The sequence below is a fragment of the Hylemonella sp. GW821-FHT10B10 genome, from assembly GCF_059415585.1.
Genome location: NZ_JBWKNN010000001.1, coordinates 2,026,497 through 2,083,986 on the forward strand (window position 1 = coordinate 2,026,497; position 57,490 = coordinate 2,083,986).

Consider the following 57,490-nt stretch of genomic DNA (forward strand, 5'->3'; position numbering starts at 1 on the left):
CTTTTGATGCCGCCAAGCCCACGGTCGTGATGATCCACGGCGTGCTCAACGACCACAGCGTCTGGGGCCTGCAGAGCCGTTACCTGGCCAACCACGGCTGGAACGTGCTCGCGGTGGACTTGCCAGGCCACTGCCGCAGCGCGGGCGACGCCCCCGCCTCGGTGGAGGGCGCTGCGGCCTTTGTCACCGCCCTGCTCGACGCGGCAGGCATCCAGCGCGCCGCGTTGGTCGGCCACAGCTGGGGCTCACTGATCGCACTCGAAACAGCGTCACACCTGAAAGAACGCATCAGCCACCTGGTCCTGGTGGGCACGGCCTACCCCATGAAGGTCTCGCAGCCGCTGCTGGACGCTTCGCTGAACGAACCGGAAAAGGCCTTGAAGATGATCAACGTCTTCATGCGCAGCACCCTGGCCGCCCCACCCTCCTCGCTGGGCCCGGGCACCTGGGTCTATGGCAGCAGCCTGGCCCTGGGCCGGCGCGTGCTGGCCAGCAACAAGGCCGTGAACGTCTTTCACCGCGGTTTCCAGGCCTGTGACCGCTATGCAAACGGCGAACAGGCCATCGCGCAGATCAGTTGCCCGGTGCTCTTCCTGCTAGGCGGCGTGGACCAGATGACCCAACCCAAGGCAGCCCAGGGCCTGATCGCCAAGGCGCGTGAAACCGGGAAGACGGTACAGGTGGTCGAGCTGGCTGTCGGCCACCACCAGATGACCGAAACCCCGGACGAGACCCTGGCCGCGATCAAGCGCTTTCTCAGCTCCTGAAAGCCCGTCAGAACCCGACCCGGGCCGACAGAAACAGGAGGTTGCCGTAGCCCGTGCCTCCGGGCAGGAAGGCCGCAGTGACAGCGGCCTTGCCATAGTTGATCGAGGCGATCGGCAACACCGCCGGAAACGGGGTGTAGCTTCTGAAGTCTGCACGCGCCGTCACGAAGACGGTGTAACCCAGGCCGGCATGCAGGCCTTTGCGCGGGCCCCACAGCCACTGATGTCCGTAGCCCACGACGGGTTGCAGCTTGCTGTACGAGTCGAGGAAAAGCATGCCGTAGAGACCATCCCAGTTGCCAGACCGGTCGTAGCGGCTACGCCCGTAGCCCAGTCCCCAAGTGCTCTCGCGGTAGGAACGGATCGCTTCGTCGCTATAGGCGTAGGGCAGATGGATGGTACGGAAGGGCACGTAAAGGTCATCCGCTCCCTCGTTCCAGGTGTCCGCCAGGCGCTTGCAGATCTGGCCCGGGACGGAGGCTGTGTCCTCGCATGCTGCCTGGGCCGGAACCAAGGCACACAGGGACAGGAGAAGCGCAAGGAAACCGGTGCGAAAAGATGGCGCGCAGGCGGTTGAAACCGTCACTGCGCCAGCAAAGGACAAGGACGCCACCCTGGGCGACCCGGTCACAGGGATCTACTTGCCGGCCATCAGGCGGGCCATGACCTGGTCCGCATCGGCCTTGAGCGGGCTGTTGGGGTAGGACTTGCCGAACTCGACGAAGGCTGCCTGGGCCTGGTCCTTCTGGTCAGACTCGACCAGGGCCATGGCCTTCTGGAAAGCCGTCAGTTCGTCCGCGTCGATGGACTGGGGCTTGGCCTCCCCCTTCCAGTAGACGTCGCTGGCCTCCACGGCCGCGCCACGCACACCGCCCACCGCCGTGGTGCTGCCCAGCTTCTTCTGCGGGGTCATCTGCTCCACCTTCATGCGCAGGCGCTCCCAGAAGCCGCTCCAGGAGTCGGCCTTGCCCTTGTCACCGGCGGTACTGGCGTTCTGGGCATGGACCGCACCCAACAGACTCAGGGCCAGCAGGGCAATGATCAGCTTCTTCATGGCATAACTCCTATGTTTCTATCGCAGGCCGGCAAAACCCGGCCCCGTACCAGACATACGCCCATCATTCCATCAAAGTATGGGCGCATGTGTACTGAATTCAAGCCGCACATCCATCGATCTGCGCCTTATGTCTACTTTTTCTCACGCGGGGCCGCCGCGGCCGGCCGGGCCCGGGGGGCCGCGGTGGTGGACATGGCGTTCATGAGCTCCAGGCCCAGGGCCTTGTATTTGTTGGCCATGGCCGGATCCACCTTCTGGGCCTGCGTGAAGGCCTCCTTGGCCTTGTCCACGTTCTTGGTCGCCTTGTAGGCCTGGGCCAGATTGACCAGGATCTCCGGATCTTTCGGGTCGGCCTTGCTCGCGTCGGTGTACCACTTCTGCGCGTCCGCGTACTGGCTGTCCAGCATGTGCAGATTGCCCAGGTTGTTGAGCGCGGCAGCGTTGCGCGGCTGGGTGTCGACGACCTTGCGGAAGTACTTGCGCGCCTCGGCCCGGTCGCCCTGGCGCGCCAGGATGATGCCCACCTGCAGGTGGGCGTCCATGTCAGCAGGGTTCTTCTGGATGGTCTGCAGGTAGCGCCGTGTCGAAGTCTGCGAGCTGATCTTGAGCACCGAGAGCAGGTCACCGGGGAAGTTGCGCTCGATCACCTCGCGGCCCACCACCGGGGCGCGCCAGGGATCGTCGGGCAGGCCCGCAGGCTTGTACTTTTCCCAGGCCTCATGCACGTCGAAGACGGCAAAACCGTCCTTGCCCTTCTCACGGTAATAGGTCGCGGCACCGGTTTCCCAGGCCTTGATGAAGGACTTGCCCACCAGGGTGGCTTCCACCGGAATCCACAGCATGCCGTCGTGCACCACGTACATGTCGTTCATGGTGTAACCGTCGGAGGCGGCCTCCACACCGGTGGCGAACATCATGAGCATGTGGCCCGGCACCAGCAACACGCGGGTGGGAATGCCCAGGCTCTCCAGCGCAGCCGCGTACAGGGCCACCAGGTCGTCGCAGTCACCCGAACGACGCTGGATGGTCTCGCGCGGGTACTGGATGTAGTCCACGTAATCGACCTTGTTGGAGGTGACCTGGTAGGGATTGATCGGGTCCTGCACATAGGTCACACCCAGGGCACCCAGGGTGTTGAACAGGGCGGCGGCCAGCTGGGTCGGCTCCTTGCTGGCGCCGAACTCCGAAGCCACCGAGCGCGAGAAATTGATGAGCAGCGGGTCCTTGGGCGTCACAAAGGCGGCGTAGCGATTGCGCTCGTCCCAGCCCATGCGGTGCTTGTCGTAGATGTTGATGGTCTTGATCTGGCTGTAGACGCGGGGTTGGCCGTTCTCGAAGTAGCTCGCCTCCAGCTTGGCCTGCACCGGCGTGTCCTCGGTCAGGGTCAGGATGTTGTTGTTGAACACGGCCTTGAGCACAACCTCGCGGCTGGCGCCGGGCTCCAGGGAGGGAATGCGCTGCTCGGTCGGGAAATCCATGAAGTTGTTCAGCACGAAGCTGACCTTGATGTCGTTCATGGTCGAGCGTGTGTTGTTGCTCAGCTTGATCGTGCCCACGCCGTCCTTCTCGTAGAGCTTGTAGCTGTTGGAGAAGACGTTGTGCAATTGGCCGGCATCGATCTCCAGCGGCGCGCGGTTGTCGGCCAGGGTGCTGGCCGACACCGCCTGCTTGTCGGACTCGACGCCGTCCACGCTGCGCGCGGCCACGTAGAAAGTGTAGGCCGTACCGGAATTGAGGTTGTCGCGCAGGAATTCGGGCGCGGTGGTCTCGGCCAGCTTGTTGTATTTCTCGCCGTCCTTCTGGTAGATCAGGTAGCCCGCGACCAGCTTCGGGTCCAGCGCCTTCCAGCTGAGGCGCACGCGCGCGGTGGTCGCTTCGGCCTTGAGCTCCTGCAAGGGTGGCGGTGTGTACTTCAGCGCCACACCGGCCACGACCGGACCCGGCAGGCCCTCTTGGCCACTGGAGGTGGCGGCGGCCACGCGGTAGTGAAAACGCTCATCGGGCTTGAGGTTGCCGTCCGTGTACTGGGCGCTGGGGCTGCTGCCAATCCGCACAAAAGGCCCGGCCTCGCTGCTGGCGCGGTAGACGTGGTACTGGCTCACATAGCCCAATGGCGAAGGCGCCCAACGCAGCTCCACGGCATGGACGGCCGGCTGGGCCGCCAGCTGCAGCGGTGCCCGGGGTTTGTACTGGGTGCTGAACAGCTGCACACGCGGGCCACCGCGCTCGGCAATATAAAAGCTGCTGGCATCACGCTGGGCCAGGGCATCAGCGTCGCCCAGCTCACCGTTTTCCTTGCCCGAGCTCGCGAAGCTGCGCAGCAGGCGGCCATCAAAGCTGTAGACGCGCACACGGTCGCTGTCCAGCACGAACAGTTCTTCCTGCATGGCCAGCAGGGCCACGGGGCGGCTGAGTTTCTCGGCCGCGCGCTCCGGGTCGTTGCCGAACTCACGCAACGCTTCACCGGCGGCGGAGTAGACCGTGATCGCGTTGCGGCTGCTGTCGAGCACATAGAGCTGGTCCTGGGCATCGATGGCCAGGGCCGAGGGACGGCCCAGCTTCTCGCGCACGCCCTTGTCGACCACCTTGAAGAACACGCCGTCGGCGCTGAAACCCTGGATGCGACCGTTGCCGCTGTCGGCCACATAGAGGCTGCCATCGCTGGCGATGACAAAGTCGTTCGGGCTGTCGAGCTGGCCGTTGCGGCTGCCGCTACTGCCCACCGTGAGCACCGGATTACCCGTCGCATCGATCTTGTGCAGGCGCGCGCGGTTGCGCTCCAGCACCCAGAGCGCGCCAACCTTATCCACGGCCAGGGCCGTGGGGCTCAGGTCCTTGAGCGGCATGTCCTGGGCCACGCCGTCCTTGATGCGCAGCAGGGCCGACTTGTCGCGCGCCACCGCGTACAACGTGTCCTTGCCGTCCCAGGCCATACGGCCGGCGGCCAGGTCGAGGCTCTGCTGCCAGCGCACATAGGGCACCGCCGTGAGCTGGGGCGTGAGGGCGCGCGCCGGTGCGGCACCGGTACGGAAGTGATGCACCAGGCCGCGCTCACGGTCACCCACATAGACATCGGCACCGGCCAGGGCCAGGCCGGCCAGGCTCATGAACTGGGCGCGCCCGTCGCCGCGCGAGCCGAAGTAGCTGACCATGCGCCCACTGCCGTCGTACTTCTGCACGGCATACCCTTCTGCGTCGGCCACGTAAACGCCGTCGTGCGCCATCTGCAGCGCCACCGGCTTGCCGTTCTTGGGCAGCAGGCGCAGATGGCTGCCGTCCTGTGCGTACACCTTGACTTGCGACTTGTCGCTGAACAGCCCGCCGCTGGCATCGAGCACGTAGATCTGGCCCTGCGGGTCCACGGCCACCGCCGCCGGCTTGTCCAGTTTGTAAGCCACCTTCTGTTCGTCCAGGGCCTTGTTGGTCGGCGCGCTGTCGATGGGCAAGGTGGACAGAAACACACCGTTGTCGCCGTACATCTGGATGCGGCGGTTGCCGGTGTCCGCCACATAGACGATGCCGCCCGCAAAAGCGATGCCCTGGGGCGAGGAAAGACCGCCCTCGCTGCTGCGACCACCAAAGCGGCCCTTGTACTTGCCGTCCAGGCCGTACATCACGACACGGTTTTCCTCGCTGTCGACCACATACACGGTGTCTTCGGACACCGCCACGCCTTCGGGCTGGGTCAGCAGGGTGCGACCGCCTGCATCCTTGGCCTGCAGGCTGAGCAGGACCTGGCCATTCTGGCCGGCGTCCAGCACGTCCACCTGCCCGCTCTTGCGGGCCACATAGAGCCGGTTGCCCCCCATGCCCAGCAGCTTGCGGCTTTCGCTGGCCTGCAGGAAGCGCACGTATTCAACCCGGCTGGGCGCGGGACTCTGTGCCAGGACGGCACCCTGCAGCAGCAGGGCCAGTGCGGCGATGGTGATGAGACGCATGATGTCTGTCCTCTGGTATGTCGCGCCCGGCCGTCGTGGGCCAGGTCCACTTATTCGCTGAGACCCTGTCTATTTGTCCTGCCGGTTGAACACGCCATCCCAGTCTGTAGAGACGGGCGTCGCCTTGAACTGCAGGCTACGTTCCAAATATAGCCGGCTCGGAATGTCGTTGGGGTACTCAGCCAAAATGGCCAGGAAGGCCTGTTCGGCCGCGTCCCAGTGCCGCAGGCGGAACTCGATCAGCGCGGCGGCGAACTTGGTTTCCAGCGGGTCTTCCTGCGGGGAGGCCGCGCCGCGCAGTTCGTGGATGGCCACCGGAATATCCTTGCCCGCCACACGCACGCGGTCCAGGCGCCGGAAACGGAAGCTGTCGCAGGTCTTGAGGTAAGTCGCGTCGCCGACCACGAAGTCCACGCTGAAATACTTGGCCATGCCTTCCAGACGCGACGCCTGGTTGACGGTATCGCCGATGACCGTGTATTCCATCTTCTGCCCGCGCGAGCCGATGTTGCCGGCCACCACGTCCCCGCTCTGGATGCCGCCGCGGATCACGAAAGGTTCCAGCCCCTGCTGGTGCCAGCGCGCACCCAGCTCGGCCATCACCTGCTTCATGGCCAGGGCACAGGCCACGGCACGCTTGGCGTGGTCGGGCTGGGCCAGCGGCGCGCCCCAGTAGGCCAGGATGCCGTCGCCCATGAACTTGTCAACCGTGCCGTCGTGCGCGTAGATCAGCTGCACCATGGCGGCCAGGTATTCGTTCAGGCGCGCCACCACCACCTGTGGCTTGTGCCGCTCGCTGAAGGCCGTAAAGCCCTTGATGTCGGTGAACATCACGGTCACCTCGCGGGTATCGCCGCCGATGCGCGCTGCGTCCGGGTTCTTCTCGAGCTGGCTGACCAGCTTGTTGGAGAGGTAGCTCGAGAACATGGCGCGCATTTCGCGCGCATTGCGTTCCAGCACCATGTAACGGAAACCGCCCCCCACCAGCAGGGCTACGGCGGCGGCCAGCGGCGGATAGACCATGCTGACCCACTGCCCCTGCAGGAAAAGCCAGTAGCTCAGACCCACATAGGCGGCCCCCAGGAGCAGCACGGTGGGGATGGCGCGCTGCAGTCGCATGCGGGCCGTCAGATAGAAGCTGAGCCCGCCCAGCAGCAGGATCATGACCAGGTCAAACAGGGACTGCAGGCCGGTACGTTGGATGTAACGCTCGCTCAGGATGTTGTCGGCCACAGCGGCGTGCACCTCGACCCCGGGCGCATTGGGATGGAAGGGTGTGACACGCATGTCGTAGACACCCAGTGCGGTGGCGCCCAGGAACAGGGTCTTGCCGCGCAGCGGTGCCAGGTCGATACGGCCGTTGACGATATCGGCAAAGGCGTAACGCGGGTAGTTACCGGGCGCACCGGTGTAGTTGATCCACATCGCCCCGTCACGCCCCACGGGGATGCTGCGCTCGCCCAGCTGCACCCGGAAGGATTCGGCGCTGAACTGCCTCTCGCCCAGGGCCAGCATGGCCGCCATCAGGCCCAGTGAGGGCGTGGCCTTGCCGTCGCTTTCGATCTGCAAGAGATTGCGGCGATTGACACCATCGTCCTCGGGAATCAGGTTGATGTGCCCGATGCCCGCCGCCGCCCGCTCCAGACCGGGCAGGCTGCCGGTGCTGCCGCTGACGCGGAACTGCCGGTCGAACTCGAAGGTCGTGGCCAACACCACATTGCCGGCACGCCGGATGGCCTCGGCCAGGGCCTGGTCGATTTCGGGGGTCTCGACCTCGGGGAAGAAGACATCGAAGAGGATGGCCTTGGGCTTGACCGGCTCCAGGCGTTCCAGCAGCCGCACGTACTGCGTGCGGCTCCAGGGGAAGCGACCAAGTTCGGTAATGCTCTTGTCGTCGATGGTGATGATGGCGATGTCGGGGTGCGGCGGGATGGGGCCGCGCAGGCTCTTGAAGCGCAAGTCGTAGGTGCGTGCCTCGAAACCCTCGATGAAGGCGTTCTGCTTGTAGTACAGCAATGTCACCAACAGCACCGACACGATGGCCAGCAGGATGGATGCCGCGCGCGAACTGCGCCCCTGCAATAGCTGCCCCAGATCCATGCCCTGCTCCTTGTTGATGTGCGTTCTAGTGGTTTCTAGGTTAACAGCTTGCCCGGCACCTGTGTATCAGTTCGGGGTCAGCGCCCGCCGATGCCGGTCCACCCAGTAGGCCCAGAGCACCAGCAGCCACTGCAGCTGGCCAACCCAGGCAATGGCCTCGACGCTGGGCGGCGGGCTGCCCAGCACATTGCCCGCATAGACCACGAACAGGAAAAGCACCAGGCTCACCAGCCCCCAGCGCCCGGCCCCGTCCAGCGCACGCGTGCTGCGGCTGTAGAGCCAGACCCCCAGCATGAACAACGGCACCTCCAGGGCCAGCGTGAGTACCAGGGAAGACCATAGACGCAAGCCCAGCACAGAGCCGCCCCAGGGCCACAGGGGCAGGTCTGGCCGGTGCACCAGCAGGTCCAGCAACCAGTGGCTCAGCACCAGTGCGGCCAGCACCCCGGCGCTGCGGCGGTCACGCTGCAGCAGGAAATGCAGGCCGGCCAGCAGCACGGCCCAACCCAGTACGGCCAGCAGGCTGTGCGACCAGGGGTAGTGCTCGAAGACCAGGGGCGTCACGGCGGTGGCGGCCGGGTCGATGCGCACCCGCTCCAGCCCCATGAGCAGGAAGGTAGGCCAGAGCAGGTCGATGAACTGGGCTGCCAGGAACAGCGTGCCCAGCGACACCTTGGGGCTCAGCGATTTGGCGGCAAAGCCGACAGCGAAATGACCGATGAACACGGTGTCACTCCTTGATCTGGGGTTCGTCGCGCAGAAACACCGGCAGGTCCATCCCCGGCGGGCGGCTGCCGGCCTGGTAGAGCATGTCGGCCACGTAGCCCCGGTGGTAAGTCTTGTGGTTCACGACATGCAGCAGCATGTCGCCCCGTGTCATGGCACCGGTGCCGCCATCGACAAAATGGAAGCTCACCACTTCGGCGTGCGCCGCAGCATCGAGCCCGTCGGCATAGGCGATGTACCACTGGTCCAGTGCCGCCTGGTCCTGCCGCAGCTGGGCCAGCGCGGGCTCGCTGTCGGGTTGACGCGAACTGTGGCCATGCGGCCGCCCCTGCAGATGGGCCTGCCAGATCCGGTCCACCACCCAGGCATGGGCCAGCGTGCCCATCATGCTGTGCGTGCCATGGTTGCGCCGCGCCGTCACGTCGCCCGGCGGCAGCGCGGCCAGTGCCGCGTACAGACGTACATTGGCCCAGGCGTTGTAGCGCGTGAGCATGCGGAGTTGGCGCAAAGCGGCACTGGACATTGCGGTTTTCCCTCTGTGCAGGACAGGATGATCGCGGCACTATAACCGGGAGCACCTGCAGCCCCGGGGCCCTGCGCCCCGCGCTGCTGTATCCAGCACAACGAGAGGAGACCCGTCATGAGCAGCCAGACCGCCACCGACCCGCGCAGCTTCACGAGCTTCGCCGAGTTCTACCCCTTCTACCTGGGCGAGCACAGCAACCGTACCTGCCGCCGCCTGCATTTCCTGGGCAGCAGCCTGAGCCTGGTCTGCTTCGGCATGCTGATCGCCACGGGCAAGCCCCAGTATTTCCTCTACGCCCTGCTCTGCGGCTACGGCCTTGCCTGGCTGGGCCACTTCGGCTTCGAGAAAAACAAACCGGCCAGCTTCAAACGCCCGCTCTACAGTTTCATGGGCGACTGGGTCATGTACAAGGACATCTGGACCGGGAAAATCCCGCTCTGAAACTGCTGAAAGCTATCATTTAGATAGCACGTCGCAGAGATGGAGTTCTTCCAGCCTGCCACTGCGCCACAGGGCGGCGGTGCTGGTTTCGCGTGGCACCAGCAGGGCCTGCAGCATCGGTGCCAGCGGCGTGCGGGCCGGGTCCGCCAACAGGACCAGGCGCGGCAGGCCGCCCTCGCCTTCGTCCATCAGGCGCCCCAGCCAGTCCAGCCCCGCCAGGGTCTCCACCAGCGGCTCCAGTTGCAGCGGGTCGACACGCAGGTGTTCGGCCAGCTGCATCAGGGTGAGGCCCCGCTGCGACCGCTCCAGTTCCTGCAGCATTTCCACCGCCAGCTGGAAACGCCAGCCCGGCACCATGGCCCGCCGCGATACCCCGGCCAGCAGACTGGGCAGGTAGGCAGCAATCACCGCGCCCAGCAGCACGATGGCCCAGGCCACGTAGATCCAGACCAGCAGGATGGGCACGGTGGCGAACGCACCATACACCGCCGAATAGGTGGGCACCAGCTTCAGATAGACAGTCAGCAGCTTTTTCGCCACCTCGATGCCGGCTGCGGCGAACAGACCACCGGTCCAGGCATGGCCCCATTTGACCTGGGTGTGGGGAACGTAGTGGTAGGTGGCCGCCAGGCCACCTGCGACCAGCACGAACTCCAAGGTGTCGAGCAGAAAACGCAGGCCACCGTGCATGCCCCCCACCACGTCGCGCGAGGCCGAGACGATGTAGGACGTGATGGTCAGGCTGACCGCCAGCAACAGTGGCCCCAGGGTGATGGCGGCCCAATAGACCAGCACCCGCTGGCCCAGCGGGCGCGGCCGGCGCACGCGCCAGATGGCGTTGAGCGTGCGGTCGATGGTGAAGACCAGGCTCAGCGCCGTGAAGAACAGCGCGGTCAGGCCGGCCCAGCCCAGGCGGCTGGCCTTGCCGGCGAATTGCGTGAGGTAACCCAGCACCTGGCGCGCAATGTTGTCGGGGATCAGGCTTTCCACCAGCCACTTCTGCAGTACTTCCTGGAATTTGGCGAACATGGGGAAGGCCGTGAACAGGGCCAGCGCCACCGTGATCAACGGCACCAGGGCGATGGTGGTGGTGAAGGTCAGGCTGCTGGCACTCAGACCCAGCCGGTCTTCGCGAAAGCGTTCGCGCAGGGTCAGGGCCGTGGTTTTCCAGGGGAAACGCGAGAGGTCGGCAAGCAACGCTTGCAGGCGAGGGGACAAGCTCATCCCGCTATGATGCCACCTCCATGCAAGCCACCCACACGCCAGCCCCCGCCCCTGTACGACTCAGCCGCAACCTGGCCGTGGCCAGCCTGCTGGCGCTCATCCTGCTGGGACTGGCCTGGGAACTCTGGCTGGCACCGCTGCGCCCCGGCGGTTCCTGGCTGGCGCTCAAGGTCCTGCCCCTGTGCCTGCCGCTGGCCGGCCTGCTGAAGAACCGCATGTACACGTACCGCTGGCTCAGCCTGCTGCTCTGGCTCTACTTCACCGAGGGCGTGGTGCGCGCCACCAGCGAACCCGCCCCCGGTGCCTGGCTGGCCGCGCTGGAAGTGCTGCTGAGCCTGGCCCTGTTCGCTGCCTGTGTGATGCACATCCGCCTGCGCCAGAAGTCGGCCCAGGCCCACCCACTCTCCGAGACCGTGACCCCATGAGCACCCCCACCGAATTGCTAGCCCAGCTGCGCCAGATCGTCGGCGCGCCCAACGTCCTCACCGAGGGCGATCTCAGCGCCTGGGAACTCGACTGGCGCCGCCGTGAGCGCGGCCGCGCCCTGGCCGTGGTGCGCCCCGGCTCCACGGCCGAAGTGGCCGCGGTGGTCAAGGCCTGCGCCGCAGCGCGCGTGGCCATGGTGCCGCAAGGCGGAAACACCGGCATGGTGGTGGGCTCCACGCCCGATGCCAGCGGCACCCAGGTGGTGCTCAGCCTGACCCGCATGAACAAGGTGCGCCAGCTCGACGCCGGCAACCTGAGCATCACGGTGGATGCCGGATGCGTGTTGCAAAACCTGCAGGAAGAATGCGAGAAGGCCGGTTTCCTGTTCCCGCTCAGCCTGGCCTCGGAAGGCAGTTGCACCATCGGTGGCAACCTGGGCACCAACGCCGGCGGCACGCAGGTGGTGCGCTACGGCAACACGCGCGAGCTCTGCCTGGGCCTGGAGGTTGTGACGGCCCAGGGCGAAATCTGGGACGGCCTGTCCGGCCTGCGCAAGGACAACACGGGTTACGACCTGCGCCACCTCTTCATAGGTTCCGAAGGCACCTTGGGCGTGATCACCGGTGCCACCATGAAACTCTATCCCCTGCCCAAGTCACAACTCACGGCCTTTGCCGCCGTGCCGTCGATGGAAGCGGCGGTCCAGCTGCTGGGGCTGGCGCATGAGCACCTCAGTGCAGGCCTGACCGGCTTCGAGGTCATGGGCCAGTTTGCGCTGAGCCTGGTGGTCAAGCATTTCCCGCAGCAACGCGTTCCCTTCTGGCAGGAGTCCCCCTGGTGCGTGGTGCTGGAAAACTCCGACAACGAATCGGAGACCCATGCCCGCGAGCAGTTCGAACGCCTGCTCGAAGCCGCCATGGAGGCCGGCTGCGTAACGGATGCCGTGGTGGCCGAGAGCATGGCCCAGGCGCACGCGCTATGGCACATCCGCGAGAGCATTCCGCTGGCCCAGGCCCAGGAAGGCCTGAACATCAAACACGACATCTCGATCCGCGTCTCGCGCATCCCCGAGTTTGTGCGTGAGACCAATGCCCTGCTGTTGGAAAAATTCCCGGGCGCGCGTCTGGTGACCTACGGCCACCTGGGTGACGGCAACCTGCATTACAACGTGCAGGCGCCTGAAGGCGAGGATCAGGCACGTTTCCTCAACGAGGAAGAGGCCCCCATGAACGCCGTGGTGTACGAGGTGGTGGACCGCTACCAGGGCTCGATCTCCGCCGAGCACGGCATCGGCAGCCTCAAGGTCGACAAGCTGCCGGACCACAAATCGCCTGTGGCGCTGGAGCTGATGCGCAGCATCAAACAGGCGCTGGACCCGCACAATCTGATGAACCCCAACCGCATGATTCGCGGTCGAGGTGATTAGCCAGGCCCGATGACCTACTCTTTTCGCATCCGCCTCAATCGCTCTCCGACAGATACGATTCAAACGGAAGCGAACGAGATTGTTCTCACCGTTGAAGAACAACCGGTTCGACAGCTGAGGCTGCACAACCCCGAATCGGGCGGCACGATCCTCAACTCGGCGCAATTGGCCCTTACTGGCGATGGCTATGACACAGAAGCTGAAGCATTCGCTGCTGGCGAACGATACCAAGACGCCTTGGTTGTCGCCCTAGCTCGCCATCGTGTGGGCGCAGACTTCGGGCTCCGGGCGCCCAAGGGCTTCGTCACCGAGGCTGGTTTGACGATGCTTCAGCAGAAACTTGGCCAACCCGTTCTCAACAGCGTTCATGGCCTCATGACCTTCACCACCGAACCAAGACCGCGGTTCGCTCTCTTCAGCGCCAAGCCTTTGCGAGGCGTCAACCAGGGAATGTTCGAGCAAGCCTTCTCTGCTGCGGTCGCAGCAAGACCCAGACTGACTGATCGCGAGAGGCTGGCTTACTCCCTCTTCAACGCTTCGTTCTTTCGAGAGTCTGCCGATAGTCGCTTCTTGCTGCTCATGATGGCAGTTGAAGCGTTGCTTGAGCCAGTTCCACGGTCTGATGCGGAGCGGACGCACGTCGAATGGCTTATCAAAAGCACGCGAGATGCGGCACTTCCCGCAGAAGCTCGCAACTCAATGGTCGGGGCACTTCGGTGGCTACTGAATGAATCAATTTCCCAAGCGGGCCGACGGCTTAGCGCGGATCGCCTCGGCAGCAGAAACTACTTGAACATGCCTGCCGGCAAGTTCTTCTCCTACAGCTATGGCCTTAGAAGCTCTCTTGTTCATGGCAGCACGCCTTATCCAACCTTCGATACGGTTTCAGCAGCTGTTGGGCAGCTAGAAGTCTTTGTCTCTGACCTGCTCACCATTCCACTGCTCGGCGCTCCGAGTTCAGCCTAGGCTGCAGGGCTCCCTTCGCGCCCTCGACTCCCACACGACAAGGGCACGCGATAGCGTGCCCTTGTCTTTTGTACCCTCGGTTTTCGGTATCCCCCGCCCTTGTGTCTGTGCCGAGAAGCGCAGCGGCAGGCGGATCAAGAGACGCGCATGTTTGAGGCGTTAGCCGAGTTTGCGCGGCTCCCGCCTGACGCGAGCATCGCAGGTTGCCCGGGCGCAGCCGGGGTCACAGACACCAGGGTCGCCTTTCTTTCGGTTACCTTGCTTTGGCGAAGCAAAGAAAGGTGACTCGCCCGCCGGGGCGAGACCCGGCTTGCCACGTCAACCAGCTCGTAACCCGTCGCCAGATATCACTCGAGCTTGACGTCGGCGTCCTTGACCAGCTTCACCCAGAACTTCTCGTCCTTGGCCAGGAAGGCTGCGAAATCGGCGGGAGACTTGGACACCGACACATCGGTACCTTCACGCGCCAGCGCGGCTTTCACGGTCGGCACCTGCATGGCTGTCTGCGTGGCCGCGAACAGCTTCTGCACGATGGCCGGTGGCGTACCGGCCGGCACGAAGAAGCCGTACCAGAAATCGATGGCGTAGTCCGGCAAGCCGGCCTCCTTCATGCCCGGCAGATCGGGGAACAGGGCCGTGCGTTCCAGCGTGCTGACCGCAATCCCACGCAGACGGCCGGCCTGGATCATGGGCAGCACCGAGGGCGGGGTGCCGAAGGTCAGCTGTGTATCACCCGCGATGACCGACTGGATGGCCGGAGCACCACCGCGAAACGGGATGTGCTGCATCTTCACATCAGCCACCTGGCTGAAGTGGGCCGCGCCCAGGTGCGGCGCCGAACCATTGCCGGAAGTGGCGTAGTTCAAGGTGCCGGGAGCGGCCTTGGCCTTGGCGATCAGTTCCTTGACCGAGGTGATGCCGGTTGCCGGGTTGGCCGCGATCACCAGGGGCGAGGCCGTGAGCTTGGTGACGGGCAACAGGTCGCTGGGCTTGTAGCCCAGCTTGGTGTTCAGCGCCGGGTTGACCGAGATGCTGCTCGGACTGGCGATCAGCAGGGTGTAACCATCGGGTGCGGACTTGGCCACGGCCTCGGCCGCGATGCTGGAGCCGGCGCCCGCCTTGTTCTCGATCACGATGGGTTGGCCCATGGCGCGGCTCATGGACTCGCCAATCGCGCGCGCCACAAAATCGGCGGCGCCGCCCGGTGCAAAACCTACCACGAGCTTGATAGGTTTGTACGGGTAGGCCGGTGCCTGGGCCAGCGCGACCTGAGAACAGGCTCCCAGAACCAGGGCAGCCAGCAGCTTGCGTTTGTCCATGTCGTGTCTCCTCGTTATGAATGGTTGGTGAACGTCGTGACGGAATGCAGCTTCAGGGCAGGCCGGCCAGAATGATCTTGCCCATGTGCTGGCCGGCCTCCATGACGTTCTTGGCCTCGGCCAGTTGCTCAAAAGGCAGCACACGGTCCACCAGTGGCACGATGCGACCATCGGCCAGCATAGGCAGGATCTGGGCCGTGAAGGGCGGCAGGCCCTCGGCCTTCATGTCGGCGTTGCGCAGCTTGTTGGACACACCGAAAAGCGTGAGGCGCTTGGCATGCAGGGCATCCAGATCGATCTCGGCGTGCAGCGAGCCATCGACGTACCCCACCACGGCCAGGCGCCCCTGGAAGGCCAGGCAGCGCACACTCTCGGCGAACATGGTCCCGCCCACGGCGTTGACCACCAGGTTCACACCCTTGCCCCCCGTGGCCTGCATGACGGCGTCATGGAAATCGGGGGCGCGCGTGCAGATACCGAGGTCCAGACCCAGGGTCTTGAGATGGTCCAGCTTGGCTTGCGAGCCCGAGGTGCCGATCACCTTCGCGCCCAGGGCCTTGGCCATGGTCAGCGCCGTCACGCCCAGACCCGAGGACACACCCGGGATCAGCAGCCACTGGCCGGCCTGCAAACGACCTTGCAATACCAGCATGTCGTGCACCACCAGGGAAGACAGGGGCACGGCCGCGGCCTGCTCCCAGCTCAGCTTCGCGGGCTTGGGCATGGCCTCGCGGGCGTCCATGAGAACGTGTTCGGCAAAGCCGCCGCCGCAGCGGCCCATGACAGCGTCACCCGGCTTCAGCTCGCTGACGCCGGCACCACAGGCCACCACCTCGCCCGCAGCCTCCATGCCCGCGGCCTTGGCGCTGCCCTCGGCCTGCAGACTGTGGCCGATGATGAATTCACCACGGTTCAAGCCGGCGGCGCGCACACGTACCAGCACCTGGCCCGGGCCGGGATCCGGACGGGGAATATCGCGCAGCTCGACGGCGATCTTGCCGCCCGTGATCTTGGCCCAATACGACTTCATCTTGTCTCCTCGCGTTTTGCTCACTTGCCGCGGAACACGGGCTTGCGTTTTTCCATGAAGGCCTTGCGGCCCTCGGCGTAATCCTCGCTCTGGAAGCAGCCCAGGATGAGCTGCTTGCACTTGTCGAAGTCGATCTCGGGCGAGGGCTTGAGGATCTCGGCCACGATGGCCTTGCCCGCTCGCACAGTCAGCGGCGCGTTGGCGGCCAGAGCTTCGCGGTATTCGGCGAGTAGCGCCTCGAGCTGATCGGGCGCGGCCACGCGCGTGATCAGGCCCACCTCTTTGGCCTCGGGGGCACCGATGCGGCGCGCGGTGAAGAACAGATCCTTGGCCACGCCCGGGCCCACGAGGTCCACGAGGTTCTTCATGGCCGAATAGCGGTAACCCAGGCCCAGGCGCGCGGCCGGGATGGAAAACACCGCGTCGCTGGCGGCGATGCGCATGTCGCAGCTCATGGCGACGTTCACGCCGCCGCCGATGCAGTAGCCGCGGATGCAGGCCAGCGTGGGCTTGCTGAAGTTGTAGATGCCCATGAGGGCCTGCTCGGCCATGGCCTCGTAGCGGGCCACGGCCTCGCGTGCGGCGCGCATGTCCTCGAACTGCGAGATGTCGGCGCCCGAGACAAAGGCCTTCTCTCCCGCGCCTGAGAAAACGACCAGGCGCACGCGTTCATCGATTTCGGCCTGGGCCAGCAACACGGGCACGGCTTCCCACATGTCCACCGACAGCGCGTTGTGGCGCTCGGGATTGTTGAAACGGATGTGCAGCGTGCTGCCGTCCGCGTCCATCCAGCTCTGCACCCGCTCGGTGGGGGACTGGTACGTGATCTCTGCCATCTCAATAAACTCCTTGTGCCTTCAGGCGTGTCATGTCATCTTCACCCAGACCGATCTCGCGCAGGATCTCGGCGCTGTGTTCACCGCGCTTGGGCGCGGCCCGTGCAATGGTGCTCGGGGTACGTTCCAGCTGCATGGGCTGGCCCACCAGGCGCTGCTTGCCATGGTGCGCCGAGACCACCTCCTTGACCATGCCCAGGTGCTGGACCTGCTCTTCCTCGAATACTTCCTTGACGTCGTTGATCAGGCCGCAGGCCACGCCGCCCTCGTTGAAACGCTGGACCCAGTAGGCACGGTCCTGCGCGGCCAGGCGGCGGTTGATATCGGCGTTGAGCGTGTCGCGGTTGACCGAGCGGCCCATCTTGTCGTGGTAGCGCGAGTCCGTCACCCACTCGGGCGCACCCAGGATGTCGCAAAAACGCTCCCAGATCTTGGAACCGAAGACAGCGATGTTCATCCAGCCGTCGCGCGCCTTGTAGACGCCCGTCGGGATGCTGGTCGGGTGGTAGTTGCCAGCCTGCGTGGGCACTTCGCCGTCGATGAGCACACGCGAGGTCTGGAAATCCATCATGTAGACCATGGACTCGAGCAGCGAGGTGTGCACGAACTGGCCCTTGCCCGAGGCCTCGCGCTCCAGCAGCGCGACCAGGATACCCTGGGCCGCGAAGATGCCCGCACAGAGGTCGGCGATCGGGATGCCCACGCGCATGGGGCCGTCGCCCGGCTTGCCCGTGACCGACATCAAGCCGCTCATGCCTTGGGCGATCTGGTCAAAACCCGGGCGCTGGGCCAGGGGGCCCGTCTGGCCGAAACCCGAGATGCTGGCGTAGACCAGACGCGGGTGATCCTTGGCCAGCGTCTCGTAGTCGATACCCAGGCGGAACTTCACATCGGGACGGAAGTTCTCGACCACCACGTCGGCGGTAGCGATCAGGCGCTTGAGCACGGCAATGCCTTCCGCCTCTTTCAGGTTGAGCGTGATCGAGCGCTTGTTGCGGTGGGTGTACTGGTAGTCCGAGCCGTCCTGACCGCCCAGGGTGTCGTCGCCGCGCATGTGCTCGGGCATCTGGACCTGGATCACGTCAGCGCCCCAGTCGGCGAGCTGACGGCAGCAGGTCGGGCCGGCGCGCACCTGGGTCAGGTCGATCACGCGAAAACGCGCCAGGGCGGAGGAAGCAGGGGTATGGGGCATGGTGGACAGATGTCAGCAAGTCAAACTGGGAGGCAGTGTCCTGCTTCAAGCCAAAAGTGTCAACACTTTTTAATAAATAGATGACACTTTTAATGGTTTTCCCCAATCCTCCACCGGCCACGGGTGCTACCATCCCAGCACCTTCGACGCCCATTGCCTCACCTCCCCCATGGAATCCGCCAAAGAAAAAACCGAGCAGGGGCTCTCACCCGCCATCGCGGAAGAACTCAAGCGCCTCATCTACAGCGGGGAAATCCAGCCCGGCGACCGCCTGAACGAGGCCGCCCTGGCCCTGCGGATGGGCACGAGCCGCGGCCCCATCCGCGAAGCCATCCGCATGCTGGCCGGCCTGGGCCTGGTCACGGCCGTGCCCAACCGCGGCGTTTTCGTGCGCCAGATCTCGGTGCGGGAGATGCTGGAGATCTATGAGCTGCGCGCCCTGGTCTTCGGATTCGCCGCCGAACGCGCCAGCGAGCACGTGGACGACAGCCACCGCACTGAGCTGGAGCAACTGCTCGACCGCATGGACACGGCCTGTGAAGCCGGCGACGGCACGCTCTATTACGAGCTCAACCTGCGCTTCCACACCGTGATCCTGGAGCTCTGCGGCAACCAGCGCGCGCACCAGGCCTACGACGACTACATCAAGGAACTGCACCTGTTCCGGCGCAGCTACTTCAACGCCCCGGGTAATATGCGTCGTTCCAACACCGAGCACCGCGCCATCTTCGAGGCCATCGCCAAAGGCGACGCCAAACGCGCCCGCACCCTGGCCGAACGCCACGTGCTTTCGGGCCGCGACCGGCTGCTGGCACGACTGGAACAGCCGGCCTGAGCTGGTCCGCCCTGCTGTCGCCGGTGCGCCGGGTCGAGCCCAGACTTGTAGGAAAATCGGGGCCATGACCACCCGCCCCGTCCGCTCCCAGTACGAAGACTTCATGCGCCACGTGTACACCACGGGCGTTCCCAAGACCGACCGCACAGGCACCGGCACACGCAGCGTGTTCGGCCACCAGATGCGGTTCGACCTCAAGGAAGGTTTTCCGCTGGTCACGACCAAAAAGGTCCACCTGCGCTCCATCATCCAGGAACTGCTGTGGTTCCTCACGGGCTCGAGCAACAACAACTGGCTCAAGGAACGCGGCGTGAGTATCTGGGACGAGTGGGCCCGCCCCGACGGCGACCTGGGCCCGGTCTACGGCGTGCAATGGCGCAGCTGGCCCACGCCCGACGGTGGCCACATCGACCAGATCGCCGAGGTCGTCAAGACACTCAAGAGCAACCCCGACTCGCGCCGCATCATCGTGAGCGCCTGGAACGTGGCCGAACTCAGCAAGATGGCGCTCATGCCCTGCCATGCCTTCTTCCAGTTCTACGTGGCCGAGGGCAGGCTCAGCTGCCAGCTCTACCAGCGCAGTGCCGACATCTTCCTGGGCGTGCCCTTCAACATCGCCAGCTACGCCCTGCTCACGCACATGCTGGCACAGCAATGCGATCTGGATGTGGGCGACTTCATCTGGACCGGCGGCGACTGCCATATCTTTCTGGAACCTAAAAAAAGGCCAACCTATCATTGATACTGGCTTTCGCCCAGAATTGTGAACTGGCACATTTCCAAAATGTGCCATCACAGAGCCCCGCACCTCCACCCACGACACATTGCAACACGCGATCACATCGCTTAGCCTCGGTGTGCCGGCGTAGTGATAGACCATGGACAGGGGAAAAAGTCTTAAAAAACAAAGGCTTGAAGAAATATCGGTTTGTCCATGGGAGGCTCGATTTTCCGCATATTTCTGAAGATTGCTGTCCATACCATTGGATAGACGCGTTAGTTATGGATGCATCCCCGCGGCACTCTGGGTATCCAACTTTGTGGAGGCGTTTTCGCCAATTCTGCCCGAGACGCTGCAATCATTTCAAGCGCTGGGTTGGGTGCTATGTCCGAGGTCGATTCAGAGTCCTCGACAGCTCATGAGCCCGGCCTAGAGTAAGTGATGAAGGTCGGCCTGGCACTTGGCTAAGACTTCGCGGGATGACGCGTTGCACGTTTGTAGCGTTTCGCTATGCCAGCGACAAGCACCTCAACATCGACTTCAAGTGCTTTTGCAAGGCGAAAGAGGGCCGCAGTAGACGGCTGAGTGCTTGCAACCTCCAGTCTCGCTATGAATGACCGGTGAACGCTAGCCCTATGCGCCAGTTCCTCTTGGCTGATCTTCAGGTGGCCACGGCGCGATTTTATTTCGGCTGAAATCGCGGCAATGACCAAAGCGTCTGGGAGTTCGCGCATCCCTAAGACTTTGCTTTGGTTGACTCATTTATGCACCCGCATTTATGGTACAAAATGAACTGCGCCTCCTGCTCCTTTGAAAACAGGAGAGCGGCTTACCTATTCAATATTTGTAGGGAATGGACATGGAACTACGTGCTCTTCGACCAAGCAGAGGGTCAAATGTTGTCGATTTGAAGTCCCGATTTGCCAACAAGGAATGGATGGCCCTGCTGCCACCGGCGCTCCCTGACTCTCTCCTGCTACTCCTCGCGAACGATTTTCGAGTCGTAGAAGTAATTGGCTCGCTAGATGTGGACGAGCCAGAACCGAAACCGGAACCGAAACATACCGAGTCTCTAGCTGTAGCCCTGTACGTTGTGTTGAGCCTGCTTCACAGGCTTCCAAATCGCCAGCAAACAGAAAACGAACTGAGCATTCCAGAGAATGGCGTCTTTCATGCAATCAAGCTCTACCAGTTAGGTCTTGAGCGGGAAATTGTGAGTCGAATCACAGGACTAGCTGCAGAATTTCCTGCCGAAAGACTTGCCACTGAGCTATTGGCATGTCTTGATAAGGATGTATAGCGCTATTTGGGTTGTTAGCGATGCGGAGTATTGAGCTTGAGAGCAGCCGCTTTGAAATCGAGCGGGAAGTGCCTAGAGAACGAACCTTCGGGCTGCGACCGCACTGACCTTGATGTCGACAGTGCTAAGTCGTAGCACTCTATTAAATGACTAAAGTCTTCCTCATCTCCATTCCACCGCAAGCCAACTTGTTCAAATGATCTATGAGCAACAATGAAACAAGAGGAGTTCCAGAGGACTTTCCCCGTGGCGTCACCGCTGCGACGATTCCAGGAACGCAATCCAAAGTTCTCGCCCGCAAGATCGATGGGCGCTTTGTCGTTGGACTGACGGAGGAGGAACTCTACGAACGCTGGGATTACTGCGAAGACTTAGCGCAACAGCTGGCAGCACGGACGTTACGCAAGCAGGCGGCCGGCCTCGTATCCGATCTTGACTCCTTCTACAGGGAGACAGAGCGCAGAGTCCGAGGCCAAGGATGGAGTCTCAATGAGGCTGAGGTGCAATGGCTGATGAAGCGCACACGGTTGCTGGCTGATGGGCCTCAATAGACCGACGTCGCAAACTCACACTGGAGCGCCTAGTCAAGATTTCCGCGCAGCATGCCTACTCAAAATGTGATCGCTCTTTACCGTTAAGCCGACCAAGGTCTTAAAGTAGTTGCCAAGAAGAAATGACCACCATCAGAATTGCTGAGTTTGACCAAGATCGCTCCAATGTCCTGCGCCGGATATGGTTCGTGGGTGACGTTCACGGTGAGTTTAGGTACCTCGCTCAGACACTGCTGCAAGCTCAACTGAGGCCGCAATGGATCGTTTTTGCTGGTGACATCGACATCGACCACAAGCCTTTCCGGGAGATCCTGGAGCCGTTGCGTCGATTCGATCCCGATCTGGGGATCGCATTCATTCACGGAAATCATGATGCAGGCAGCCACGAGCACTGGGAGATGCTGCACGACGCCGGTGAAGCCGTGGCGTTGCACGGTCAGGTTGTGAATCTCTCAGGGGTCATGGTCGCTGGGCTGGGTGGTCACTTCATCCAGGATGTCTGGATGCCGCCGGGCGCGCCAACTTATGCCTCTAAGCAGGCAGCCATGAGCCGAGGAACGTTTCAATACCGTGGCGACCACCGACCTTCACCCGAGTACGACGCGGCCATCTACCCGGACGACCTGGATAACCTCGCGAGAAGACGGGCGGATGTCCTCGTAACGCACGAGGCCCCAAGCTGCCACCCTCGCGGCTTTCAGGTGCTGGATGGACTGGCACGTAGCCTGAACGTGGTCAGGAGCTTTCACGGACACCACCATGATGATCAGACAGCCGAATATGCCACGCATCGGAGTCGCCTGGGGTTCGATGCTGTCGGCCTTCGCTATTGTCAGATCAAGAATGGTCTGGGTGAGGAGGTCTTCGAGGGAGTACAAGGATGGTGAGCTTCCTTTCCGAAGCCGAGTGAAACTGCTTTGGAACTTCCTTGAGACGACAGAGCCATCTCACTACTTATGGCCTGGTTGTCCCGCAGAAGAGAGGCGGAAGGAAGCGATTCCTGGCATCGTTTCTCAGATGATTTTCTTTACCAAGGAATGCAATTCGCTGGAAGACCAACGAAACCAGATGATTCATTCCGTCTGGGGGCCCGTGGACGAGGAAAACGGCGTGGCTGCAAAGAGATTCAAACTCAGAGTCCAAGACAAGAAGGTGAAGATTGCGCATGAAGAAGTTCCGCGCCAGAAAATTCTCGAACTAGCTGGGCGCATGCAAACCATTCGAAATGGCATACAGAACTGCACGACATTGCTTTCGGACTTCCTGTACGAGAAGCGTGCAAGCAGGTCCGGCCCCCGGCTTCCATGAAATGTGCCCGGACAAGCCGGGCGACATCTCTCATTCTTCGTCACGTCGATGAACCAGCTGGTACAGCACAGGCAGGACTAATAGCGTTAGGGCCGTCGAGGACAGGATGCCACCGATAACGACTGTTGCTAAGGGTCGTTGAACCTCGGCCCCTGTCCCAGTGGCTAGTGCCATGGGCACAAATCCAAGCGACGCAACCAACGCCGTCATGAGCACCGGACGCAACCGTGTTAATGCTCCTTCATGCACTGCGTCATCGAGTTTTGTGCCATTCTCGCGCAGGCTGCGGATGAAGGACAGCATCACCAAGCCGTTGAGAACGGCCACACCAGAGAGGGCAATAAAACCGACGGCAGCCGAGATCGACAGAGGGATGTCGCGTAGCCAGAGAGCAACGATGCCACCAGTCAAGGCAAACGGGATGCCAGTAAAGACCAGAAGGCCGTCTTTGGCATTGCCGAACATCATGAACAACAAAATGAACACCAGCAGCAGCGAGACCGGGACGACCACCTTGAGACGTTGAGTAGCCGACTGCAGGTTCTCGAACTGGCCACCCCACTTCATCCAGTAACCACTGGGAAGTTGGATCTGCTTCTGAATGATCTCTTCGGCTTCACCCACAAAGGAACCGATATCGCGATCGCGCACATTCGCGCTCACCACGACTCGGCGCTTACCGTCCTCACGGCTTATCTGGTTGGGACCTGGAGCCAGCGACAGGTCGGCAACTTCGCTCAAGGGGATGAACTTCTGAGAAAACTCTGCGCTTTTAGGCAAAGCAATCGGAAGGCGTTTGATGGCCTCTTCGTCCGATCGCAGGTAGTCGGGCAGACGCACCAGGATGTCGAAGCGGCGGTCGCCTTCAAACAGCAGGCCGGCATCACGCCCCCCAATGGCAGTTGCTAGGGTGTCCTGGACGTCCTGGACATTCAGGCCATAGCGTGCAGTCTTTTGGCGATCGATGTTCACGGTCAGCATCGGCAGACCGGAAGTCTGCTCCACATTGACCTCGGCTGCCCCCTGGATGCTTTGAAGCAGCGCGGCGATGCGTTGAGCCGTCCCGTTGAGGACATCCATATCGTCCCCAAACACCTTCACTGCCACGTCGGCGCGCACACCTGAGATCAACTCATTGAAGCGAAGTTGGATCGGCTGGGAAAACTCGTAGTTCTGCCCCGGCATCTTGGCTGCCTCGGCTTTAATGGCTGCAACAACCTCCGAATGACTCTTGCGCGGCTCGGGCCATTGGTCCATGGGCTTGAGCATCACATAGGCGTCCGAGATGTTCGGCGGCATCGGATCCGCAGCGATCTCAGCTGTGCCGGTTCTCGCGAAGACACGCTCAATTTCCGGGAACTTCGATTTGAGTGCAATTTCCAGTTGCTGCTGCATTGCAACCGACTGAGTCAGACTGGTTCCCGGAATCCTCAACGCCTGCACGGCAAAGTCGCCCTCATTGAGACTGGGAATGAATTCACTACCCAGACGGGTGGCCAATAGGCCGGAGAGGATGACTGTGATCGCCGCAAAGGTCAGAACAACCGGCTTGGCGCCCATGACCCGGTTCAGCAGGGGCTCGTAGACACCACTGGCCCAACTCATGAGGCGGTTTTCCTTTTCCGCCACCTTATCGCCGATGAACAGGGCCACCGCCGCTGGCACAAAGGTCACGGACAGAATCATGGCGCCGATCAGTGCCGCCACGACCGTGAACGCCATTGGATGGAACATCTTGCCTTCGACACCGGTCAGCGCAAAGATGGGCAGGTAGACGATCATGATGATCAGCTGGCCGAACAGCAGCGGGCGCCGAGCCTCCTGGGATGCCCCGAACACCTCTTTGAATCGCTCTTCCCGGGTAAGTTGGCGGCCCGCAGTTGCCTGGGCATGCGCTAGGCGACGGATACAGTTCTCCACGATCACAACCGCTCCGTCGATGATGATGCCGAAGTCCAGTGCCCCCAGGCTCATCAGATTGGCGCTCACTTTTTGCTGCGCCATTCCCGTAAAGGTGAACAGCATCGAGAGAGGGATGACCATGGCCGTGAGAAGGGCGGCTCTGATATTTCCCAGGAATAAGAACAGGACAGCGATTACCAGCACCGCGCCTTCGAGGAGATTTTTCTTGACTGTGTTGATGGCCTTATCGACTAGAACGGTTCGGTTGTAGGCTGTGATGGCTTGAACACCGGATGGAAGGCTACGATTGATTTCGGCCATCTTCTTGTCGACGGCATCTGAGACCGTCCGGCTGTTCTCGCCGATGAGCATGAATACGGTACCCAGCACGACTTCACGACCGTTGCTCGTTGCGGCCCCGGTCCGGAGTTCACGCCCGATCTCTACGGTCGCGATGTCGCGTATGCGCACGGGGACACCACGTTCATTGCGCAGAACCACATTCCTGATGTCTTCCATCGTGCGTACCTGAGCCGGTGCCCTGATCAGGTACTGCTCGCCACGGCGCTCAATGTAACCAGCACCTACGTTGGCGTTGTTGCGCTCCAAGGCATTGACCAGATCCCCGAGCGTCAAGCCATAGGCCAATAGCTTGGAGGGGTCCGGAGCGACTTGATACTCTTTGGAATAGCCACCAATGGTGTTGATCTCAGTCACACCCGAAACGGTTCTGAGTTGTGGCTTGATGATCCAGTCCTGGATCTCACGCAAATCAGTGGGGGTGTAGGGGTTACCGTCGGGCTTCTTCGCGCCTTCCTTCGCCTCCACGGTCCAGTGATATATCTCCCCCAGACCTGTCGAAATCGGACCAAGCGCAGGTGTCACCCCCTGCGGTAGGTTGTCGCGAGCGCTTTGTATCCGCTCGTTGACAAGTTGTCGAGCGAAATAGACATCCGTCTTGTCATTGAAAACGACTGTGACCTGAGAGAGCCCGTAACGCGACAAGGACCGTGTCTGTTGTAGGCCGGGCAATCCAGCCATGACTGTCTCGATCGGGTAGGTAACCCGCTGCTCGGTTTCGAGTGGCGAATAGCCCGGAGCCTGTGTGTTGATCTGCACCTGGACGTTGGTGATGTCTGGCACAGCGTCGATGGGAAGACGTTGGTAGCTGAAGACACCGAGGGCTGCCATGCCCAGGACAGCCAGCAATGTGAGCCAGCGATTCTCGATCGAGAATCGAATAATGCGTTCAAACATGTTGACTCTTTCCGCTTAGTCTGTGTGGCTGACCGAAGCTTTACCAGCCTCGGCCTTGATGACGAAGCTGCCGGAGCTTGCGTAGCGAGCGCCGGATGCCAGGCCCTTGACGATCTCCACACGTTTGCCATCACTGCGGCCGACTTGCACCGGCTGCGCAACAAAGCCGCTTGATGTACGCAAAAACACGACCGTCTTGTTTTCGATGGTCTGGATGGCATCGCTGGCAACGGTTACGGGCAGCGTTGCTTCGCTGGATGTGATCTCGACGTTGACGAACAGTCCTGGCCGCCAGGTCGCCTGCGGGTTTTTGACCGTGACACGGGCTTGTGCCGTACGGGTCTGCTCACCAATCAAAGAGCCCACATAGGCCACGATGCCCGTGGCAGTCTGTTCAAAGGAGGTGGCGCGGATCGTGACTTTTTCGCCAACTCGAACAAGTGGGAGGTCCTTTGCTGGAACGTTGATTTGCGCCCAGACGGTACGGAGATCCGCAATGGTAAAGACACTCGCATCCTCGCGAACCTGCTCACCCAAAGCGATGTGCTTTTCAACGATAGTGCCGTCGAAAGGGGCCCGAAGCTCGAACCGGTTTAGTGTGCCGCTGCTGCTGGCATCTGCGCCTACGGCCTGCAGCTTTTGTCGGACATTGGCCACAGCAATTTCAGTCTCGTGCAGCGCCTGTTCAGCTTGAAGAACGTCTTGCTGCGGGGAGATCCTTTCTTCCCACAGCTTTTTCTCGCGCTCATAGGTTGTGCGGGCCAGTTTCTGCCGCATCTGTGCAGCCTGAAGTTCGGCCCGTTGCTCGGAGATGGCCGGGCTGCTGATCACGGCCAGCAATTGCCCTTTTCGGACCTGCTGGCCTAGGGCGACAGGAACGCCCTCGACCACGCCAGCTACACGCGGAACCACGTGGGCCGTGCGATCTTCATTGAAACCAATTTCGCCTGGGAGTTGAAGCGTGGAGCGAATCGTGGCCGGTCCAGTCGTGTCCAGCGCGACGCCCGCCGTCTTGACCTGGGCATCCGTCATCGCGATCAACCCTTCCTTCTGGTTGAACTGGAAGATGAGCGCCTCTTTGCCTATCTGAATCGCAATAGCCGCCTCGAAAACGTGCGGTTCCTCAATAACCTGGGTGCTGATCAACGTGTCCTTGTCGACAGTGAAAGCGATTTTCTGAGTTACGCCGCCGGGGCGAATCAATTCGGCCGTGGTCTGTGCGGCGTTGACACCGATGGGGCGCTCTTTCTGGAACAACCACAGGCGCAGTCGTGGCTCCCCTCCTTGCGCGGAGAGCAACACCTCCGTCTCGAAACCGCCTGCGCTCAGCAACTGGCCGCCGTGAGGACCCTTGGCAGATTCCTCCTGGTGCTCACCACTGCGATGCTCCTTGGTTTCGTCGTGCTCGTGAGCTTCCTGGACTTCGGACCTAGTCGATCCGGAGTTCATGATGGCCACGCCACCGATGGTGCCTAACGTGATCAGAACCGCGATCGCAATCAGTTGCTTTCTACCCAGGGTTGCGCCGGTGCGCGAGATCAGATTTGTCTTGATATTCATGTTCAAACTCACGGTTGGTTGCCCGCATCAAGGCGGTCGTTCGTTGATCCAAGTCGGCGTTCAAGTTCGGCCGATGCGCGATGCGCCTGGCCAAGAGCATTCAGGTATTGCGTGCGCGCAAGTAGCCATGTGCGTTGCGCATCCAGCACGTCCAGGAAGCCAAACTTTCCGAGTTCAAAGCCGCGGCTTGCCGCTTCGTAGGCACTTTGGGCGCCAGGGAGTACTTCTTGCTGCAAGGATTGCACTTCGCTGCTTCTAGCCTGCAGTTGATCGACGGCCTGAAAGACCTCGGAGCGCAGACGCAATTCCTCGGATTGCGCCTGGACTTGGGCTGCGTCCAATCGACGTAGAGCCTGAAGCTGCGCACCCTGGTTGCGGTCGAAAACCGGGATCGGAATCGTCAAACCGATTACCGGTTGGTCACGTCCCAATTCCTGAGAACGGATGGCACCGACACTGACGGTGACGTCCGGTATCCGCCGGGCTCGTTCGAGCTCATACGCCGCCTGTGCACGGCGCACTTCGCCCTGCGCGCGCCTCAGCACAGGAGACTGCGCAATCCGTTCGAGAATGGCCTCATTGCTTTGTGGTACAGGCAATGTTTCCGGACGGCCATCGAGTTGCCCCAGGTTTCCTGCCGAAATCCCCATGACCAAAGCCAAAGTGCGCAAGGCTGCCAGTCGGTCAGTCTGCGCTTGACGCAGCTCAATGCGTACATTTGCTTCTAACACGCGGGCACGGGTCTCTTCTGTCGGGGAGACTTTGCCGGCCAGCACCCGTCGGGCTGCGGCCGCCGTACCGCTGGCAACGATCTTCAGCGACTCCTCTGCGACCTTGACGCGCTCTTGCGCGATCAGAGCCTCAAAGAAGACCTGCGTTGTGACCGCCCGCAGTTCTGCGCGGCGCATGGCGAGTTCGGCCGTGGCGACTTCCTTTCCACTGTTGGCCAGCTCAACACGTGCGGACCGTTTGCCCCCCAGTTCAAAGGGTTGGCTCAGCTGGAGCGTGGTTTGGCGGGTGTCCCGGCCTGTGTCCTGTTGCTCTACGCCCAGGGACGGGTTGAGAAAATTGCCAGCTTGCCGTACGGCGCCTTTGCTGGCCTCGACCTCAAGCACTGCAATTTGCAGTTGCGGGTTTTTGTCGAAAGCCGTTTGCAGCGCCTGATTCAGCGTCAGCAAGGAACTGGAAGTTCCCGGGGCCAGAGTGACAACAACATTAGGTGTGCTTTGAGGCGGCGACGTGGCCTGCCCTAAAGCGAGAGAGGGGATCAGTACCGCGCATAACAGCGGCACGTAAATTCTGCGCATCGAATTCTCCAGAGTTGCAAAAACAGCCGGGAGGATTCGACGAGAGCAGCAGTGATCAGGTCAGAGAAAGAGGAAAAGAAGCCTGCTAAAGCGCACTCGCCGAATCAGGCGAGACGCCAATTGGGCCGCTCAGGCAAGGCAGGCGGAGCAGAGGTAAGAGGTTCCAAGTCCCCGTTATGCATGCCGGTTGCCGTGTGGAGCTTCGGCACGAGGGGAGAAGCCTGGAAAGCCATGGGACAGCTTGCGGCATGGCAGATCGAGCAATCAATGTCAAATACGCCCGAGGTCTTACCGCCGTTGTCGCTCTTAACCTTTGCGTTCGACTGGTGCTGATGGTCGTGATGACCGAAATGCCGAGCTGCGGCGCCGGTTTCGTGCTGGCAATAGCCGCTCACCGCTACCCAACTGAGTTGCAGCGGGAGCAGGGTTAACAGAAGAACGGCGAGCCAGCGGCGCATGAGTTGGATTCTAATGGGATGGGTTCACGCTTTGTGCAAACCCTTGGAGATGAATGGGAAAGAATCGATGATTCCGCCTCGCGGGCCTGGTACTGGTTTTCATGGTGCTTTGTTCAAACCTTGGTTTTGAGCAAACGCAGGCCGTTGAACACCACGATCAGGCTCGCGCCCATGTCGGCAAACACGGCCATCCACATGGTGGCACTGCCCAGGATGGACAGCACCAGGAAGGCCGACTTGATGCCCAAGGCCAGCACGATGTTCTGCCAGAGCACAGCCCGAGTGCGGCGTGACAGCTGAATAAGCTCGGGTATGCGGCGCAAGTCGTCGTTCATGATGACCACATCGGCCGCTTCCATGGCCGTGTCAGTGCCTGCTGCGCCCATGGCGATGCCAATGTCGGAGCGGGCCAAGGCCGGGGCGTCGTTGATGCCGTCGCCCGTCATTGCAACAGCACCGTAGCGTGCCTTTAGTTCTTCGACGGCCGTCAACTTGTCTTCGGGCAGCAGATTGCCGCGAGCGTCGTCGATGCCGGCCTGCCGTGCGATGGTCTGCGCGGTTGCCGGGTTGTCACCTGTCAGCATGACCGAACGTACCCCCAGGGCATGAAGCTTAGCCAAGGCTTCACGCGAGCTCTCCTTGATGGTGTCGGCTACGGCAAAAAGGGCCAGCACTTGACTGTCCATGGCCAACAGCGTCACCGTGCGACCTTGGGCCTCGTGTTCGGCCAACCGTGCCTCAAGGGCCGGACTGCACAGGCCACGCTCCTCGAGCAGGCGATGATTGCCCAGAATCAGCGTCTGGCCATCGATGCGGGCCTGGACGCCTCGACCGGGCAAGGCCGTGAACTGTTCCAGTAGCCCATTGCCAGCTTCCAGTCCCTGGGCAATGGCTTTGGACACCGGGTGATCCGATTCACCGGCCAGGCAACCCGCCCATCGCAGTACCTGCTCTTGCGGGATTGAAGAGGGCAAGACCTCGGTTGCCACTAGCTTGGGCTTGCCCTCGGTGATGGTCCCGGTCTTGTCTAACGCGATCACCTTGATCTTGTGGGCGCCTTCCAGGTAGACCCCGCCCTTGATGAGGATGCCGCGGCGCGCTGCCGAGGCCAGACCACTGACCACCGTGACAGGCGTGGCTATCACCAAGGCACAGGGACAGGCGATGACCAGCAGGACCAGGGCCTTGTACAGGGCCGCCATCCAGCTCAAGCCCATGAGCCAGGGCGTCAGCAGCGCCACAGTCACACCGAGTGCGAAGACCGCAGGGGTATAGATAGCGGCAAATTTGTCCACGAACTGCTGGGTCGGCGCGCGGCTGCCCTGGGCCTGTTCCACGGCCTGGATGATGCGGGCCAGGGTGGTGTTGCTGGCAGCGGCGGTCACGCGCACTTCGAGCGTGCCGGTGCCGTTGATGGTGCCGGCAAAGACCGGATCACCCGCGGCCGTGTCCACCGGCATGCTCTCGCCCGTCACCGGTGCCTGGTCGATCGCACTGTTGCCAGACACCACCACGCCGTCGAGCGGAATGCGCGCTCCGGGCTTGACCCGAACGATGGTTTCCAACGCCACGTCGGCCGCAGCAAGCTCTTTCCATGCGCCATCGGGCTGGCGGACTTCGGCCGTGTCAGGCGTCAGGTCCAGCAGGCTCTTGATGGCATTGCGTGCCCGGTCCACCGCCCGCGCCTCGACGAGCTCAGCAATGGCGTAGAGCGCCATCACCATGGCCGCCTCCGGCCATTGGCCGATCAGGAAGGCGCCGGTAACCGCCACCGCCATCAGGGCGCTGATGTTCAGCCGGCCGTTTCGCAGCGCGGTGAAGCCCTTGCGGTAGGTGGAGAAACCCGCCAGCCAGATGGCCGCCGCTGCCAGGGCCATGCCGGCGCCCTTGTAAAGGGCCGTCTCGGGTGCGAAGAAGTCCAGCAACTCGGCCGCGATGGCCAGCAGCAACGAGGCTCCCAGGTGCCACAAGCCTTCGGCCATGGGAGCGTGGTCATCATCCTGTTCATGTGCCGCTATGGGCTGGGGATCAAATCCGGCTTGGCGGATGGCGTCCAGGGCGCGTGGCAGGACGTCGGCGGGCGCATCGATGCGCAGGGTGCGCGCCGACAGCTGGAAGTCCAGGCCGCGCACACCGGTGATTTCTGCCAACGCATGCCGGATCTCGCTTTCTTCGGCCGCGCAATCCATGGACGGGATGCGGAACACAGCACCTGCTGCGCCGGGTGGCCCGGCCTCGACACGGGCGGGCGCGACGCTGCATGCGCTGTCGCAAGTGCCATGGGGATCGCTGTCCTGTTCCAAGCTGTTCTGTCGCTGCATTTCCACTCCTTGTTGGACTCCATTGGAAACCCTGTAGCGGCTACAGAGTCAAGCCCTGGAGATGCAGAGGGCCAAACCAGGCACGGAAATATGGATTCGCAACATGCTTGGGCTACATTCCCGGCATGAACCGAAGCATTCTGTACGCCTTGCTGGCAGCGGCCCTGTTCGGCGCCAGCACACCTGTGGCCAAGCTGCTCGTCGGCGACATGGCCCCCGTGCTGCTGGGAGGTTTGCTTTACCTGGGCAGCGGTGTGGGTTTGGCCACCGCACGATGGGTCCGTGACCTTGGCTGGAAAAACTCGGGACTGGCGTCGGGTGAGTGGCCGTGGCTTCTGGCGGCGATTCTTTTCGGCGGCGTGCTCGGGCCCGTTACCCTGATGTTCGGGTTGACGCTGGTGAGCGGCTCGACGGCTTCGCTCTTGCTCAACCTCGAATCGGTACTGACCGCGGCTATCGCCTGGCTCGTTTTTCGGGAGAGCACAGATCGGCGGGTCGTGCTGGGGATGGTGGCCATCGTTGGTGGTGGGGTCGTTCTATCCTGGCCTGCCGGCGTAGTCTCTTCATCCAATTGGCAGGGCCAACTGGCCATTGCTGCCGCTTGCTTGTGCTGGGCCATCGATAACAACCTGACCCGGAAGGTTTCGGCATCCGACGCGTTGTTCATCGCCAGCAGCAAAGGGCTGATTGCCGGGGTGGTGAACACAGGCCTGGCCCTCACCCTCGGTGCGCAATTGCCCAGTCTGCCGGTTGCAGCTTCCACACTGGCAGTCGGTTTGCTGGGTTACGGTCTGAGCCTGGTTTTGTTTGTCCTGGCACTGCGCGGCCTGGGGGCAGCGCGCACGGGTGCCTATTTCTCGACGGCACCCTTCCTGGGCGCGGCCGTGGCGCTGGGTCTCATGGGGGAGTCGACGTTACCCGCCTTCTGGCTCGCCGCCGGCCTGATGGGCTTGGGCGTGTGGTTGCACCTGACGGAGCACCATGAACATGCGCATACCCACGTGCCGATGGAGCATGCACACCCGCATGTGCATGACATGCACCACCAGCACCAACATGACAGTCCCTGGAGCAGCGAGAAGCCCCACGAACATAGGCACCGCCACGAGGCCCTGACGCATAAACACCCGCACTTCCCGGACATTCATCATCAGCATCGGCACGAACCGATGGCCGAGAAGTGACAGACGGGACAAGGAAACTCTGAAGCGGCTACAGAGTCAGGTCGGTAAGATGCTCCAACCTTGAACCCATCCCAGCTTGCCATGCTTGAAGTTCTGCGCGTTTCGCTTCTATTCGTTCTCACTGCCGTGGCGGAGATCGTGGGTTGTTATCTGTCCTGGCTGGTACTGGTCCAGGGGCGCACACCCTGGCTGCTGTTGCCTGCGGCACTGGCACTGGCGTTTTTTGCCTGGCTGCTGACTCTGCACCCGCAAGCAGCCGGCCGCACCTATGCGGCCTACGGTGGCATCTATGTCGTGGTGGCGCTGCTTTGGCTCTGGCGCGTGGATGGCGTGACGCCCACACGCTGGGATCTGGTGGGCGGTGCCATCTGCCTTTTAGGAATGGCATTGATCGCTTTCCAGCCGCGCTCGGTCGAGATTTGACCCGGGAGTTGCCTCATGAAGATCGGTGATCTGTCGAAACGGACGCAAACCCAGGTTGAGACCATACGCTATTACGAGCGCGAAGGTCTGCTGCCCGAGCCTGACCGTACGGATGGCAACTACAGAATCTATGGTGAGGCCCATGCTGAGCGGCTGGCCTTCATCCGTCACTGTCGCAGTCTGGACATGACCCTAGATGAAATCCGGCAGTTGCTGCGCTTCAAGGACGACCCGGCATCCAACTGCGGCGAAGTGAATGCACTCCTGGACGAACACATCAGCCATGTGGCCGACCGGATCCGTGAGCTACGGGCACTGGAGAAGCAGCTAATAAGCCTGCGGAAGCGTTGTTGCGAGGCTCAGGCGGCGGCAGACTGCGGGATTCTTGGTGAACTTTCTCGACCTCAACGCAAAATCAATGTGAGCAGATTCGGACATCTGCACAAGACACACAGCGGTGGGAAACCACATCCAGACTGAATGCACGTGTCCAGGTTGTGGAATTACGCTGAGGCCTAACGAAACTGTGCAAAAACCCCATTTCCGCTGACCACACATCGGTCCAGAACGGGGGGGCGGTTTTCTTGCTCATGCGCTCAGTCTGCCCGAATTCCGCCTGTTCAGCAAAATGCTGGTGCTGATCTTTGTTTAATGCATCTATCAGATATGTTCGAATCGGCCCTGACACAGGATGCGTAGCCGGAAATAAATACATCGAAGCAAGCGTTCGCAGCCGTATCTTGCGAAGACCGAGGGACTGGGTCAGAGTTTCTCATGGCAGAGATTTCACGCGCCTTGGCAAGATCGTTGATCATCGCCAAGGCGCGTGAGGCCTCGTCCCACAAAGGAACTAAAGGCACTACCTCAAACGGGGTATGCCTAGATGGCTGGTCAGTTCTCGTGACCTTGGCGCTGCAGGAAGTCCAGGCGAGCACTCTCGCTACTGGTCACGGTGATCTTCTGTCCATCGGTTGTCTCCAGGACTTGGCCCTTGAAGACACGGACGGCGCGTTCGAACTTGTCGGCCACGGCCATTTTCCCGTCCTTGAAAACGAACGCAGTGCCGCCGTCTTTGAGCCGGTAGGTCTTGTCGACATTGCTCGCCACCGAGTTGTCGGCAAATGCGGTCGAAACCATGGTGCTGAGCACAGCGGCAGCGAGAAGCGTGGTGATTCGGGTGTTCATATCAGGTCCTTTCTTGAATACAGATGCTTCGTCACTCAAAGCACCTTGTGCGAATACACGTCCTGTATTCTGTCGACCAGCCCTGACATCAAGATGTGCCGGCGATTACATTTGCGTCAGGTCTACCACCTCATAGCACGCCTAAAGCTGCTGCTAGTGCTCTCGCTTACATCGAGCGCACTTTGGTGAACTCCAAGATGAATCTCGTTCGACCTTGTACCGATGAAACTTTGATCTTGCCCCCATGCGCTTCCACAATCGCCCGCGTGATGGCAAGCCCCAACCCAGCGCCTTCAGCGTCCGGTTGTGAGCGTGACGGATCTGCACGATAGAAGCGGTCAAACAGCCTAGGCATGATTTTGGGATCGATGTCATCGCCCGTGTTTTCGATGGCGACCTGGGTCTCGCTTTCGGTGTCGCTGATCTCGATGCGGACCTCGCCGGACGTTGTCGTATGCCGCAGTGCATTGGACAAGAGGTTGCTCACCGCTCGGCGAAACATCAGCCGGTCGCCCAGGATGTGGCCGCCGCCGTGCAGGCTCATGCTGACGTTTTTCTCATCGGCCACGGCTTCGTAGAAATCCAGCAAGGCCTGGGCCTCGTGTGCCGCAGAGAAAAGCTCTTTGCCGGGGAGCTGGATCCCTCTTTCTGTCTTGGCCAGGAACAGCATGTCAGACACCATGCGCGCCAGACGCTGGAACTCCTCCGCGTTGGACGCCAGGATGTCGCGATAGGTCTCGGCATCACGCCGGTTGGACAAGGCCACCTGGGTTTGAGTCAGGAGGTTGCTGATCGGCGTGCGCAACTCATGCGCCAGGTCGGAGGAAAAATCGGACAAACGCTGGAAATCCTGCTGCAAGCGATCCAGCATGCGGTTGAGCTCATTGGCCAGATCCGCCATTTCGACGGGCACGGCCTCGACCGGCATGCGTGGATTGAGCTGCTGGCCGCTGACGACCGAGGCTCTGGACTTCATGGCGCGCAGTGGTGCCATGCCCTGGTGCGCGGCGAACCAGCCGGCGAACCCGCTGACCAGCGTGGCCAGGATGGCATATAGCACCAGGGTGTGCTGCAGTTGTGCCATGAAATGGGTGTGGTGCTCGGTATCGATGGCAACCAGGATGAGCATGCGGGTCGCGCCACCGCGATTGGTCTCAGCCCACAGAGCCAGCCCGTGGTAACCACGGCCGAGGCTGGTCCAGTGCAGGGATTTCGGGGCGTTTCCGGGCTCGGGAAGCGCGGCAGCGTCGGGCGGGTTGAAATCGTCAGATTGGAAAAAGACCTGACCTTGTGCATCCCGAAGCAGCACATAGAGACCTTGGTGATGATCCAGCGCCTCTTTCAAACGTCTTTGTGCTTCTTGCTCCGAGATGGACTTGCCCAGCAGCTCACCCACCAGGCGTTGCTTGTCTTGCAGAACGATGTCATCTAGGACGATGAAATGACGCTCGGACGCCACCAGAAAGATGGCGCCCAGGCCGAGGAGGATCGCCGCTGAGAGCAGCGTGAAGAACAAGGTGAGGCGAGCGGTTAGGGACAGGGAGCGAAGCACTCAGGACTCCTCCGGAACTTCCAGCACATAGCCCATGCCACGCACCGTCTGGATGAGCTTGACCTCACGGCCCTCGTCGACTTTGACCCGCAGCCGCCGCATGGCGACCTCGATGACATTGGTGTCCCCGTCGAAGTTCATATCCCACACCTGGGAGGCAATCAGGGAGCGCGGGAGGACTTCGCCGCGGCGACGCATCAGCAACTCCAGCAAGCCGAACTCTTTGGCCGTCAGATCGATTTTTCGGCCACCCCGGGTGACTCGGCGGCGCAGCAGATCCAGCTCCAGGTCGGCCACCAGCAACGAGGTTGGCTCGGTGCCACTGCGGCCACGCCGCAGGATGGTTCGCACACGGGCGAGCAACTCGGCAAAGGAAAAGGGTTTGACCAGATAGTCGTCGGCGCCAAGCTCCAGGCCTTTGACGCGGTCTTCGATCTGATCACGCGCCGTCAGAAACAGCACCGGCATCTGCAAGCCGCGCTTGCGTATGCCCTGCAGGACTTGCCAACCATCCATGCCCGGCAGCATGACATCCAGGATGACCAGATCGTAAGACTCCTCGAGGGCCTGGTGCAGCCCGTCCGTTCCGTCTCGTGCCAGATCGACCACGAAACCGGCTTCCCTCAGACCCTGGCGAAGGTACTCCCCGGTTTTGTGCTCGTCCTCAACGATCAATATCTTCACGCATGCGCTCCACGACTGAATGGTGTCAGTTTGACCAGTTTCTGAGCCCCGTCAGCAACATTACAGAAATGTAATCTGGAAGTCAGCCTGCTGACGGCGTCGGATTCACAGAATCTTCCCCTGAGATCAGCGTCTCAACCCATGAGGAATCCATGACCATCCCTACCCACAGCCTGTCTTTCGGGAAATTACTTCCCTGGACCATGGCTTTGCTTGCTGGCTCAGCCATGGCGCAAACCACGGCCGAGCAAACCCCGCCGATACCTCCGGCCCAACTGAGCTACACCTCGCCCTTGAACGGTTATCAAGCCTATACGGACCAGTCGGTCCAGTCCTGGCAGGAGGCCAACGACACCGTCGGTCGCATCGGGGGCTGGCGTACCTACGCCAGGGAAGCCAGAACAGCGGAGCCGGCCAAGGACGCTGCTGCACCTGCAGCTCCGGCCCATGAAGGGCATCACGGAGGTTCCAAACCATGAGACGCCCCCTGACATCCCGCGGCGCCAAGCTCGCGATTTCTGCCGTGACTTTGGCAGTGCTTTCCGGTTGCGCCAGCGTCAGCCTCGAACAAAACGTCAATCGCGTGAACGATGAGGCCAGCAGCTTCACGGATAAGAAACTGGCGCTCTCGCGTACGGAACAGGAGCGCAAGGAGCGGGCTGAGGCCGCCCAAGCCCTTCTCGCCCAGCCTCTGGGTCAGCGCGAAGCCGTGCAACTGGCCCTGGTCAACAGCCCGTCCCTGCAGGCCTTGCTGGCCCAGGGCTGGGCGGAGTCGGCTAATGCCGCTCAGGTCGGCCGGATTGCCAACCCTATTCTCAGCTACAAGAGCTTGGTCGCAGGCGACGAGCTGGAAGTTGAACGCGCCCTATCGTTCGGACTACTGGATCTGCTGACGCTGCCGATGCGTCAAGGGATAGCCCGCTACCGCATCGAGCAGTCGCAGTTGCGTCTGACCAGCGAAGTGGTGGACCAGGTCACCCAGGTCCGTCAGGCCTGGGTGCGCGCGATCGCCGCGCAACAGACGCTCAAATATGCCCGCCAGGTGTATGAGAGCGCAGAAGCCACGGCTGAGATCGCCCGGCGCATGCAAGCTGCAGGCAACTTCAGCCGCCTCAGCCGTGCACGCGAGCAGGCTTTCTATGCAGATGCCGCCACACGCTTGGCCACCGCCAACCACCAGGCCACGGCCACGCGTGAAGAGCTGATTCGCCAGCTGGGCCTCGATGAGGCTCAAACCCGGCAGCTCAAGCTCCCCGAGCGCTTGCCGGATCTACCCAAGCAGGCCATGGATCCCCAAACTGCAGGTTCGCACGCCACGCGCAACCGCCTGGATATCCGGCTCGCACAAGTGAGCTATGAATCCTATGCCAGAGCCCAGGGCTTGACCACGGTGACCAGCTTCACCGACATAGAACTCACAGCGTTTCGCAATACCAAAACCGACAGCGCGGCTGGGACCCGCTCAGATCCTCAAGGGTTTGAAGTCGGCGTTCGACTGCCGATTTTCGACTGGGGCGGCATGCAGCGCGATGCGATGAGCGCGCGCACGCTGGCCGCAGCCAACCAGCTGGAGGCCACGGTCCGTGCAGCCGGATCGAGCCTGCGTGAGAGCTATTCCGCCTACCGTACTGCCTACGACGTGGCACGCCATCACCGCGATGAGGTGGTGCCATTGCGCAAGGTGATCTCGGACGAAAACCAGCTGCGCTACAACGGGATGATCATCGGCGTGTTCGAACTGCTGGCAGACGCCCGCGATCAAGTCAACACGGTCGTTGCCGCCATCAATACGGAGCAACAATTCTGGCTGGCCGACGCGGCCTTGCAGGCATCTCTCATCGGGCGCCCGACCAGCGTAGCGCTCTCTGCTGCGGCGCCAGCTTCTGGCGCTGCCGCTGCCGGACATTGATTTCCAAGGAATCCGCAATGACATCCAGAAGAAATTTCTTCAAATTCGCAGGCATCGCCGGCGGTGCTGTGGCCGCGGCCTCGGTCAGCCGCGTGGCCATGGCCGCATTGCCCGAGCCGGTCATGCAGACCAGCCCGGACACCATGGCCCCTTTGGTTCCCAACAGCGGCCGCCCCTACAACCCGGTGGTCACGCTCAACGGCTGGACTCTGCCCTGGCGCATGAACCAGGGCGTCAAGGAGTTCCACCTGGTGGCTGAGCCGGTGGTCCGCGAGATGGCGCCCGGGTTCAAGGCCCATCTCTGGGGCTACAACGGCCAGAGTCCCGGGCCTACCATCGAGGTGGTCGAGGGTGACCGCGTGCGCATCTTCGTGACCAACAAGCTGCCGGAGCACACCAGCATCCACTGGCATGGCCAGCGACTGCCCAATGGCATGGACGGCGTTGCTGGTCTGAACCAGCCGGCGATTCAACCCGGCAAGACCTTTGTCTACGAGTTCGTGGCGCGCCGACCGGGCACCTTCATGTATCACCCCCATGCCGACGAGATGACGCAGATGGCCATGGGCATGATGGGCTTCTGGGTGACCCATCCGAAGGTCAAGAACCCGCTGATCGACGAGGTGCAGCGAGACTTCTGTTTCCTGCTCAATGCCTACGACATCGATCCTGGGAGCTACACCCCCAAGATCATGACTATGCTGGACTTCAACCTGTGGTCCTGGAACAGCCGCATCTTCCCCGGCATCGACTCGCTGAACGTCCGCCTGAACGACAAGGTCCGGATCCGGATTGGTAATTTGACGATGACCAATCACCCCATCCACCTGCATGGCCATGAGTTCCTGGTCACCGGCACCGATGGCGGCCCCACTCCTAAGAGCACGCGCTGGTATGAGGTGACTACCGATGTTGCGGTCGGTCAGATGCGTCAGATTGAGTTCCTCGCGGATGAGGAAGGCGACTGGGCTTTCCACTGCCACAAGAGTCACCACACCATGAACGCCATGGGGCATAACGTTCCAACGCTGATCGGCGTGGATCACAGCGGCCTGTCCAAGAAGATCAACAACCTGATCCCGGACTACATGGTCATGGGGGAGCGCGGCATGGCGGACATGACGGAGATGGAGATGCCCATCCCGGATAACACCATCCCCATGATGACCGGCGAGGGTCCGTTTGGTTCGGTGGAGATGGGCGGCATGTTCAGCATGCTCAAGGTGCGGCGCGATCAAAAGCCCGGGGACTACAAAGACCCGGGCTGGTTCAAACATCCAGCAGGCACGGTGGCTCACGAGTACGAAGGCCCGCTCAGCGAGCCTGCTCGGTTCAAGGCCGAAGGTGGCCAATCTATGCCTCGCGCGCAGACCCCCAGCCAACCGACCGAAGTCAAAGTTCGCAAGCCTCAGTCCCACAGCGGGCACTGATTTTTTAATCCTAGGAGATCCCCATGATGAATAAGACACCGACCCTGGCCAAAGTGATGGCCCTGATGACGATTGCCCTGTCCAGTTCGGCTTTCGCCGGCGGCAACCATGCCGGTGGCCATGGCCACGACGATGAGGAGACGGCGATCGGCAAGCCCGGCGTGGCAGCGAAGGTCAACCGCACCATCACCATCGAAATGAACGACAGCATGCGCTATACACCCGCGGACGTTCAGGTAAAACAAGGCGAAACCATCCGGTTCGTGGTCAAGAACGTCGGCAAGGTCAAGCATGAGCTGAGCCTGGGCACGCAGCAGGAGTTGCTGGAACACCTGGAGCAGATGAAGAAGTTCCCTGACATGGAGCACGACGAGCCCAACAAGATCACCTTGGCTCCAGGCAAGCAGGGCGAAATCATCTGGCAGTTCACCAAGGCAGGCCCCGTGAATTTTGCTTGCCTGATGCCTGGGCATTACGAGGCAGGCATGAAGGGCGTCGTTCGGGTCGGAAAAAAATAAGCATGCAAGCGCCTTGATCCAGGTCAAAACTCTGGATCAAGCCCTCAATACCATTTGGAGAAATAGTCATGAATACGATCAAGAAGATTTTGGTGATCAGCGCGGTATCCATAGGCATGGCATGGCCCCTGCTCAGCTCGGCTCAGGCCATGACGGAACACAACAAAGCGGGCATGGCCGGGACAGCCATGATGACCGACGGTGAAGTGAAGAAAGTAGATGCCGCTGCAGGCAAGGTCACGATCAAGCACGGTGAGATCAAACATCTGGACATGCCCGGCATGACCATGGTGTTCACCGCCAAGGACAAGAGCTTGCTGAACAACATCAAGCCTGGCGACATGATCAAGTTCATGGTTGTCAATGAGGGGGGCAAGATGTTGCTCACCGACGTTCAACCGGCAAAATGAGTCGGGACCAGCAATAGTGCACGGGCTGGATCTGTCCTGAATCCAGCCCTTTTTTGCTTCGTGTGTGCCCATTTTTTGAGAGGTGAAGCATCATGGATCAAGCAACGGGCCACGAATCTCATCCCGGCCAATCACGTCCATTCTGGAGACGCCCTGCGGTCCTGGCGGCTGCAGCAGCTTTGGTGATTGTTGCCTTCTATCTGCTGCGTGAGCATTGGGGACATGTTCTGGGAATGTGGCCTTATTTGCTACTCCTGGCCTGCCCCTTGATGCATCTTTTTCACGGGCATGGCGGACACACCAACCACCCATCCAAGCAAGACCAGCGGGAGTAATACATGAAGGCAGATAGCCAGCACGAGCATCATCAGGGTCATGTCCATACGCACCATCATCACAAGCCGGATGGTGCTCCTTTGATGCCAGTGCAGCCCCCTGTCGAAGGGACGGTCTATACCTGCCCCATGCATCCCGAGATTCGGCAGAGCCAGCCGGGCAATTGCCCCAAATGCGGCATGACGTTGGAGCCTCTGCTACCGGTCACGGACGAGGAAGAGAACCCGGAGTTGCTGGACTTCCAGCGCCGCTTCTGGTGGACCCTGCCCCTGACTGTGGTCGTCACCGTGCTGGCCATGTTCGGCCATCAGCTAGCGCTTTTCAGCATCACCACCCAGACCTGGGTGGAGCTGGTCTTGTCGCTGCCCATCGTACTCTGGGCCGGCGGGACCTTCTTCTCGCGCGGCTGGCAGTCTGTCCTGAACCGCAGTCCCAATATGTGGACCCTGATCGGACTGGGCACGGGAGCTGCCTTTCTTTACAGCGTCCTGGCGACCGTCGCTCCCCGGATCTTTCCCGCCTCCTTCATCTCGATGGGGCGTGTCGGGGTCTACTACGAGGCGGCGGCCGTCATCATCTCGCTGACGCTTCTGGGGCAATTGCTTGAACTCAAGGCCCGCTCCCAGACTTCCGCGGCCATCAAGTCTCTGCTGGGCCTGGCCCCCAAAACGGCCCGCCGCATCCGCGACGACAGCACAGAGGAAGACGTCCCCCTCACCCATGTCCATGTCGGTGATCTCCTACGCGTGCGTCCTGGAGAAAAAGTCCCGGTCGATGGTGTTGTGGTGGAAGGCTCCAGTGCGGTCGACGAATCCATGCTCACGGGCGAGCCCCTGCCGGTGAGCAAAAGGAGCGGAGACAAGCTGATCGGGGCCACGCTGAACACCAACGGTGCGCTGGTCATGCGCTCGGAACGCGTTGGCTCGACCACCATGCTGGCTCAGATCGTCCAGATGGTGGCCCAGGCACAGCGCTCCAAGGCCCCCATGCAACGTATGGCGGACGTTGTCGCCGGCGGTTTTGTGCTGGTCGTCGTGACCATCGCCGTCCTGACCCTGCTGGTCTGGGGCTTCTGGGGCCCTCAGCCTAGCTGGGTCTATGGTGTCATCAACGCGGTGGCAGTCTTGATCATTGCCTGCCCCTGCGCCCTGGGCCTAGCCACCCCCATGTCCATCATGGTGGCCACGGGCAAAGGCGCAACCCAGGGTGTCTTGTTTCGAGACGCCGCGGCGATTGAGAACCTGCGAAAGATCGACACGCTAATCATTGACAAGACCGGGACCCTGACGGAGGGACGGCCGGCCTTTAATCGAGCTGTTGCCACGCTCAGGTTCACGGATCGAGAAGTCTTGCGTCTGGCCGCCAGCCTGGATCAAGGCAGCGAACATCCGCTGGCCGAGGCCATCGTTCAGGCCGCCCGGGCCCAGGGGCTGACACTGGACAAGCCCAGTCAGTTTGAATCTAGCTCGGGCATAGGTGTGCGTGGTCTGATTCAAGGGCAGAAAATATTGCTCGGCAACACCGCATTGATGCAGCAGTCGGGTGTCGGGGTTGAAGGTCTGATGCCCCAGGCAGAGAAACTCCGAGCCGAAGGCGCCAGCGTCATGTACCTGGCCGTTGATGGAGAGCTTGCCGGCTTGCTGGCGGTGTCTGACCCCATCAAGACCAGCACTCCGGAGGCGTTGGAAGCCCTGAAGGCTGCGGGACTGCGCATCGTGATGGCCACCGGTGACGGCCTGACCACGGCCAAAGCCGTGGGCCTGAAACTCGGCATTGATGAAGTGCATGGCGAGGTCAAGCCGGCCGACAAGCTGGACCTTGTTGCACGGCTGCAGCGCGAAGGCCGGGTAGTGGCTATGGCTGGCGACGGCATCAACGATGCGCCGGCCCTGGCCAAGGCCGATGTGGGTATCGCCATGGGCACAGGCACCGATGTGGCCATGAACAGCGCCCAGGTCACGCTGATCAAGGGCGATCTGCGCGGCATCGTTGCGGCGCGTACGCTGTCGCAGGACACGGTACGCAACATGAAGCAGAACCTGATGTTCGCTTTCTTGTACAACGCGCTGGGCATCCCGGTGGCTGCTGGCCTGCTCTACCCCTTCACGGGCTGGCTTTTGTCACCGCTGATTGCAGCCCTGGCCATGAGCCTGAGCTCGGCTTCGGTGATCGGCAACGCGCTGCGTTTGAGGCGCTAAGAATCCGCCCGTTTCAGCCATGCGCAAGCTGCTGACCCTCATGCTGAGTTTCGCATTGGCCTTGTCGGCCAGTGCGACGATGGCTAGCTTGCCATCCGCTTGCCCGACGGATGGAGTGGCGAGCATGGCGCGGCCAAGGAAGGTCAGCATTTCTCTCGCAGCCTCTCTTGCGGAGGAACCTGCGACGTGGGCCCAGATCACCCTTCCGGTCGAGTATGTGAAGCATTTCTCACTGAGGTCGCGGATTGCCTAGAAACCCGTGGAATGCATACTATACTGAGACATAGTTAGTATTTTTACCCCGTGTCATACCTATCCCATTCAACCGTCAAAGCAGCCTGTATCACATCGCAGGTTGGTGGTTGCCATTGGTGTTGACTTTGCGGGAGATTCTTATGCGCAAGGCATTCCTACGATCAGTAGCCCAGGCAGTCATAGGTTCTTTGCTGTTTGCGCAATTGGCCGTCGCAGCCTATGCTTGCCCCACTTTGCCCTCCGCCGGGGCGCAAATGTCCATGCAGGGATCGACTGATGCTGATTCAAGCAAGGCATTCATGGATAGTGCCAGCAAATCAGTTTCCAACTGCGATGACATGGCGTTGGGCGCCATGGATCCCCAGAATGCCAATCTGTGTGCCGAACATTGCAAGTTTGGACAACAAAGCGACCAGACATCCATACTGAAGGCGCCTACTGTTCCACTGATGGCGCTGTACTTTGCGCCGCTGTCGCCTGCTCCTACAGCCGCCGGACTGCGCTCCGTAGCTGCGCCCCCTGCTACTGCATTGGTTGTGACGTCTCCGCCGCACACTATTCTGCACTGCTGCTTCCGAATTTGATCCTCCAGACGACATTGCGCTGACAGCCATTTAGGCTGGTTCGGCGCATGAGTCGTGCTCGACCGCCTCAGCCTCAATCTGCGCTGCCGTATCGGGCCGACATGAAACTATCTCGTTTCGTTGTCTGGAGTTCGCATGTTTTCTATTTCTTACGGAGGTCCGCCATCCCGTCGGCACCACCGCCCTTGGGCCCGCCTGTTGGCCCTATGCTTGGCCCTCGTCAATGTGAGCGCCCATGCCCAACAGACTTTGTCCCTTGACAGAGCGTTGCAGCTTGCCCAAAGCCGGTCGCGCCAACTCATCGCGCAAGATGCCGCCACCGCAGCCTCCCGTGAAATGGCCCTGGCTGCCGGGCAACTGCCAGACCCCACGCTCAAATTTGGCGTCAATAACTTGCCGATTAATGGCGAAGACCGTTTCAGTCTGACGCAAGACTTTATGACCATGCGCTCGGTCGGTGTGATGCAGGAAATCACGCGGGGCGACAAGCTCAAGGCCCGCTCCGCCCGTTTTAACCGTGAGGCAGAGGCCGCAGAAGCCAGCCGCGCCGTAGCCCTTGCCAACTTGCGACGCGACACCGCGATGGCATGGCTTGACCGGCACTACCAGGAGCGCATGCTCGACGTGCTGCGCGCCCAGCGGACCGAGGCAGGCTTGCAGATCGAAGCTGCTGACACCGCTTACCGTGGCGGGCGTGGAACCCAAGCGGATGTTTTCGCGGCCCGGTCGATGGTGGCACAGATTGATGACCGCATCCGCCAAACAGAAAAGCAGATTGGCACCGCCAAGATCAAGCTGGCGCGATGGGTTGGTGACGATGCCGCCCAGGCACTGGACACGCCCCCCAGCCTGGAGGCCGTCCACCTCGATCTGGCCAGTTTGGAAAATCAGTTGGCTCACCACCCTCAAATCGCCTTGATGGCGAAACAAGAGGAGTTAGCTCGCGCCGATGCGGATGTTGCGCAAAACAACAAACGCGCTGACTGGAGCGTGGAGCTGATGTACAGCCAGCGAGGCTCGGCTTACTCGAACATGGTGTCCGTCAACGTCTCGATTCCGTTGCAGTGGGATCAAAAAAACCGGCAAGACCGGGAGCTTTCGGCCAAGCTGGCTGTCGCCGAACAGATGCGCGCCCAGCGCGAGGAAGCCACACGGGAGCATGTTGCCGACACCCGCATGTGGTTGCAGGAGTGGCAAAGCAACCGCGAGCGCTTGGCGCAGTACGACAGTGCCCTGATACCGCTGGCCGCTGAACGCACCCGTGCCGCGATTGCCGCTTACCGGGGAGGCAGCGGCCCGCTCACGGCGGTGCTCGAAGCACGGCGCATGGCCATCGACACCCACATGGATCGCCTGCGTTTGACGATGGAAACCGCCGCTCTGTGGGCCCAATTGGAGTACCTGATTCCTGTTGAGCACCAAACGACTGCTGAGTTGCGCCTGCCCTCACTCCCCACAACTACAGCAACGGAGAAATAACATGACAAAACTCAAACCACTGTTGGTGGGCCTGGTCGGTGCGGGCGTGCTCGCCGCGAGCGGTTACGGTCTCTACGCCATAGGCATGCAGCGCGGCATGGGCATGGCTACTTCCTCCGCCCCATCAGCACGAGCAGCCGCAACGGGAAGCGTTGCGCCCGGCGCAGTCCCCCAAAGCGTTGCCGAAGGCGAAGACGCCACTCGCCGCCATATCGAAAAAGGCATCAAGGCCGGCGATGTGGACCCAACCACCGGACGCAAGATCCTCTACTACCACGACCCCATGGTGCCGGGCAACAAGTTCGACAAGCCCGGTAAGTCCCCCTTCATGGACATGATGATGGTGCCGGTCTACGCCGACGGGGATGCTGGCAGCGACGGCAGCAAAGTCACGGTCAGCCCACGCATCCAGCAGAACCTGGGGGTACGGACTGCCGAAGTCACCGAAGGCCTGCTGTCACCGCAGGTCTCTGCGGTGGGCAATATTGCCTTCAATGAACGCGACCAGGCCTTTGTACAGGCCCGTGCCACCGGCTATATCGAGCGCCTATATGTCCGAGCAACCCTTGACCGTGTGAGCAAAGGCCAGGCCCTGGCCGAACTCTACGTGCCCGACTGGATTGCCGCACAGGAAGAGTTCCTGTCAGTACGACGTATGCAAGGCACAGACTTGGCGACATTGGTAGACAGCGCCCGTCAGCGCATGCGCCAGGTGGGTATGAGCGATGAGCATATTCGATTGGTCGAAAGCAGCGGCAAGACCCAAGCCCGTATAACCCTCACCGCGCCGACAAGCGGTGTAGTGGTGGAACTGATGGCCCGCGAAGGCATGACGGTGATGCCCGGTGCGACGCTGTTCCGTATCAATGGCCTGGGTAGCGTGTGGGCCAATGCCGAGGTTCCCGAGAGTCAGGCCGCCTTGATTCGCCCCGGCACCAAGGTGCAGGCCAACAGCTCTGCCGCTCCCGGCACGAACCTGCAGGGCACGGTGCAGACGATATTGCCAGAAGTGAATGCCGCCACCCGCACGCTCAAGGCCCGCGTGGAGCTAGCAAACCCCGGCAATCTGCTGGTGCCCGGCATGTTCGTCAACATGCAGTTCACGAACATACGGGCAGAGAAGTCCCTGCTGATTCCCACCGAGGCGGTCATCCAGACCGGCAAGCGCGTGGTCGTGATGCTGGCTGAAGACAACGGTAGGTTCCGCCCGGTCGAGGTGGAGACCGGCATCGAAGGCAACGGCCAAACAGAGATCAAACGCGGCCTGCAGGCCGGGCAGCGCGTGGTCGTGTCATCCCAGTTCCTGATCGACTCGGAGGCCAGCTTGAAGGGCGTGGAGGCACGTTTGAACGATGCGCCCAAACCTAGCATGGCCAGCACCGCCCCTCGCCACGACGGCGAAGCCAAGATTGAAGCCATTGGCAAAGACAGCATCACTTTGTCGCATGGCCCGATTCCGTCTCTCAAATGGGGTGCAATGACCATGGACTTCAAGCTGCCTGCCAGTGGCAAGCCGCGCAATCTGGAGCCCGGCGACAAGGTGAAATTCGAGTTCTTCATGGATGCCGAGGGCTTGCCACAGCTCACCCGCATGAGCGCTATGACACCGGAACCCAAGGCGGCCACCGCCAAACCAGCCGGGAGCAAGCCATGATTGCCAAGCTCATCCGCTGGTCTATTGGGAACCGCTTTCTGGTGCTGCTGGCGACCTTGATCGTTGCGGCCTGGGGCGTCTATTCCGTGATGCGCACGCCCCTGGATGCCTTGCCGGACCTGTCGGACGTGCAGGTCATCATCCGCACCACGTATCCCGGGCAAGCCCCACGCATTGTCGAGAACCAGATCACCTACCCGTTGACCACCACCATGCTGTCGGTGCCGGGGGCCAGGACGGTGCGCGGGTACTCGTTTTTTGGTGATTCCTTTGTCTATGTGCTGTTTGAGGATGGCACAGACTTGTACTGGGCACGCTCTCGTGTGCTGGAGTACCTGAACCAGGTGCAATCCCGATTGCCTCCAGGTGCCAAAGCCACACTGGGACCGGATGCCACCGGGGTGGGCTGGATTTACCAGTATTCACTGGTGGACCGCAGCGGCACGCAGGACGCATCCCAACTTCGCGCTCTGCAAGACTGGTTCCTCAAGTACGAACTCAAGACCGTGCCCAACGTGGCGGAGGTGGCCACTATCGGTGGCATGGTGCGCCAGTACCAGATCGTGCTGCAGCCCGAAAAACTGGCGGCCTACGGTATCCCGCAGAACAAGGTAGTCGAGGCCATACAGAAAGGTAACCAGGAGGCCGGAGGCTCGGTTCTGGAGCTGGGCGAAGCCGAATACATGGTACGCGCCAGCGGCTATCTGCAATCGTTGGACGACTTCCGCAAGGTGCCGCTGATGACCACCCAAACCGGCATCTCCGTGCGCCTGGGTGATGTGGCGCGCATCCAGCTCGGGCCAGAGATGCGCCGGGGCATTGGCGAGCTGGACGGCGAAGGCGAAGCCGCAGGCGGCGTGATCGTGATGCGTTCCGGCAAGAACGCGCTGGAAACCATTGCCGCCGTCAAGGCCAAGCTCCAGAGCCTGCAATCCAGCCTGCCCAAGGGGGTGGAGATCGTTCCCGTCTACGACCGATCCGGCCTGATCGAGCGGGCGGTGGAAAACCTGGGTTACAAGTTGTTGGAAGAGTTTGCGGTGGTGGCCGTGGTCTGCTTCATCTTCCTGTTTCACCTGCGTTCGGCCCTGGTCGCCATCGTGTCGTTGCCGCTGGGCATCCTGGCGGCGTTCATCGTGATGCACTACCAGGGCGTGAATGCCAACATCATGTCGCTGGGGGGTATTGCGATTGCCATCGGAGCCATGGTCGATGCGGCGGTGGTGATGATAGAAAACGCCCACAAGCATCTGGAACAGTGGGGCCATGATCACCTGGACCAAAAGCTCGAAGGGGACGCGCGCTGGCGGGTGATTGGAGAGTCTGCGGCCGAGGTTGGCCCTGCGTTGTTCTTCTCGCTGCTCATCATCACGCTGTCCTTCATTCCGGTGTTCACGCTGGAAGCGCAGGAGGGGCGTTTGTTCTCACCACTGGCGTTTACCAAGACCTATGCCATGGCGGCAGCGGCGGCGCTGTCGGTGACGCTGATCCCGGTGTTGATGGGTTACTTGATTCGGGGCCGCATTCCCGATGAGAAGGCCAACCCGCTCAATCGCTTTCTGATTGCAATCTACCGCCCGCTGCTGAACGCCGTGCTGGACTGGCCCAAGACCACGCTGGCCATTGCCGCGCTGCTGCTGGGTTTGAGCCTGTGGCCCCTGCAGCACATCGGCGGTGAATTTATGCCGCGCCTGGACGAAGGCGATTTGCTCTATATGCCCTCTGCACTGCCGGGTTTGTCCGCAGGCAAGGCCAGCGAGCTGCTGCAACAAACCGACCGGCTCATCAAAACCGTGCCCGAGGTCTTGAGTGTCTACGGCAAGGCAGGCCGTGCAGAGACCGCCACCGACCCCGCGCCCATGGAGATGTTCGAGACCACCATCCAGTTCAAACCCAAAGACCAATGGCGGCCCGGCATGACACAGGACAAGCTGGTGGACGAATTGGACCGCATCGTGAAGGTGCCAGGTTTGGCCAACATCTGGGTGCCACCGATCCGCAACCGCATCGACATGCTGGCGACCGGCATCAAAAGCCCGGTGGGGGTCAAAGTGGCCGGAACCGACCTGGCCACCATTGACCGCCTGACCGGCGAGATCGAAAAGGCTCTCAAGGACGTGCCCGGTGTCAGCAGTGCTTTGGCCGAGCGCCTGACGGGCGGACGCTATGTGGACGTGAATATCAACCGCGATGCGGCCTCCCGCTTTGGCATGAACATCGCAGATGTTCAATCCGTCATCACCTCCGCCGTGGGCGGTGACAACATCGGCGAGACGGTGGAGGGCTTGCAACGCTTCCCCATCAATATGCGTTACCCGCGTGAAATCCGCCACTCGCTGGAGAAGCTGCGCAGCCTGCCCATCGTCGCGGAAAATGGCCAACGCCTGGTGCTGGCGGACGTGGCCGACATCCGCATTACCGATGGCCCACCGATGTTGCGCAGCGAGAATGCCCGATTGTCCGGCTGGGTGTATGTGGACATCCGCGGACGTGACTTGCGCTCAGCAGTGCAGGACATGCAAAAGGCCGTTGCTCAGAAGGTGGCGTTGCCGCCCGGCTACTCGGTATCCTGGTCGGGGCAGTTCGAGTTCCTGGAGCGGGCCACGGCCAAACTCAAGGTGGTGGTGCCGTTCACGCTGCTCATCATCTTTGTGCTGCTGTACCTGACCTTCAAACGGTTTGATGAGGCCTTGCTCATCATGGCCACGCTGCCGTTTGCGCTGGTGGGCGGCATCTGGCTGCTGTACCTGCTGGGCTACAACCTGTCGGTAGCCGGTGCCGTGGGCTTCATTGCGCTGGCCGGGGTGTCGGCGGAGTTCGGGGTCATCATGCTGCTGTACCTAAAACATGCCTGGGATGAGCTCATCGCGCAGGGCAAAGTCAGTACCGAAGACCTGCTGGATGCGATCCGAGAAGGGGCGGTGCTGCGCGTGCGTCCGAAGGCCATGACGGTGGCCGTCATCCTGGCCGGCCTGTTTCCGATCATGTGGGGGACGGGAACTGGCTCCGAGGTGATGCAGCGCATTGCCGCCCCCATGGTCGGCGGGATGATTACTGCACCGCTGTTGTCAATGTTTGTGGTGCCTGCGGTGTACCTATTGATGCGCCGTCCACGTAAGCAGCAAGGGTCGGAGTGGGCGTTCTGGAGGCGAAGCCGTGCGAGCGCCTAACCAAACTTCGCGCGCCTTGCGCTGGCGCATTCTGTTAGGCGCATGGATATATCTGTGCCTGTTACTCACTGGCGGCCTAGCGCAAGCCTCAACGGTCGCGAGACAGGAAGTCATGCCGATGGCGGTGGCTGCAATGTCGCCGGATTCGATACCAATGGCGAAGGATTGCGCGCCCTGCGTCCGTTGCTACGTCGCGCCGGTGCCCGTTGCGCAGGGGTTTAGCGGCGAAAGCACGGAGGCTAAGGCACCGCAATGGCAAGTTCATGCCGTAGCGCTAGTAAAGGCGGCGTGGATTTTTGAGGGCGTTTGGCGTCCCCGATTGCCGGTGCGCATTGAATTCTCCAGGTGGCTGAATTGATATACAGCGGAGTTTGAACAACACCATTGCAATCATTCACACAGGAGATCATCATGAAAAAGTTAATCGCGACGCTGATCGGTACCATTACTCTGGGTGCCACATTGTCAGCATTTGCAGGCCCTGACTGGCAGGCTATCGAACAGGCGCGCAAAAATGCGCAAGCTCGGACGGTCAATGCGGAAAAGGCCGCACCAAACGACAAGTGCGCCGAAAAGCGCCTTGTCCTGCCGCTTGACCATGGTCCGCGTGCCCAGACCACGCCTTACCTGAATAGGCAGCGCAAAGAAGCCTTTGAAGCAGAGATGAAGGCTTGCAAAGAAGCGGCGACCAAGAGCAGCATGACGAAGGACAGCTCCGCGATCCATGTCTGACCGCAACGCATGCGCCGCTAGGGCTGGCAACTCAACGCCGGCTGTGACGGTGCTGCCTTGAAACCATCTCAAGCCCGCCAAGCGACGGGCTTCGTTCAAATCATTGCAATCTAGGAAATCCAAATGAAAAATTTCTCGTACTCTGCCCTCATTCTCGCGTTGCTATTGCCCGCCACAGCGGTTTTAGCCCAGCAAAAGATGGGGGATATGAAACCCAGGGACTCAGCCATGAAGGCACCTGCCGAAGCGAAGGCGACTCACAAAGCCACGGGTGTGGTCATGAAGGTTGATCCCAAAGCGGGCGTCGTCACACTCGCCCATGAGGCCGTCAACAGCATGAGCTGGCCCCCGATGACCATGGGCTTCATGGTTAACGACAAGATGCTGTTCGACAAACTGACTGTGGGGAAAAAGGTGAACTTTGAGTTTGTGCAAGATACGAAAGGGTATGTCGTCACGGCAGTCAAATAAACACCGACGACCTGGGTTCTCTGCACACTGGGAGAACCCAGAGAGATTCATCGAATGTCGATGAGAAGTTTGGCGCAGACCTCTCTTCGTATCTATGGTGTTGAATTCCGCCGAAATCTGACCCACGTAGGCCCTACCCTGCTAGTTTTAAAAGCAGGGGGAAATTAGGAGTGATAGACGTGGCGACATTGAATGTCATCAGACGTTGGGCACTGCGAGAACAGATGTCCATCCGCGAGATCTCCAGGCGTACAGGCCTGGCTCGCAACACGGTGAAGAAGTACCTGCGGTCAGATGAGACCGAACCCACATTCGCAAAGCGGGCCAGTCCAAGCAAGCTCGATCCCTATGCTGAGAAGCTAGCCACCTGGCTAGGAATCGAGGCTACAAAATCGCGGAAACAGCGGCGCAATCTGAAGCAGATCTACACAGGGAGACTACCGATACTACCTATTTCAGATGGTCAGATAGCAATTGGAGCCTTGATTCCGGGGTCTGGGTCGTACCCCTCGATCTGAAAATCTTCGAACCGATAATCGTAAATCGAATCTGGTTTGCGCAGAATACTCAAGCGTGGCAAAGGCTTCGGAACCCGTTTGAGTTGCAAATCAATTTGCTCCATATGGTTGGCATAAGCATGGAGGTCACCAATGCTGATCACAATCTCATAAGGGACCAAATCGCACTGCTGGGCCAGCATATGGGTCAAAAGCGCCAACGAAGCAATGTTGTAGGGCAGGCCCAAGAAACTATCGGAGCTACGGATATAAAGCTGAGATGAGAGCTTTCCATTCGCTACGTAGAACTGATAGAGCAGATGGCAAGGAGGTAGCGCCATCAAGCCATCCTCAGCATTTTGAACCGGGCTTTTCGATTCATCGGGAAGGTATTCAGGATTCCACCCATGAAAAAGAATGCGCCGACTGTTGGGATTAGTCTTGAGCGTATTGACAACGTAGTCGATTTGGTTGATAGAGCCACCATCCCTGGTGGGCCACGCGGTCCATTGTTTGCCATACACGGGGCCGAGCTCCCCGTCCGGCGTAGCCCATTCATCCCAAATGGTCACGCCGTTCTGATTTAGCCAGGCGACATTCGTGTTACCACTCAAGAACCAAATCAGCTCGTTCGCGATGCTTTTGAAATGCAATCTCTTGGTCGTCAACAAAGGAAAACCATTCGCCAAGTTGTGACGAAATTGCCGGCCGAACACTGAGGTCGTTCCCGTGCCAGTGCGGTCACCTTTGACCACACCATTTTCAAGAATATCTTCGAGCAATTCCAAATATTGCTTCATAAATCCACTAATCCAAGCAAGTTAACGCATGTACCTGACTATGCCAGAGGAGGTGCGGGAGTTACGGAGTTCGTCCAGCTCTACATCTTTCACGGCAACGAGCTTGCCGAGATATAGCACCTCCTCGTACAAAAGTGTATTTTGCTTCAGAAGTGCCTCCACCTGGCTCCGAAGGGCTTCTTCCGCCTGCGCCGGATTTGCTTCGGCAGCCTGGCAACCAACCTCTTCGGGCCCCGCCTTGGCGACGCGGGCGGCTTTGTAGGCATCCTTGACCGTCTTCAACCTGTCCCGGGCCCAGGCACGATTCCGAACGGTGTTACGGGAGACGCCCGCCTGCATGCAGATGTCCTCGACCGTGGGCAGCGGTTTATCAGCGCTCACCCCTTGTTCCAACCGCTTGAGTGCCTCGATGATTCGCTCGTCGTTTTTCTGAGCAGTCTCTTCTTGCTGCCTCGACAGTGCTTCGGGCCGACTCATTGCATCTCCTGCTTCTTCGCCATGTCGCCAATCACGATGTCGAATTTGTCTATCAAATTCGTCCATGCATGCTTGTAGGCCTCAAAAGATTCGTGTTCCCGAGCTCTTTCAGCGTGAATTTTCCTGGCTTTAATTACGTGAACGCCGCGCTCGGTCACGACATGACTTTCACAATTCGGGTCACAGTTGTAGTCACCAGCGCACGGCGGTAGCTTCTCTCCATCAGGAGCAATAAAGCTCTTTGTGCAACTCCCAATGCTGGTTGGCATGATTCGCACGCCTTTACGCGCCATATCCTTGACATATTTGACACGATCTTCGCCAAACAATCCAAGCCCCGCGAAGAAGCTATCGATTCGAACCTTATGCGCGGCCGAACCCGGCCCAGCGAGTTTCGCATTCTCTCCATAAACTTGGAGTAACGCATCTTCCCTAGCGACAGCAAGCATGTTGGAAACACTCGTCAGAAGCTGCGACCTGTATTGACCGTAGGAAGCGGTCACAAGATTTGGCATGTTGTTTAGCTGGCCATGCACATGCTTTAGCTGCATGCTGATGAAGGCCAGACCAACCTCCTGAGACGCCAGCTGCGCGACAAGAGTCTCACGACACTGATGCACACTAAAGTAATGACCTTTGAAAACCTGCTCAGTATCGATCCTTACAATCCAGCGATTGAACTTAGTGTTAAGGGCTCCGCGCGCAAACGACTCGTTCTCATCCCTCTGATATGACTCGTGCAAGGTGGAGAAGAGATGGGACCCATCAACACGGCCACACAGGAACGACAGGACAGCGTAGGCATCACGAACCAAGGGAACAGCCAACCATCCTTCAACAGGTGGCGCTGACCGCGACTTACCCTTGACCACCTTAGACTTCAAGAACCAATAGCCATATTTCTCTTCCAAGCATCCATCCAGGAGATATTCGACTTCAGAAACTCTCATTCCCGTAAGGAGAAGCACGATCATCATGGCCGAGTTATGTACATCGCTAAGCGCAAGCGAGAATCTCCTTCGGTGAATACTCGTGCGCTTTGCAGCCTCTTCGGAGGAAATGTCACTGCAAAGAAATGCGCTGAGAACGTCAGCACTAACGCATTCCGCGTCGAATTTTGTTGGGCAGTCTTTCGGAAATATCTCTTGCTCAGCCCTGTGAAAATTCATACCTGTCATGAATTCACCGATGCTTCTCCTGGAATGCTCAAGAAGCATCAAAAATTGAGAGTCAGTCAGAGTGGAAATCTGCTCAGATTCCGGGCTTCTTCCCCATGCAAACGTCGATTTCGTGACGTCCAAAAGCGTCCATTGCAGAGGAGAAGAAAAATTCTTCTGTACGTTCTGATGAGATATCAACTTCAGGCCTCTTTTTAGTGCTTCAGGCCTTCCAGTAAACGCGTGAATCCCATACTTCAGATCATCGATCGTGAAGTCCGACAGATTCTCAAGTCGCATTCCACCAGTCAATTTTCTCTTGATGATAATGATCGAGAACAACTTCGCGACTTCTTCAATACGCCCAGCAACAGTAGACAACGCCGTGGAGCGCTTATTGGACCTGGCATTGGCCAACATTGAGGGGTACAAGGCGTGAATTGCAGCGGCAACCTTCAAGTCCGCGACCATTGATGGCGTCAGGCAGTACGCGTATCTACTGTTCTTAACGGCATTGGGGTGGCTTTTTCCAGTACCGCGACCAAATATAAAGTCCATCCAAATTAAATACACACCTGTAGACTTCTCGTGCCAACAATCATCTCCGAATCGACTGTCCCAAAGCGGCGTACTGGGCTTGAAAGAATGACTGCCGGCCATGAGCTGGTTGATGGCGACATCTGTATCTGCTTGAACAGCCATCTCAGATTCCTTGGTAAATTAGCATGTCGGCCATGACGTCATCTAACGATGCGGCCCTGACTTCTGCGGCATCCAACACCTCTTTCGGGAAAATGGAATCAGGCTCCAAAATTCCGTCCAGCAGCTCATCGACTTGTTTGAGCAAGATCAGCTTTGGTTGAATGGCGGGAGAGTCGAAATCAATCGCGGCCTTGACGCGTCGGCTGTAAATAATCAGCTTCGGAAGCGAGTTCTCTGTCACCAAGGATGAGTCGCACAACAGACACATGTTCCAGAACTTGCAGACTGAACCTGGCACGTAGTTCGATGCTTTTCTCACGTTATTACTTGGGTTGAAAGGATCGCTGCAACCAGCCCCAGACAAGGTTTCGTGGAAATTGATTGGCTTGATGTTGGCAACATTCGCATTAATGTTTCCTTCAGCCTTCCTCTGGACGGCTGCCTTCGAACGGCGTGATATTTCAGTAAGCGCTTCGCTCATCGTTTTATTGAATTGGGGTCGAAGCTGGCGCTCGGAGAGATATGTGACAGTGGACCCAATATCAGCATGCGTTAGGACAGCCTGGACACGGGTCATGCTTGCCCCATCAAGAACCATATTGGTCACTAACGTAGGACGGCACTTGGCGACATTAAAGTTGGCTGCCTTGCCAAAAATCTCGGCGAACCCTGATTCATTCTTGAAGCGACGATGCCAAAGTGCCGCCTTGTTACTCGCGCCATAGTCGACGATCACCTTTCGACCTTCCCGCCGGCTCGCCCCCACATCCTCAAAAATGATCAGTTTGTCCTGTATCTCAGGTTTTGCGAAGGGACGAATTTTGGCTGTGACAGCGACGACTAGCAGGAAAAGTCGGTGTACTTTCTCGACGTTCTCACTATCGATATAGATTTCATGGTTCTCAAGTGTCGATAGATGCAATTCGAGCCCACTTGATCTGGTCGTACTTCCTGCACGCGCCTTAGCAAATTGAAGCGCTGCCTGATGAGTGAGTGGGTGCGAAGGTTGATAGGAATCTAGCGTAAGCGACTTCAACGATTCCACATTTAGGCCAGTAAGTACAGCGAGTTCGGTCGCCAATGGCATCACCAATCGGTCATCAACGTACGGCCATACCCCCCAGCGTAGAAAACACCTTCGAAGGTCGGTTGCAGTCGCAACTGAGTTCATTCCGCGGGACTTGAAATCGAGGAGCATCCGCAACGGATCGCAACCGTACTCGTTCTCAAATATCCACAGCAAAGCCCTTTCGTCTTTCATCGGAACAGTGATGGGTACTAATCCAACAGCCTGCTCTGGAGTCCGCCCGCTCCTCAACCGCATTGCTACGGTGCCATGATCCAGACCATACGCAGCAGCGGCCTTGCTAATGCTTGCGTATGTGATGCCTTCCACGACCACAGACATCGCTTGGCCTGTCGGGCTGATCTTCCTTTTCGTATCTAGTTCGACACCTGCGATTGCACTCGAAATTGGATTCTTCCGACGACTTCCAACAGCCCTCCTACCTGATGCGCGGTAGGGTATTCCCCTTCCTGTCGGCACATAGCCCTCAACAATCGAAATTGCCAACGATATCCACCGGGCAAGGACCGAATTTATCAATTCCTGCTGCTCAGGCGAGTAGGCTGTCCTTTGCTCTGTTTCGATAACCCCCTTGAACATTGGGGCGTGATAGACGGGCATATCCAAAATGCGTAGTGCATATGCATAGTCCATCACACTGCGAACAATCTTGTAGATCGAGTATTTTGTTTTGCTTGCCAGTTTCTGGGAATTCAACCACCGGTTGAATCGCACAAGCGCATCTGCCTCCCAATATTTCGATAGTTCAAATCGCGAACCAGGCGTCAGATCGTCGTAGTAAGCCGATGTCTCCAAAAGGAAATCGAAGTATTTCCTTTTCGCATACACATGCGTTGCAGAAGTTCTAGCATTGTCCTGCTCCGCCTCCACCTGTCCAAAAATCCAATGCAATTGAGCATGAGGGGCGCTTAGCGTAGCTTGAGGCGGCCGATGAATGCGAACTACGTTGTCAGTGATGCGCACGATGCCCTCGCTTCTCCAGATGCTTGAGGGGAGCTAAGTAGGTTCGCGCTCTGATCTCTTCAGCCTCGTCAAGGCGATTGAGTGCAGCACCAGCCTTGGTTAATTCAGTCAGCATCGCAGGTGATATCTGCGTGTAGATCTG

Annotated in this window: 52 protein-coding genes and 1 pseudogene (2 of these 53 only partly in view); 28 read left to right on the forward strand and 25 right to left on the reverse strand. The window is 60.4% G+C overall.

Annotated features, from left to right (window positions below; translation table 11 throughout):
• On the forward strand, positions 1–767 hold the 3' portion of the coding sequence (locus AC07NT_RS09755) for an alpha/beta fold hydrolase (protein WP_498598473.1). 52 nt of this gene lie to the left of the window's left edge; only the last 767 of its 819 coding nucleotides appear in the window; its start codon lies off the left edge, out of view; the stop codon is at positions 765–767.
• A 7-nt stretch (positions 768–774) separates the two neighbouring features.
• Here the strand turns inward: AC07NT_RS09755 and pagP are convergent, their stop codons facing one another.
• The 6 genes from pagP to AC07NT_RS09785 all read right to left on the reverse strand — a co-directional run bounded on the left by pagP (position 775) and on the right by AC07NT_RS09785 (position 9,111).
• On the reverse strand, positions 775–1,398 hold the full coding sequence (gene pagP, locus AC07NT_RS09760; RefSeq protein ID WP_498642666.1) for a lipid IV(A) palmitoyltransferase PagP: 624 nt from the start codon (positions 1,396–1,398) through the stop codon (positions 775–777).
• Positions 1,399–1,404: 6 nt separating this feature from the next.
• Positions 1,405–1,821, reverse strand: a complete 417-nt coding sequence (locus tag AC07NT_RS09765) for a hypothetical protein (RefSeq protein WP_498596651.1) — start codon at positions 1,819–1,821, stop codon at positions 1,405–1,407.
• 134 nt (positions 1,822–1,955) lie between these two features.
• Positions 1,956–5,762: a tetratricopeptide repeat protein gene (locus AC07NT_RS09770; RefSeq protein WP_498596650.1), complete on the reverse strand. Its 3,807-nt coding sequence runs from the start codon at positions 5,760–5,762 to the stop codon at positions 1,956–1,958.
• A 69-nt stretch (positions 5,763–5,831) separates the two neighbouring features.
• Positions 5,832–7,862: a CHASE2 domain-containing protein gene (locus AC07NT_RS09775; RefSeq protein ID WP_498596649.1), complete on the reverse strand. Its 2,031-nt coding sequence runs from the start codon at positions 7,860–7,862 to the stop codon at positions 5,832–5,834.
• A 66-nt stretch (positions 7,863–7,928) separates the two neighbouring features.
• Positions 7,929–8,588: a metal-dependent hydrolase gene (locus AC07NT_RS09780; RefSeq protein ID WP_498596648.1), complete on the reverse strand. Its 660-nt coding sequence runs from the start codon at positions 8,586–8,588 to the stop codon at positions 7,929–7,931.
• A 4-nt stretch (positions 8,589–8,592) separates the two neighbouring features.
• A complete protein-coding gene (locus AC07NT_RS09785; protein WP_498596647.1) occupies positions 8,593–9,111 on the reverse strand; it encodes a DinB family protein in 519 nt (172 codons plus the stop codon).
• 117 nt (positions 9,112–9,228) lie between these two features.
• Here AC07NT_RS09785 and AC07NT_RS09790 point away from each other — a divergent pair, with 117 nt between their 5' ends.
• Positions 9,229–9,555 (forward strand): Mpo1-like protein, encoded by a 327-nt coding sequence (locus AC07NT_RS09790; protein WP_498596646.1) that lies wholly within the window; start codon positions 9,229–9,231, stop codon positions 9,553–9,555.
• 15 nt (positions 9,556–9,570) lie between these two features.
• Here AC07NT_RS09790 and AC07NT_RS09795 read toward each other — a convergent pair whose 3' ends face one another.
• Positions 9,571–10,779, reverse strand: coding sequence for a YihY family inner membrane protein (locus AC07NT_RS09795; RefSeq protein WP_498596645.1), 1,209 nt, complete (start codon positions 10,777–10,779; stop codon positions 9,571–9,573).
• Between the two features lie 20 nt (positions 10,780–10,799).
• Here AC07NT_RS09795 and AC07NT_RS09800 point away from each other — a divergent pair, with 20 nt between their 5' ends.
• Genes AC07NT_RS09800 through AC07NT_RS09810 form a run of 3 tightly spaced genes read left to right on the forward strand, consistent with a single transcriptional unit; the run spans position 10,800 to position 13,597 of the window.
• The gene (locus AC07NT_RS09800) at positions 10,800–11,204 is read left to right on the forward strand and encodes a DUF2069 domain-containing protein (RefSeq protein ID WP_498596644.1); all 405 of its coding nucleotides are present in this window, start codon (positions 10,800–10,802) and stop codon (positions 11,202–11,204) included.
• Positions 11,201–12,631, forward strand: a complete 1,431-nt coding sequence (locus AC07NT_RS09805; protein ID WP_498596643.1) for an FAD-binding oxidoreductase — start codon at positions 11,201–11,203, stop codon at positions 12,629–12,631. The genes AC07NT_RS09800 and AC07NT_RS09805 overlap by 4 nt, the downstream gene beginning before the upstream one ends.
• Before the next feature lie 9 nt (positions 12,632–12,640).
• Positions 12,641–13,597: a hypothetical protein gene (locus AC07NT_RS09810; RefSeq protein WP_498596642.1), complete on the forward strand. Its 957-nt coding sequence runs from the start codon at positions 12,641–12,643 to the stop codon at positions 13,595–13,597.
• A gap of 347 nt (positions 13,598–13,944) precedes the next feature.
• On the opposite strand, the gene AC07NT_RS09815 is transcribed toward AC07NT_RS09810, so the two are convergent.
• From AC07NT_RS09815 to AC07NT_RS09830, 4 genes are read right to left on the reverse strand one after another with little or no spacing between them, the layout of a single operon-like run.
• Entirely contained in the window at positions 13,945–14,916 is a 972-nt protein-coding gene (locus AC07NT_RS09815) for a Bug family tripartite tricarboxylate transporter substrate binding protein (protein ID WP_498596641.1), read from the reverse strand.
• Between the two features lie 52 nt (positions 14,917–14,968).
• Positions 14,969–15,946 (reverse strand): zinc-binding dehydrogenase, encoded by a 978-nt coding sequence (locus tag AC07NT_RS09820; RefSeq protein ID WP_498596640.1) that lies wholly within the window; start codon positions 15,944–15,946, stop codon positions 14,969–14,971.
• 20 nt (positions 15,947–15,966) lie between these two features.
• Positions 15,967–16,782: an enoyl-CoA hydratase gene (locus tag AC07NT_RS09825; protein WP_498596639.1), complete on the reverse strand. Its 816-nt coding sequence runs from the start codon at positions 16,780–16,782 to the stop codon at positions 15,967–15,969.
• 1 nt (position 16,783) lies between these two features.
• Positions 16,784–17,974, reverse strand: coding sequence for a CaiB/BaiF CoA transferase family protein (locus AC07NT_RS09830; protein ID WP_498596638.1), 1,191 nt, complete (start codon positions 17,972–17,974; stop codon positions 16,784–16,786).
• Positions 17,975–18,143: 169 nt separating this feature from the next.
• Here AC07NT_RS09830 and AC07NT_RS09835 point away from each other — a divergent pair, with 169 nt between their 5' ends.
• On the forward strand, positions 18,144–18,809 hold the full coding sequence (locus AC07NT_RS09835) for a GntR family transcriptional regulator (RefSeq protein WP_498596637.1): 666 nt from the start codon (positions 18,144–18,146) through the stop codon (positions 18,807–18,809).
• Positions 18,810–18,873: 64 nt separating this feature from the next.
• Entirely contained in the window at positions 18,874–19,551 is a 678-nt protein-coding gene (locus AC07NT_RS09840) for a thymidylate synthase (RefSeq protein WP_498596636.1), read from the forward strand.
• Positions 19,552–19,994: 443 nt separating this feature from the next.
• Here the strand turns inward: AC07NT_RS09840 and AC07NT_RS09845 are convergent, their stop codons facing one another.
• On the reverse strand, positions 19,995–20,264 hold the full coding sequence (locus tag AC07NT_RS09845) for a helix-turn-helix domain-containing protein (RefSeq protein WP_498596635.1): 270 nt from the start codon (positions 20,262–20,264) through the stop codon (positions 19,995–19,997).
• A 125-nt stretch (positions 20,265–20,389) separates the two neighbouring features.
• Here AC07NT_RS09845 and AC07NT_RS09850 point away from each other — a divergent pair, with 125 nt between their 5' ends.
• The 4 genes from AC07NT_RS09850 to AC07NT_RS09865 all read left to right on the forward strand — a co-directional run bounded on the left by AC07NT_RS09850 (position 20,390) and on the right by AC07NT_RS09865 (position 22,689).
• Entirely contained in the window at positions 20,390–20,830 is a 441-nt protein-coding gene (locus AC07NT_RS09850) for a hypothetical protein (protein ID WP_498596634.1), read from the forward strand.
• Between the two features lie 203 nt (positions 20,831–21,033).
• Positions 21,034–21,381: a hypothetical protein gene (locus AC07NT_RS09855; RefSeq protein WP_498596633.1), complete on the forward strand. Its 348-nt coding sequence runs from the start codon at positions 21,034–21,036 to the stop codon at positions 21,379–21,381.
• A gap of 122 nt (positions 21,382–21,503) precedes the next feature.
• Positions 21,504–22,268 carry a metallophosphoesterase family protein gene (locus AC07NT_RS09860; protein WP_498596632.1) on the forward strand — a complete coding sequence of 255 codons (765 nt, stop codon included), beginning with the start codon at positions 21,504–21,506 and terminating at the stop codon, positions 22,266–22,268.
• Between the two features lie 19 nt (positions 22,269–22,287).
• Positions 22,288–22,689: a hypothetical protein gene (locus tag AC07NT_RS09865; protein WP_498596631.1), complete on the forward strand. Its 402-nt coding sequence runs from the start codon at positions 22,288–22,290 to the stop codon at positions 22,687–22,689.
• Between the two features lie 30 nt (positions 22,690–22,719).
• On the opposite strand, the gene AC07NT_RS09870 is transcribed toward AC07NT_RS09865, so the two are convergent.
• The 5 genes from AC07NT_RS09870 to AC07NT_RS09890 form a co-directional block, all read right to left on the reverse strand.
• The gene (locus tag AC07NT_RS09870) at positions 22,720–25,848 is read right to left on the reverse strand and encodes a CusA/CzcA family heavy metal efflux RND transporter (RefSeq protein ID WP_498596630.1); all 3,129 of its coding nucleotides are present in this window, start codon (positions 25,846–25,848) and stop codon (positions 22,720–22,722) included.
• Positions 25,849–25,863: 15 nt separating this feature from the next.
• Positions 25,864–27,408, reverse strand: a complete 1,545-nt coding sequence (locus AC07NT_RS09875) for an efflux RND transporter periplasmic adaptor subunit (protein ID WP_498596629.1) — start codon at positions 27,406–27,408, stop codon at positions 25,864–25,866.
• 8 nt (positions 27,409–27,416) lie between these two features.
• Positions 27,417–28,715 (reverse strand): TolC family protein, encoded by a 1,299-nt coding sequence (locus AC07NT_RS09880; protein WP_498596628.1) that lies wholly within the window; start codon positions 28,713–28,715, stop codon positions 27,417–27,419.
• 104 nt (positions 28,716–28,819) lie between these two features.
• A complete protein-coding gene (czcI, locus tag AC07NT_RS09885; RefSeq protein WP_498596627.1) occupies positions 28,820–29,173 on the reverse strand; it encodes a cation efflux protein, CzcI family in 354 nt (117 codons plus the stop codon).
• Positions 29,174–29,286: 113 nt separating this feature from the next.
• On the reverse strand, positions 29,287–31,494 hold the full coding sequence (locus tag AC07NT_RS09890) for a heavy metal translocating P-type ATPase (RefSeq protein WP_498596626.1): 2,208 nt from the start codon (positions 31,492–31,494) through the stop codon (positions 29,287–29,289).
• A gap of 125 nt (positions 31,495–31,619) precedes the next feature.
• On the opposite strand from AC07NT_RS09890, the gene AC07NT_RS09895 reads away from it, so the two are divergent.
• The 3 genes from AC07NT_RS09895 (at position 31,620) to cadR (ending at position 33,581) form a co-directional block, all read left to right on the forward strand.
• Positions 31,620–32,678 carry a DMT family transporter gene (locus AC07NT_RS09895; protein WP_498596625.1) on the forward strand — a complete coding sequence of 353 codons (1,059 nt, stop codon included), beginning with the start codon at positions 31,620–31,622 and terminating at the stop codon, positions 32,676–32,678.
• A gap of 81 nt (positions 32,679–32,759) precedes the next feature.
• The gene (locus AC07NT_RS09900; RefSeq protein ID WP_498596624.1) at positions 32,760–33,101 is read left to right on the forward strand and encodes a YnfA family protein; all 342 of its coding nucleotides are present in this window, start codon (positions 32,760–32,762) and stop codon (positions 33,099–33,101) included.
• A 15-nt stretch (positions 33,102–33,116) separates the two neighbouring features.
• Entirely contained in the window at positions 33,117–33,581 is a 465-nt protein-coding gene (gene cadR, locus AC07NT_RS09905) for a Cd(II)/Pb(II)-responsive transcriptional regulator (RefSeq protein WP_498596623.1), read from the forward strand.
• Positions 33,582–33,992: 411 nt separating this feature from the next.
• Here the strand turns inward: cadR and AC07NT_RS09910 are convergent, their stop codons facing one another.
• The 3 genes from AC07NT_RS09910 to AC07NT_RS09920 form a co-directional block, all read right to left on the reverse strand.
• Complete coding sequence (locus tag AC07NT_RS09910) at positions 33,993–34,286, reverse strand: CopK family periplasmic copper-binding protein (protein ID WP_498596622.1); 294 nt, start codon at positions 34,284–34,286, stop codon at positions 33,993–33,995.
• A gap of 166 nt (positions 34,287–34,452) precedes the next feature.
• Positions 34,453–35,838: a heavy metal sensor histidine kinase gene (locus AC07NT_RS09915; RefSeq protein WP_498596621.1), complete on the reverse strand. Its 1,386-nt coding sequence runs from the start codon at positions 35,836–35,838 to the stop codon at positions 34,453–34,455.
• Positions 35,839–36,522 (reverse strand): heavy metal response regulator transcription factor, encoded by a 684-nt coding sequence (locus AC07NT_RS09920; RefSeq protein WP_498596620.1) that lies wholly within the window; start codon positions 36,520–36,522, stop codon positions 35,839–35,841.
• Between the two features lie 152 nt (positions 36,523–36,674).
• On the opposite strand from AC07NT_RS09920, the gene AC07NT_RS09925 reads away from it, so the two are divergent.
• From AC07NT_RS09925 to AC07NT_RS09990, 14 genes and pseudogenes are all read left to right on the forward strand, one after another.
• Positions 36,675–37,001: a hypothetical protein gene (locus AC07NT_RS09925; protein WP_498596619.1), complete on the forward strand. Its 327-nt coding sequence runs from the start codon at positions 36,675–36,677 to the stop codon at positions 36,999–37,001.
• Positions 36,998–38,431, forward strand: a complete 1,434-nt coding sequence (locus AC07NT_RS09930; RefSeq protein ID WP_498596618.1) for a TolC family protein — start codon at positions 36,998–37,000, stop codon at positions 38,429–38,431. Before AC07NT_RS09925 ends, AC07NT_RS09930 begins: the two co-directional genes overlap by 4 nt.
• Positions 38,432–38,448: 17 nt before the next feature.
• Positions 38,449–39,861: a multicopper oxidase family protein gene (locus AC07NT_RS09935; RefSeq protein WP_498596617.1), complete on the forward strand. Its 1,413-nt coding sequence runs from the start codon at positions 38,449–38,451 to the stop codon at positions 39,859–39,861.
• 26 nt (positions 39,862–39,887) lie between these two features.
• Positions 39,888–40,379, forward strand: a complete 492-nt coding sequence (locus tag AC07NT_RS09940) for a cupredoxin domain-containing protein (RefSeq protein WP_498598472.1) — start codon at positions 39,888–39,890, stop codon at positions 40,377–40,379.
• A gap of 68 nt (positions 40,380–40,447) precedes the next feature.
• Positions 40,448–40,789 (forward strand): copper-binding protein, encoded by a 342-nt coding sequence (locus tag AC07NT_RS09945; protein WP_498596616.1) that lies wholly within the window; start codon positions 40,448–40,450, stop codon positions 40,787–40,789.
• Positions 40,790–40,881: 92 nt separating this feature from the next.
• Positions 40,882–41,124, forward strand: a complete 243-nt coding sequence (locus AC07NT_RS09950; protein ID WP_498596615.1) for a DUF2933 domain-containing protein — start codon at positions 40,882–40,884, stop codon at positions 41,122–41,124.
• 3 nt (positions 41,125–41,127) lie between these two features.
• Complete coding sequence (locus tag AC07NT_RS09955; protein WP_498596614.1) at positions 41,128–43,323, forward strand: copper-transporting P-type ATPase; 2,196 nt, start codon at positions 41,128–41,130, stop codon at positions 43,321–43,323.
• 395 nt (positions 43,324–43,718) lie between these two features.
• The gene (locus AC07NT_RS09960) at positions 43,719–44,162 is read left to right on the forward strand and encodes a hypothetical protein (protein ID WP_498596613.1); all 444 of its coding nucleotides are present in this window, start codon (positions 43,719–43,721) and stop codon (positions 44,160–44,162) included.
• Positions 44,163–44,372: 210 nt separating this feature from the next.
• Positions 44,373–45,641 (forward strand): TolC family protein, encoded by a 1,269-nt coding sequence (locus tag AC07NT_RS09965; RefSeq protein WP_498596612.1) that lies wholly within the window; start codon positions 44,373–44,375, stop codon positions 45,639–45,641.
• Between the two features lies 1 nt (position 45,642).
• Complete coding sequence (locus AC07NT_RS09970; protein WP_498596611.1) at positions 45,643–47,295, forward strand: efflux RND transporter periplasmic adaptor subunit; 1,653 nt, start codon at positions 45,643–45,645, stop codon at positions 47,293–47,295.
• Positions 47,292–50,462 carry an efflux RND transporter permease subunit gene (locus AC07NT_RS09975; protein WP_498598471.1) on the forward strand — a complete coding sequence of 1,057 codons (3,171 nt, stop codon included), beginning with the start codon at positions 47,292–47,294 and terminating at the stop codon, positions 50,460–50,462. The genes AC07NT_RS09970 and AC07NT_RS09975 overlap by 4 nt, the downstream gene beginning before the upstream one ends.
• A gap of 411 nt (positions 50,463–50,873) precedes the next feature.
• Positions 50,874–51,194: a hypothetical protein gene (locus tag AC07NT_RS09980; RefSeq protein WP_498596610.1), complete on the forward strand. Its 321-nt coding sequence runs from the start codon at positions 50,874–50,876 to the stop codon at positions 51,192–51,194.
• 123 nt (positions 51,195–51,317) lie between these two features.
• Positions 51,318–51,665, forward strand: a complete 348-nt coding sequence (locus tag AC07NT_RS09985; protein ID WP_498596609.1) for a copper-binding protein — start codon at positions 51,318–51,320, stop codon at positions 51,663–51,665.
• Between the two features lie 170 nt (positions 51,666–51,835).
• Positions 51,836–52,093, forward strand: a pseudogene (locus AC07NT_RS09990) (IS21 family transposase); the annotation flags it as partial.
• 35 nt (positions 52,094–52,128) lie between these two features.
• On the opposite strand, the gene AC07NT_RS09995 reads toward AC07NT_RS09990, so the two are convergent.
• The 5 genes in view from AC07NT_RS09995 to AC07NT_RS10015 are tightly spaced (at most 21 nt apart) and all read right to left on the reverse strand, a layout consistent with a single transcriptional unit that may run on beyond the window.
• Positions 52,129–52,962, reverse strand: coding sequence for a thymidylate synthase (locus tag AC07NT_RS09995; RefSeq protein WP_498596608.1), 834 nt, complete (start codon positions 52,960–52,962; stop codon positions 52,129–52,131).
• A gap of 21 nt (positions 52,963–52,983) precedes the next feature.
• Positions 52,984–53,439 (reverse strand): hypothetical protein, encoded by a 456-nt coding sequence (locus tag AC07NT_RS10000; RefSeq protein WP_498596607.1) that lies wholly within the window; start codon positions 53,437–53,439, stop codon positions 52,984–52,986.
• Complete coding sequence (locus AC07NT_RS10005; protein ID WP_498596606.1) at positions 53,436–55,298, reverse strand: tyrosine-type recombinase/integrase; 1,863 nt, start codon at positions 55,296–55,298, stop codon at positions 53,436–53,438. Before AC07NT_RS10005 ends, AC07NT_RS10000 begins: the two co-directional genes overlap by 4 nt.
• A gap of 1 nt (position 55,299) precedes the next feature.
• A complete protein-coding gene (locus tag AC07NT_RS10010; protein ID WP_498596605.1) occupies positions 55,300–57,348 on the reverse strand; it encodes a hypothetical protein in 2,049 nt (682 codons plus the stop codon).
• Positions 57,335–57,490: the final stretch of a tyrosine-type recombinase/integrase gene (locus AC07NT_RS10015; RefSeq protein WP_498596604.1), read on the reverse strand. 1,170 nt of this gene lie beyond the right edge of the window; the window shows 156 of its 1,326 coding nt (coding positions 1,171–1,326); the start codon falls outside the window, past its right edge; it ends in the stop codon at positions 57,335–57,337. The genes AC07NT_RS10010 and AC07NT_RS10015 overlap by 14 nt, the downstream gene beginning before the upstream one ends.

Bases quoted from the DNA above. Each gene is read 5' to 3' on its own strand.
- AC07NT_RS09765 (WP_498596651.1), bottom strand. From the start codon at position 1,821: ATGAAGAAGCTGATCATTGCCCTGCTGGCCCTGAGTCTGTTGGGTGCG.
- AC07NT_RS09770 (WP_498596650.1), bottom strand. From the start codon at position 5,762: ATGCGTCTCATCACCATCGCCGCACTGGCCCTGCTGCTGCAGGGTGCC.
- AC07NT_RS09775 (WP_498596649.1), bottom strand. From the start codon at position 7,862: ATGGATCTGGGGCAGCTATTGCAGGGGCGCAGTTCGCGCGCGGCATCC.
- AC07NT_RS09785 (WP_498596647.1), bottom strand. From the start codon at position 9,111: ATGTCCAGTGCCGCTTTGCGCCAACTCCGCATGCTCACGCGCTACAAC.
- AC07NT_RS09790 (WP_498596646.1), top strand. From the start codon at position 9,229: ATGAGCAGCCAGACCGCCACCGACCCGCGCAGCTTCACGAGCTTCGCC.
- AC07NT_RS09795 (WP_498596645.1), bottom strand. From the start codon at position 10,779: ATGAGCTTGTCCCCTCGCCTGCAAGCGTTGCTTGCCGACCTCTCGCGT.
- AC07NT_RS09800 (WP_498596644.1), top strand. From the start codon at position 10,800: ATGCAAGCCACCCACACGCCAGCCCCCGCCCCTGTACGACTCAGCCGC.
- AC07NT_RS09805 (WP_498596643.1), top strand. From the start codon at position 11,201: ATGAGCACCCCCACCGAATTGCTAGCCCAGCTGCGCCAGATCGTCGGC.
- AC07NT_RS09810 (WP_498596642.1), top strand. From the start codon at position 12,641: ATGACCTACTCTTTTCGCATCCGCCTCAATCGCTCTCCGACAGATACG.
- AC07NT_RS09815 (WP_498596641.1), bottom strand. From the start codon at position 14,916: ATGGACAAACGCAAGCTGCTGGCTGCCCTGGTTCTGGGAGCCTGTTCT.
- AC07NT_RS09820 (WP_498596640.1), bottom strand. From the start codon at position 15,946: ATGAAGTCGTATTGGGCCAAGATCACGGGCGGCAAGATCGCCGTCGAG.
- AC07NT_RS09825 (WP_498596639.1), bottom strand. From the start codon at position 16,782: ATGGCAGAGATCACGTACCAGTCCCCCACCGAGCGGGTGCAGAGCTGG.
- AC07NT_RS09830 (WP_498596638.1), bottom strand. From the start codon at position 17,974: ATGCCCCATACCCCTGCTTCCTCCGCCCTGGCGCGTTTTCGCGTGATC.
- AC07NT_RS09835 (WP_498596637.1), top strand. From the start codon at position 18,144: ATGGAATCCGCCAAAGAAAAAACCGAGCAGGGGCTCTCACCCGCCATC.
- AC07NT_RS09840 (WP_498596636.1), top strand. From the start codon at position 18,874: ATGACCACCCGCCCCGTCCGCTCCCAGTACGAAGACTTCATGCGCCAC.
- AC07NT_RS09845 (WP_498596635.1), bottom strand. From the start codon at position 20,264: ATGCGCGAACTCCCAGACGCTTTGGTCATTGCCGCGATTTCAGCCGAA.
- AC07NT_RS09850 (WP_498596634.1), top strand. From the start codon at position 20,390: ATGGAACTACGTGCTCTTCGACCAAGCAGAGGGTCAAATGTTGTCGAT.
- AC07NT_RS09855 (WP_498596633.1), top strand. From the start codon at position 21,034: ATGAGCAACAATGAAACAAGAGGAGTTCCAGAGGACTTTCCCCGTGGC.
- AC07NT_RS09860 (WP_498596632.1), top strand. From the start codon at position 21,504: ATGACCACCATCAGAATTGCTGAGTTTGACCAAGATCGCTCCAATGTC.
- AC07NT_RS09870 (WP_498596630.1), bottom strand. From the start codon at position 25,848: ATGTTTGAACGCATTATTCGATTCTCGATCGAGAATCGCTGGCTCACA.
- AC07NT_RS09875 (WP_498596629.1), bottom strand. From the start codon at position 27,408: ATGAATATCAAGACAAATCTGATCTCGCGCACCGGCGCAACCCTGGGT.
- AC07NT_RS09880 (WP_498596628.1), bottom strand. From the start codon at position 28,715: ATGCGCAGAATTTACGTGCCGCTGTTATGCGCGGTACTGATCCCCTCT.
- czcI (WP_498596627.1), bottom strand. From the start codon at position 29,173: ATGCGCCGCTGGCTCGCCGTTCTTCTGTTAACCCTGCTCCCGCTGCAA.
- AC07NT_RS09890 (WP_498596626.1), bottom strand. From the start codon at position 31,494: ATGCAGCGACAGAACAGCTTGGAACAGGACAGCGATCCCCATGGCACT.
- AC07NT_RS09895 (WP_498596625.1), top strand. From the start codon at position 31,620: ATGAACCGAAGCATTCTGTACGCCTTGCTGGCAGCGGCCCTGTTCGGC.
- AC07NT_RS09900 (WP_498596624.1), top strand. From the start codon at position 32,760: ATGCTTGAAGTTCTGCGCGTTTCGCTTCTATTCGTTCTCACTGCCGTG.
- cadR (WP_498596623.1), top strand. From the start codon at position 33,117: ATGAAGATCGGTGATCTGTCGAAACGGACGCAAACCCAGGTTGAGACC.
- AC07NT_RS09910 (WP_498596622.1), bottom strand. From the start codon at position 34,286: ATGAACACCCGAATCACCACGCTTCTCGCTGCCGCTGTGCTCAGCACC.
- AC07NT_RS09925 (WP_498596619.1), top strand. From the start codon at position 36,675: ATGACCATCCCTACCCACAGCCTGTCTTTCGGGAAATTACTTCCCTGG.
- AC07NT_RS09930 (WP_498596618.1), top strand. From the start codon at position 36,998: ATGAGACGCCCCCTGACATCCCGCGGCGCCAAGCTCGCGATTTCTGCC.
- AC07NT_RS09935 (WP_498596617.1), top strand. From the start codon at position 38,449: ATGACATCCAGAAGAAATTTCTTCAAATTCGCAGGCATCGCCGGCGGT.
- AC07NT_RS09940 (WP_498598472.1), top strand. From the start codon at position 39,888: ATGAATAAGACACCGACCCTGGCCAAAGTGATGGCCCTGATGACGATT.
- AC07NT_RS09945 (WP_498596616.1), top strand. From the start codon at position 40,448: ATGAATACGATCAAGAAGATTTTGGTGATCAGCGCGGTATCCATAGGC.
- AC07NT_RS09950 (WP_498596615.1), top strand. From the start codon at position 40,882: ATGGATCAAGCAACGGGCCACGAATCTCATCCCGGCCAATCACGTCCA.
- AC07NT_RS09955 (WP_498596614.1), top strand. From the start codon at position 41,128: ATGAAGGCAGATAGCCAGCACGAGCATCATCAGGGTCATGTCCATACG.
- AC07NT_RS09960 (WP_498596613.1), top strand. From the start codon at position 43,719: ATGCGCAAGGCATTCCTACGATCAGTAGCCCAGGCAGTCATAGGTTCT.
- AC07NT_RS09970 (WP_498596611.1), top strand. From the start codon at position 45,643: ATGACAAAACTCAAACCACTGTTGGTGGGCCTGGTCGGTGCGGGCGTG.
- AC07NT_RS09975 (WP_498598471.1), top strand. From the start codon at position 47,292: ATGATTGCCAAGCTCATCCGCTGGTCTATTGGGAACCGCTTTCTGGTG.
- AC07NT_RS09980 (WP_498596610.1), top strand. From the start codon at position 50,874: ATGAAAAAGTTAATCGCGACGCTGATCGGTACCATTACTCTGGGTGCC.
- AC07NT_RS09985 (WP_498596609.1), top strand. From the start codon at position 51,318: ATGAAAAATTTCTCGTACTCTGCCCTCATTCTCGCGTTGCTATTGCCC.
- AC07NT_RS09995 (WP_498596608.1), bottom strand. From the start codon at position 52,962: ATGAAGCAATATTTGGAATTGCTCGAAGATATTCTTGAAAATGGTGTG.
- AC07NT_RS10000 (WP_498596607.1), bottom strand. From the start codon at position 53,439: ATGAGTCGGCCCGAAGCACTGTCGAGGCAGCAAGAAGAGACTGCTCAG.
- AC07NT_RS10005 (WP_498596606.1), bottom strand. From the start codon at position 55,298: ATGGCTGTTCAAGCAGATACAGATGTCGCCATCAACCAGCTCATGGCC.